This window comes from Polaromonas sp. P2_G11 (genome assembly GCF_056403595.1).
Window position 1 is genome coordinate 652,501 of record NZ_JBFUFE010000003.1, and the last position, 57,540, is coordinate 710,040.

The window sequence follows — 57,540 nt, forward strand, 5'->3', positions numbered from 1 at the left end:
ACCAACAACCTAATCTGATATCAGCCGCTCCAATCGCGCGAGGTCTTGCGATCCCCCGCTTTCATCCTTAGATCGTATGCGGTATTAGCGTAAATTTCTCTACGTTATCCCCCACGATTGGGCACGTTCCGATATATTACTCACCCGTTCGCCACTCTCGAGTATTGCTACTCTACCGTTCGACTTGCATGTGTAAGGCATGCCGCCAGCGTTCAATCTGAGCCAGGATCAAACTCTATAGTTTAATCACTGCAATAATTTTCAACTCCTTGCATTTGACTGCAAGAAGAAACTCATAAAAACGGAATTGATGAGAAATCTTGACGATTTCACATTTTCTATCTCTATGAGCGTTTAAGGTCAGAAGACCTGGTTACAAGTAACCTGGCAATCGCCTTCAAACGCCCATACTTATCGGCTGTAAATTTTTAATGATCCTGACTACTTGCTTAGCGCATTTAGCACCTTGCTTTTGTCGTCTCGCTGTAATCAGCTGAGCCTCGAATTATATACTGGTTTTTAATTCCCAGTCAACCCGAGGGTTATTTGCCTTTCTCGCTTGACAAACTCAATTCAGAGAATTTCGCTTGCCTCGCTGTAATCAGCAGAGCCTCAAATTATATACCGGTTTTTGATCACCAGTCAAACTTTTTTGACTCTTTTTTCTGCTGTCTGACCGCTTGGCGGTCAGAACTTTCGTTTTCAGCAGAGCCTTGAATTCTATACCGGTTTTTGAGTCCCGGTCAACTTTTCAAGATCTTTTTTCTACTGAACTTTTCGCTTTCGCGGTAGCTGCAAATCCCGAAGAATTTGTTCGCTGTGTTCAGCAGAGCCATCGACTATAGCACGGTTGTTTTGCGCTTTTCAAGCACCGCTTAAAAAACTTTCTCAACTTACGCGTTGTTCACCATAAGAGGCAGTGAGCGCAAGCGCTTCCCTGTCAGTGCGTACAGGGCATTTCCCAATGCAGGCGCCAATGGCGGCACACCTGGTTCGCCTGCGCCGCCAGGTGTTCTCTCGCTGGGGACAATATGAGTCTGCACAACGGGCGCCTGCGCCATTCCCACCATGGCGTACTGGGGGAAATTCTTCTGGCGCACAACACCGTCCTCTATATCTATGCGGCCATGCAGCGCCGCGGTCAGCGCAAAGATAACGCTCCCCTCCATTTGCTGTGCCACGATGCCCGGGTTCACAGCCGTACCGCAATCCACAGCACACACCACGCGGTGAACGCGCAGCATGCCATTGAGCAATGACACCTCCGCGACCTGCGCCACGATGGACCCAAACGATTCATGCAAGGCGATGCCGCGGGCCCGCCCCTCGGGAAGAGCGCTGCCCCAGCCAGCCTTGAGTGCAGCCAGATCCAGCACGGCCAGATGCCGCGGTGCTTCGCCCAGCAGGGAACGCCGGAAAGCGAGAGGATCCTGTCCAGCCGCCCAGGCCAGCTCGTCCACGAAGCTTTCAGAAAAGAACGCGTTATGCGAATGCCCCACCGAGCGCCAATAGCCGACAGGCACGCCCGAGCGCGTGGCCACATGCGACATGGACTGGCTGGCAAAGCCATAAGGCAGGTCGAACAAACCTTCCGCAGCACTTTTATCGGGGGTATCAAAGGGCCCGGACAGGGCCGGCAGGTTGCGTTCGAGCCATCTAGGCGTAATGGCGTCGCCGGCAGACTTGATGGACAGGCAGGTGACGTCGCCCGTTTCGTCCATGGAGGCCCTCAGCCTGGCTACCTGCATGGGCCGGTAAAAGTCGTGCGTGGTGTCTTCTTCGCGCGACCAGATCAATTGCACAGGCCGGCCACCACACTCCACGGCAATGCGCACTGCCTGCGCCACACAGTCGACCTCCAGCCGGCGGCCAAAGCCGCCCCCCAGCAAGGTGACAGTGACATGGACATCTTCCTGAGCCACCCCGGCCACCCGTGCGGCAACGGCCACAGCCATCTGCGGCACCTGGGTGGGCGCCCAGAGCCATACCTTGCCGCCCATGACTTGCGCGGTGCAGTTCATGGGCTCAAGCGTGGCGTGGGCCAGGTAGGGTGCACGATAAAGTGCCTCGATTTTCCGCACAGCGGATGCCTCGGCCTTGCCGGCATCGCCTTTTTCATAAAAGACATGGCCTTCTTCACGTGCCAGAGCGGTTTCCAGCGATTGTTCAATCGCGCGGGTGTCCAGCGCGCCAGCGGGTCGCTGCTGCCATTCGACCGGCACCATCAAGGCCGCCTGCTGGGCCTGCCACCAGGTTTTACCCACCACGGCAAAGCCGGCAGTAGAGCCCGCATAGGCCGGCAGCCGCACCAGGCGCTCCACGCCAGGCAAGGCCAGCGCCGTATTCACCTGAATCGCACCCGCTGAACCGCCCAACATGGGACAAAGCCGGATCGCCGCATACACCATGCCCGGCAACCGGACATCGAGGCCAAAAACGGCCGTGCCATTAACCTTGGCAGGTAAATCCAGGCGCTGGGCACCCCGCCCTATCAGCTTCCAGTCCCCGCGGCTTTTGAGAGTCACGTCCCCCGGCGGAGTCGCTGCGGCAAATTTCGCCAGTTCACCGTAGTGGGATGAGGGGCCTGAGGGGTGCGAAATCACGCCGTTTTTGACTGTGAGCTCATCCACCGGCAATTTCCAGTCCAGCGAGGCGGCCCCCAGCAGGGATGCCCGGGCCGTGGCAGCGGCCAGGCGCACCACGTCCCAGGCATCCGCCAGGCTTGAGGAACCCCCTGTCGCGTTGATGCCGAGCTCACGGGCAACCTTGCCCATCATCCACTCGCCGATCCTGACCGGGGTGGGGCGAACCCTGGGGGCGCCTTCTTTGGCAAAGTCATCGACGTCCAGTGGATGAAAGGGCAGGCTGCCCACCAGCATCGCGACATTACCGTAAATGGCATCAGAACCCGCCTGCGCCACGGTCACCCGCTGCAGCGGCACGTCAAGCTCTTCGGCCACCAGCATGGCCAGCGCCGTGTGCACGCCCTGACCCATTTCGCTGCGCGGCATGGCCAGCACCACACCGCCGTCCGCCCGGATCTTGATCCAGCCATTGAACACCGCGCCATCAAGCTCGGGAATGCTCGCAGGCCAGGGCTTGGCCGGGCTGCCCAGCCGGGAGCGCGCCGGCAACAGGCTCCAGCCCACCAGCAATGCGCCTGCCGCACCGGTTGCACTGAGCAGCCAGGCCCTTCTCTTCATGAGGACGTGGCCCCCACGCTTTTCGCTTCGCGTAATGCGCTGCCCCTTTTTTGCATATTCCGGGGCTCGTTTCCTTGGGGCGGCCCGGCGGAAAATTGAGCCTTAGGTGTTGGGCCCTTGCCGCCGGGCGCCATGCCGGCCGCGCGCTTGATGGCCACCCGGATCCGCTGGTAAGTGCCGCAGCGGCAGATATTGGTCATGGTGGCATCGATGTCCGCATCTGTCGGCTTGGGGATTTTGTCGAGCAGGGCGGCGGCCGCCATCAGCATGCCCGACTGGCAATAGCCGCATTGGGGCACCTGCTCGGCAATCCAGGCGGCCTGCAGGGCGTGTGGCTTGTCCGTCGCACCCAGCGCTTCAATGGTCTGAATGCGCTTGCCCACCACGGCGGACACCGGGACGACGCAGGACCGCACCGCTTCGCCGTCCACCCGCACCGTGCAAGCGCCACACGCGGCCACGCCGCATCCGAACTTGGTGCCCGTCATGTTCAGCACGTCGCGCAGCAGCCAGAGCAAGGGCATGCCGGGGTCGGCGTCGGCCTGAACGGCCCGTCCATTGATTTGCAGTTCCAAGGTCCCTCCTTCAGCGATCGAATCGCCGGAACGAACGACTATATCGGCGAGGCCTGGCAAGCGATAGGGCGCAGATGCGACATCGGCCACTCAGTAATAACTTGTATTTAAGGGATGGCACATATGTGGCGTCATGTGGCCAAAGGCGGGCCCTGCAGGGCCGATGAAGAGCCTATATAGAAACTGCCTCACGGCAGGGGCGGATAATCTGCCCCCTTATGGCACTTATTACCTTACTGGACGCCCAACTCGCTTTTGGGCATGTCGCACTGCTGGACCACGCAGATTTTTCCCTTGAAACCAACCAGCGCATCGGCCTGATCGGGCGCAACGGCACGGGCAAGTCGTCCCTGCTGAAAATTCTCGCCGGCCTCGAAAAACCCGATGACGGCACGCTGCAGCTGCAGCAGAACCTGCGCATCGCCTATGTGCCGCAAGAGCCCAGCCTGGACCCGCATGCTACGGTTTTTATAGCTGCCAGCGAAGGACTGGCGCGCACCAGGCACGTAGTTGAGCAGTATCTTGCGGCCGACGAAAACACCGACCTGGACGCCCTGCAGTCGGAAATCGAGGCGCTGGACGGCTGGACCTGGGAGCAGCGCGTCGAGGAAACCCTGCACCGCCTGCACCTGGACAAGGACGCCATCGTCGGTTCGCTCTCGGGCGGCACCAAAAAACGCGTGGCGCTGGCCCAGGCGCTGGTCGCCAAACCCGACGTGCTGTTGCTCGACGAGCCGACCAACCACCTGGACCTCGATTCCATCGCCTGGCTGGAGGACCTGCTTGTCAATTTCAACGGCAGCATCATCACCATCACGCATGACCGGGCCTTCCTGGACCAGGTCGCCACCGTCATCGTCGAGCTCGACCGCGGCAAACTGAACAGCTACCCTGGCAATTTTGCCCAGTACCTGGTGCAAAAAGAAGAACAGATGGCCCAGGAAGCCGTCATCAATGCCAAGGCCGACAAGCTGCTGGCGCAGGAAGAGGTGTGGATCCGCAAGGGCGTGGAGGCGCGCCGCACCCGCAGCGTGGCCCGCATTGGACGCCTCGAAGCCCTGCGCGACAACCGTGCGGCACGGCGTGATGCGGTGGGCCGCGTCAACCTGGACGTCTCCAGCGGCGAGAAGAGTGGCAAGATCGTGGCCGAACTGACGGATGTGAGCAAAAGCTTTGGCCATCCCGGATCGGAAAAAATCATCGTCAACAAATTCACCGGCACACTGCTGCGCGGCGACAAGGTCGGCCTGCTGGGGCCCAACGGCGCCGGCAAGACCACGCTGCTCAAGCTGATTCTGGGTGAACTGCAGCCCGATGTGACGAATCCGCCCGGCAAAATCCGCCAGGGTGCCAACCTGCAGGTCGCGTACTTTGACCAGATGCGCGACAGCCTGGACCTGGACGCCACGCTGGAAGACTTCATCAGCCCCGGCAGCGAGTGGGTCGAAATCAACGGCCAGAAGAAACACGTCAAGAGTTATTTGACGGACTTCCTGTTCTCGCCCCAGCGCGCGAACTCGCCCGTGCGCACCCTGTCAGGCGGCGAGCGCAACCGCCTGCTGCTGGCGCGCCTGTTTGCCCGGCCGGCCAACGTGCTGGTGCTGGACGAGCCGACCAACGACCTGGACATCGACACGCTCGAATTGCTGGAAGACCTGTTGCAAAACTACGAAGGCACGGTGTTCCTGGTCAGCCACGACAGGCGCTTCCTCGACAACGTGGTCACCAGCACCATTGCCTATGAGGGCACGCCCGAGAACCCCGGCTTCTGGCGTGAGTACGAAGGCGGCGTGACGGACTGGATCACGCAATCCAAACGCGCAGCGCAGATCACCGGTGCCAACAAGCCCGCCAGCAGCCCCGCCGGCACCAAAACTTCAAGCAAAACAAGCCCGCAGCCCAATAAGGACGAGCGCGAGCCGCTATCAAAAAAGAAGCTGAGCTACAAGGAGCAGCGCGAGCTCGACGGCCTGCCGGCGCTGATCCAGCAATTGGAGTCGCAGCAAAAAGCCATCGAGCAGGAGCTCTATGACGGCACGCTCTACACCACGAATGCCAAACGGGCGGCGGAACTCAACGCGCGCAACAGCAAGATCGAGGAAGAGCTGATGGCGGCGCTGCAGCGCTGGGAAACCTTGTCGTCATAACCGTGCCCGCTGGCCCCCTGCATGCGGCCCGGCTACAGCCCTGAAGCGCAGTCAAGCCGGGCGCCTACAAGAAGAATAGGTGCGAACGCAGGGCCCGGCGGCACCAAATACATCTCCTTACGCTAAAGTGGCCTGCACCATGCAGACCACTTTCAGTACCCTTTCCGGCACCCGCTTGATCCCGCATACAGGCTGGCGCGCGTTGCGGGGGCTGGCCATGGCCTTCGCCGCTCTTTGGTTAGGGGGCTGTGCCTCGCTGCCCAGCGAGGTTGACCGCCCGGTCTCCACCGCCCTGGCCAACCCGGCTGAAACGCGCCTGGGCAGCCTGGTGGCCGCCCGTGCGGCCAAGGCGGGAACACGCAACGACTCGGGGTTCGCGCTGGTGGGTGACGCCGAGCTGGCTTTCACCAGCCGCATGACGCTGATCAAGGCAGCGCAAAAGACACTGGATATCCAGTACTACGCGATCTTTGCCGACGAAACCACCGAACGCATGTTTGACGCGCTGCGCGAAGCAGCGGGCCGCGGCGTGCGCATCCGCATCCTGCTGGACGACTTCAACACCTCGGGAAAAAACGCGCAGGTGCTGAAGCTGGCGTTTGAAAAAAACATCGAGCTGCGCCTCTTCAACCCCCTGCCGGGCGGCCGTGGCTCGCTGATGTTCCGAATCCTGGGCAACCTCAAGGACACGGCGCGCATGCAGCGGCGCATGCACAACAAGATTTTTGTGGCGGACAACGCCGTGGCCATTACCGGCGGACGCAACCTGGGCGAAACCTACTTCGGCCAGAGCACCGGCACCAACTTTGTCGACATCGACGTGCTGGCAGCGGGCCGCATCGCGCAAGATCTGTCGCGCAGCTTTGACCAGTACTGGAACAACCCGCTGGCCTACCCGGTGCAGTCGCTGATGACCGAAAAGGAAATCGACGCACTCAAGCGCAAGCCGCAGGCCCCGGAAAACCTTTCTTCTCCCGCAGGCACAGCACAGGCCGCTACCCTCCAGGCTGGTGACGGCGCGGTACCCCCCTCAACCCGGCCGGAACGGGTGACCTCTCCATTGCCGACGCTGCCGGATTCGACCGACCTGCGGCTCTTAACCTGGACCTGGGCGCCCTCGGCGCTGCTGGTGGACAAGGCGTCCAAGATCGCCGCCGACGCCGACACCACTGAAGAATCGCAGGACACTACGGTCGACGGGCTGCTTCAACTGATGTCGCAGGCCAAAAACAACCTGCTGATCGTTTCGCCTTACTTCGTGCCCGGCGAACGCATGATGAAGCAGTTTGCCGACCTCCGGCAACGCGGCATTCGTGTGCGGGTGCTCACCAACTCACTGGCATCCAACGACGCGCCGGCTGCCCACGTCGGTTACGCCCGCTACCGCAAGGCCTTGCTGGAGATGGGCATCGAGATTTACGAAATGCGCGCCGAGCAGGAAGGCTCTTTCAGCAGCTTCGGCTCGGCAGCGATCGCGGGGGGATCCACGGGCGGTTCCACCGGCGGCTCACGTGCCAGCCTGCATTCCAAGGTCGTCGTCATGGACGACCGCCTGCTGGTCGTGGGCTCCATGAACCTGGACCTGCGCTCGCAGCTGCAAAACAGCGAAGTGGCCATAGTCATCCGCAACCGAGCCATCTCCGCCGAGGCCACGCGGCTGATCGAGCCCACGCTGGCTTCCGGCGCCTACCGTGTCGAGCTGGAAAACGGTCGGCTGGTCTGGCGTGCGCCGCAAGGTTCGCCACTGAAAGACTCCATGATCGAGCCCGACGCGAGTTGGGGACTGCAACTGATGCTCAAGCTGATCGGGCCCTTTGCACCGGACGAAATGCTTTAAAGACAGGGCCTTTGGCCCCGTCAAGCCGCTGCAGCAGCTTTCTGAATAGCTTCCCGGTGGGCGCCCACCTCGTCCTGAAGACCGGATTGTTGGCTCACATGGCGCCCTTGCCGCGCTGCGCCTTGTCGGCTGGAACGCACGGGTGCAACCGGCTTGGCGGCACCCAGCAAATCGGCCAGGCAATGGGGACGGCCACGTGCGCCGCTGGCCAGATAGTCGGCCAGCAGGGCGCCGCGCACATCTGCGCCGGCCAAACCCCGCACCGATGTGAGGTGCTCAAACAGCAAATCCACCAGTTTCTCAGGTGCGAACTCATGGGTTTTACCGGTGCTGGCCCAGAGCCAGTCGCTGAAATGCAGAAAATGGCCGAACGCCGAGCCGGGGGCCAGCAGCAGCCGGAGCCCCCGCGCAAAACGCCCTGAGTTGGCCAGCATTTCCCAGTACCGCGCAAAACGGTTGATGCGTTGCATGGTGACAAAGTCAATCGTGGAGTTCTGCAGAATCGTGTACGGCGTCTGCGGGTCATACGCCATGGCGAACTCCGCCGTGTGCCGGGTGATGGGTGTGCCGCGCAGGCGCTTGAGGATGCCGAACTGGATTTCATGCGGCGCCAGTTCATGCAGGCGATCAAAACCCTCGGCGAAGCTCTCCAGCGTCTCGCCGGGCAAACCGAAGATCAGGTCTGCGTGCACATGGGCCTGGCTTTCGTTCACCAGCCAGCGCAGGTTGTTCGCGGTCCTGGCGTTGTCCTGCTTGCGCGAAATGCGCTGCTGCACCTCGGGGTTGAAGCTCTGGATGCCGACCTCAAACTGAAGCGAACCTGCCGGGAACTGTGCAATCAGCACTTTGAGCCGGTCGGGCAGGCTGTCGGGCACCACTTCAAAATGCACAAACAGGTCAGGCGCCATCCGGTCCAGGAAAAACTGCAGGATGCGCACCGAGTTCTCGACCTTCAGGTTGAACGTGCGGTCCACAAACTTGAAGTTGCGTGCGCCGCGCTGGTAGAGCGCGCCCATCTCGGCCATGAACGCGTCCAGGTCAAAAGCCCAGGCGGTTTTATCGAGGGAACTCAGGCAGAACTCGCACTTGAAGGGGCAGCCGCGCGAGGCTTCGACATACAGCAACCGTTTGGCCAGGTCTTCGTCGGTGTATTCGCCGTAAGGCAAGGCCAGCGCCTCCAGTGCCGGCTGCTCCCCTGCAACGACCTTCATCAGCGGTTGCGGGCCATCGAGCAAGGCACGGCAGAGCTTGGGAAAACTCACATCGCCCCAGCCGGTGACCACATGGTCGGCCAGGCGGCAAATTTCCTGTTCGCCCGTCTCGTAACTGACCTCGGGGCCGCCCAGCACCACCTTGATGCCGGGCCTCAGGGTTTTGAGCAGGCGCACGACCTGGGTGGTTTCCACCACGTTCCATATATAGATGCCGAGGCCGATGACTTCAGGATCGAGCGCCAGCAACTCCTCGACGATCTGCATGGGCCGTTGCTGGATCACAAATTCGCGCAGCAACGTTTGCGCACGAAGGCCGGGGCCGCCATGCAGGTCCATATTGGCCAGCAGGTACCGCAGGCCCAGCGAAGCGTGGATGTACTTCGCGTTGAGGGTGGCGAGGACAATGCGCGGCATGCCCCTATTATCTGGGCTGACTCTGAAAACGGCTGTAATAAGGCAGCGTGAAAATCGACTAACCATCATCGAGCGATGCCCGCACGCTGTCTTGCCCCCTGGCCTTCCAGGAACTAATCTCTGCGCCACCCGCTCACACTTGCACAATGAATGCCCTGCGTTTTCCGTTTGCCAAGCTAGCCGCTACATTTTTGATAGCTGCTTGCGCAATCCCCGTGCCCGCCAGCGCTCAAAAAGCCTTTAGCGACATTCTGGGCAAGGGCACCCCGGGCACAACCGGTGCGGTGGTCACAACGGAGCAGGTCAGTGCCGAACTGCTGGCCTGGGCGCCGGAAGGCGTGGAGCCCGGCAAGCCGGTCTGGGTGGGGCTGCGGCTCACGCACCAGCCCGAATGGCATACCTACTGGAAAAACTCCGGTGACTCCGGGCTGCCGACGCAGCTCGACTGGCAACTGCCCGCCGGCATTACTGCAGGCGATATCGCCTGGCCGACGCCCAAAAAAATCCCGATTGGCACGCTGGCCAACTACGGCTATGAAAAGGCGGTGCTGCTGCCCGTGCCTTTGACCGTGGCGCCCGGTTTCGCCGCCAGGCAGCTGGACGTCAAACTCAAGGCGTCCTGGCTGGTGTGCCGCAAGGAATGCATTCCGCAAGAGGGCGACTTTTCACTGAGCATCCCGGTGCGAAGCTCGACCGCGGCCAGCGGCCAACTGTTTCAGGACACGTTCGCTGCCACGCCCAAAGCACTGGCGGCCGGCGCCAGCCAGGTGGCCGTCGAAGGCAAGGCGATCAGCATTTCCCTGGCCGGCTTGCCCGCCGCCCTGCAAGGAAAAACACTGGCGCTGTACCCCGAAACCGGTAGCGTGATCGAGCCCGCCGCCCCCTGGCAACAGGCTTGGCAAGGCGCGGTGTGGACGGCACAGGTGCCCCTGTCGGGCCAGCGCACCGAGAGCCCGGCCAGCATGCCGCTGGTGGTGGCCCTGGAGAACACTGCCTATCGCATTGACGCGCCGGTCAAAGGCCCCTGGCCTGCGCCAGCGGCTGCCACCGTCGTGCCGCCCGCACTTGAAGCGGCCTTGCGCGCCAACGCGTCGGCCGGTGCGGCCCCCGTGCAAACCAGCGCCCCACCGGTCGGACTCATCGCCGCCATGCTGGGCGCATTGCTCGGCGGGCTGATCCTCAACCTCATGCCCTGTGTGTTTCCGGTGCTGGCCATCAAGGTGGTGGGTTTTGTGCAGGTGAAGGACCAGGCCACGCGCCTGACCACCGGCCTGGCTTACACCGTGGGCGTGGTGGTGTCTTTCCTGGCGCTGGGTGCGCTGCTGCTGGGTTTGCGCGCAGCGGGTGAGCAGCTCGGCTGGGGCTTTCAGCTGCAAAACCCGGCGGTAGTGGCGCTGCTGGCGGCACTGTTCACCTTGCTGGGGTTGAACCTGGCGGGCCTGTTTGAATTCGGCAATGTCCTGCCGGGCCGGCTTGCGGGCTGGCAGGCGAAAAACCCCACCGTCAACGCATTTTTGTCGGGTGTGCTGGCCACCGCCATTGCATCGCCCTGCACCGCTCCTTTCATGGGCGCCTCGCTGGGCTATGCGGTGGGTCTCCCTGCACTTGAAGCGCTCGCGATTTTCGCGGCCATCGGTATGGGTATGGCATCGCCTTATCTGGCGGCGAGCGCCATACCGGCCGTGGCAAGAATGCTGCCGCGTCCCGGCCCCTGGATGGTGACCTTCAAGCAGCTGATGGCTTTCCCGATGTTTGCCACGGTCGCCTGGCTGGTCTGGGTACTGGGCCAGCAAAGCGGCATCGACGGCGCGGGTGCACTACTGGCCTTGCTGGTGTTGATGGCACTGGCGATCTGGGCCTTTACCCTGCGCGGCACGGCACGTACGCTCTTGGCAACCTTTTCCGTGGCGTTGGGCGCGTTGGGGCTGTGGGCCATTGGCCCGAACATCACCAGACCCGCGGCCTTGGTGTCGGCAACACCGACAGCAGGCGGTTGGCAGGCCTGGGAGCCGGGCCGGGTTGACCAGCTCACCGCGCAAGGGCAAAGTGTGTTCGTGGATTTCACCGCCGCCTGGTGCGTGACCTGCCAGTACAACAAAAAGACCACCCTCTCGAATGCGTCGGTACTGGCCGACATCGAAACGAAGAACGTGGCGCTGTTGCGTGCCGACTGGACGCGGCGCGACCCGGCAGTGACAGCGGCACTGAAGCAACTGGGCCGCAATGGCGTGCCGGTGTATGTGATTTACAAGCCCGGCCGCGCGCCGGTCGTGCTGTCGGAGATTCTGTCGGTTGACGACGTGAGGGCCGAACTGGCCAAGCTGTAAAAGAACCTGTTGTCGTGTTGTTGATGTCTCCTGAAGGAGTTCAAGCCATGTTGAATACCCCTCTGCAGCCCGTCCGGGCACTTACCCGCCGCAACTTTTCTGGCGCTCTCGTTGCCGCCCCCTGGCTGGCGTCGGCCGCTTTTTCCGCGCAGGCGGCCACAGCAAGTGTCGGCCAGGCAGCCCCTGACTTTTCGGCCCCCGACACGGCCGGCAAGACCCGCAACCTGGGCGATTACAAGGGCAAGCTGGTGGTGCTGGAATGGACCAATCCGGGCTGCCCTTTTGTGCGCAAGCACTACAGCGGCAACATGCAAGGCCTGCAAAAGGAGTTCACCGCCAAAGGCGTGGTGTGGCTGTCCATCAACTCCACGGAGGCCGAAAGCGGCGACTACCTGGCGCCGGCCAAACTGGCCGGCTGGATGGCCGAGAAACAGGGCCAGCCGACTGCGACACTGATGGACGAGTCAGGCAGGATCGGCCAGCTTTACGGCGCCAAGACGACACCGCACATGTACATCATCAGTCCGCAGGGCCAGCTGATTTACGCAGGCGGTATTGACAGCATCCCTTCTGCCCGCGTTGACGATATCAAGACCGCCACCAATTACGTGCGCCAGGGCCTGACCGAAGCGCTGAGCGGCAAACCATTGAGTGTGGCCTCCAGCCGGGCTTATGGGTGCTCCGTCAAATACAAGGCATAGACCCGCTTAAATAGATAAACAGAGCCTGAACCGTGCCCGGCAACGCCGGTCCAAGCCAGGCCAACACAAAGCCCAGCCATGAACCCCTTGCCCCCCGCAGAGCGCATGCCGCATATCCTCAACCACTGCCGCACCATCGCGGTAGTGGGCTTGTCGCCCAAGCCTCACCGCGCCAGCTTTGATGTGGCGCGCTACATGCAGGCCAATGGCTATCGCATCATCCCGGTCAACCCGAACGCCGCCGAGGTGCTCGGTGAAAAGGCCTATTCGACGCTGACCGAAGCCGCGCAGCACGAAAAGATCGACCTGGTGAACTGCTTTCGCAACAGCGAAGATATTCCGCCAGTGGTCGACGAAGCCATTGCGATAGGCGCCAGGGCCGTGTGGATGCAGCTCGGCATTTCCAACGCCACGGCAGCCGCGAAGGCGGAAGCGGCGGGCTTGCTGGTGGTACAGGACCACTGCCTCAAGATAGACCACCGGGTGCTGCTGTCTCGCGGACTGTTGCACCCGATTGCCCAAGTGGGCGCGGCTTCCGTCTGAGCTTGCCCCTGCAGCCGGCGGCAGCCCGGGAAAGCCATGCTTGCGCGGCGCGGCGCAGCCGCTGAAAATGCCCCATGTCCTTGCGCACGGCACCCATCTCCCTTCCCGCACCAGCCATTTCTCCTTCCATCTTTTCATTCTTCCGCCCTCCCTTGCTGCTGGCCCTGGCTGTATTGGCCGGCTGCGCCAGCCAGGCGCCCACGCACAAGGGCGAAGCACAGGCCGCCCCGATGGCCGCTAGCGAGATCGGCCAGTCGGACGTGAACCGCATGGCCACCCTGGGCATGCGCGATAACCTGGAGGGTTTGCTGCGCCTGGCCGACAAGCTGTACCGGCGCAACCCGGCGGAATGGCGGAAAACCAGCACGCTCGGACGCGACGCGGCCCTCGCCCAGCTGCGCGTGGCGGTTGACACCCGCACACCCTGGCCCGAACTGCAGGGCAAGCGCGACATCGCCGCGCTGTCGCTGGCGCTGGGCCCCGACTTCAAGGGCGATCGCGTGGCGGCGTTCATTTATGCCAGCGCTGACATGGTGATCACGGCCCACAGCGGGAAAACAGCGTATTACCTGACTGACAGCCTGGATGCGCAATACATCTACAACGCCGCCCGCAACATTGAAATCGCCGTATGGATGCTGTCCAACCGGCGCAATGCCGCAGGCCAGCCCTTGCTGCTGGCCGATGAAATCACCGAGCGCGAGCGCAACCTGAGCTTTGAACGCGAGTTCGGCAAAATCATTGGACGGCTGGACCTGCTGGCCTCCGTTCTGACCGAGAAGTACCGCCGCGCGGTGATCACCTATGTTCAAAATCTACTGGGCGGAACGTTTTTGCAGTTCCTACCTGTGAGGTAGGAACTGCAAAATTAGGCACACCCCCGTCTCGGCCCACTTCGTGTGGCCGGATCCCCCCTCAGGGGTCGGCCGCCGCGGCCACTGGATGGGAGAGAGGTTTCCGGCGCGGGGCGATCCTGGGCGGAGACAATAGGCTTTTGCCAATCGTTTTTCCGGAAGCCGCCATGCCCGACAACTATTTGCCCGAAGTCAGAAACCAGTATGAGGCGCTGCCTTATCCGCCCTGCAATCCGCAGGACGACCACAAGCGCCTGGTACGGACCTGGCTCGAAGACCTGCCCATGATCAACCACTACTGCTTTGCGGGGAAGCAGTCGTTCCAGAATGGCTTTCGTGCGCTGGTGGCAGGCGGTGGCACCGGCGACGCCACCATTTTCCTGGCCGAGCAGTTGCGCCATACCGACGCACAAATCGTGCATCTCGACATGAGCGGAGCCAGCATCGCACTGGCGAAGGAGCGCGCACAGATTCGCGGGCTGGCAAACATCGCCTGGGTTCATGATTCATTGCTGAACCTGCCCGCCCTGGCAGCAGAGCTCGGCGCCTTCGACTACATCAATTGCAGCGGCGTACTTCACCATCTGGCCGATCCCGATCTGGGATTCAAGGCGTTGCGCAGTGTACTCAAAGACGATGGCGCCATCGGACTCATGGTGTATGCCACCACGGGCCGCACCGGGGTGTACCAGATGCAGGAGCTCATGCGCCTGGTCAACGGCGACGAGGCGGATGCGCAGCGGAAAATCGCCAACACGCGCGACTTGCTGGCCAGCCTGCCCGCCACCAACTGGTTCAAGCGCAGCGAAGACCTGCACCACGACCACAAGATGGGCGACGCAGGCATCTACGACCTGCTGCTGCATTCGCAGGACCGCTCATACAGCGTGGGCGAGCTGTTTGACTGGCTGGGCGACGAAGCGGATGGCGCAAAGAGCGGACACGGCATGCACCTGGAGTTCACCGATGTACAGCGCGGCCTTTCGCCTTATTTACCGCACATGGTGCTGGGAAGCAAGCCGCCGGCCATGGCCGCGGCATTGCGCAGGCTGCCGCGCAGGAAGCAATATGAAATGGCCGAGCTGATGGCCGGCACCCTTATTACCCATTCCCTATACGTCACTCGCAACGACCGTTGCAAGGCCCCCTACGGCGATCCGGAGTACGTGCCTTTCTTCTACCATGAGCCCTTGACCGGCGAACTTGCCGCGCAGGTGTTTGGCAGCAACAAGGGCCAGCCCTTCATGCTCAGGCATCAGCACTCAGGCGCCTCGGTGATGGTGAATCCCGGCAAGTACGGCGCAAAAATTCTCGCGTTGATAGATGGGAAAAAAACCTTTGGCGAAATATTCGACCAATTCCGCGCGGCCTGGCAGGGCAAAGCGGCTGCGCCTGACAATGCCGTTCTGTTTGGCGACTTTGCCGAGTCGTTCGACGTTCTCAGCGCCCTGGATCGGCTTCTGCTCAGGCACCCCTCGGCCGAAGCCACAGCCGCGAAATAAGAGCCGGAGGATTTTGAGGCTCTCAGGCGAGAGAGCCCCACGCACTCTCAGTTTGGGGCGACTTGGCCACAAGCAGATCCACAACGACCACCAGCTCGCCGCCGAACCGGCCTATGCCCAGGCCGCTCATGAGCTTTTGCTCCTCCTCGTCGGAAGCCATGCGCAAAAAGCACAGGGCCTGCTGCTTGCCGGCATGGGCGGCCGGCAGGATGTTGAGCTGCGTGACCGAGCCGAAGCGCTCGCACATGTTTTTCAGAGCCTTCCGCAAAGCAGGGATGTCGGGGCATTGCTGAAGCTGGTCGAGTTCGAGTGGGCTCATGGATCCTTGCGTGAAATAGAACAACGGAAACAATACAAAAAACGGGAGATAACCGGGGAGTGCTGCAGGATGAAGGGTGACGCAGTAACCCGGCGTGGGGGGCCGCGTGCCTGAAGCGTAGGACAAAATCCTGCGCAGGTAAGTGACGGAACGTTTTGCAACGCTTTATGCCCAATGCTTGCAAATCTTGCGTAAAAGAAATGCCGCTATGCGTCAGCATCGTCTATTGAATGTCTGAAAAGCAGGTGTTTGCCCGTGTCCGTTTCCGTTCCCGCTCCCGTCATTGATCCTGCGCTCGCGCTCCATGTCCTGCCTCATTCCGGCGCCGCCCGGCTCGCCCGGCTGGCCGCGCGCGCTTGCGACGCCCCCATCGCCATCGTGGTGGCCCTGGACGGCGGCCAGGCGGCGCTCAGTTCCGGCACCGGTTTTTCACCGCAAGAGCGCGAAGGGCTGGTCGCTCTGTGTGAAGCCACACTGGACACACCACCCCGCCAGCCGCAGTTGCCGGCCCGCAGCGCGCCCGACATCCTGTTTTATCGGGGCTTGCCGCTGACGCGGGAAGACGGCACGCTGCTGGGCGCGCTTGCGGTCATGGACAAGGTCGCACGAAGCCTCAGCGCCGACCAGGAAGAGGATCTCGAAACGCTGGCGGGCCTTGCTGCCGGGCAACTGGTCGCGCAGCACAGCCACGCACTGCAGGCCACGCAGCAGACTGAAGAAGAGGCCCATCGGCTGGCCACTCGCCTGGGCATCACCCTGGAGAGCATCACCGAAGGGTTTTATACGCTGGATACGCAGTGGCGCTTTACCTATCTCAACCGGGAGGGTGCCCGGCTGCTCGGCCGCCCCAGCAAAGACTTGCTGGGAAAAAGCATCTGGAAGGAATTTCCGGGCGCCATCAATACCTCGTTTTCCGAGCAGGTCCGGGCCGCGGTTGCGGGCAACTACCAGGTGGAATTTGAGGCCCTGTATGCACCGCTGGACAAATGGTTCGAGATCCGCGCCTACCCGTTTCCGGATGGGGTCGCCATCTACTTTCGTGACGTCAGCGAACGGCGCAAGGCCAGGGAGCAGCTCATGCTGCTGGAAACGAGCATCTCCCGCCTCAACGATATCGTGCTCATCGCGGAAGCGGTCCCCTCCGGGAAGCCGGGCTTGCGCATCATCTTTGTCAACAATGCCTTCGAACACCATACCGGCTATAGCCCGCAAGAGGCCATGGGTCATTCACCGCGCCTTCTATGCGGGCCGTTGACCCAACGCAGCGAGCTGCAGCGCATCAGCGCCGCCTTCCAGAAGGGCGAACCCGTTCAGGCCGAGCTCATCACCTACAAAAAAAACGGCAGGCACTTCTGGATGGAAGTCGACATCGTGCCGGTCGCCGATGACGCCGGTGTGTTCTTTACCCATTGGGTTGCCGTGGGGCGGGACATCACGCGCCGCAAGGTGGCGGAGAGCGAAATCAAGCATCTCGCCTTCTACGATCCGCTCACACAATTGCCCAACCGCCAGTTGCTGATGGACAGGCTCCAGAAGGCGCTTACCCACAACTACCGGCATCCGCGCGAAGCGGCGCTGATGTTCATTGACCTGGACAATTTCAAGACACTCAACGACACCATGGGCCACCAGAAAGGCGACCTGTTGCTGCAGCAGGTTGCCAAGCGCCTTGCGGCCTGCCTGGAGCCGCCCGACACGGTGGCGCGCCTGGGCGGGGATGAATTTGTGGTCATGCTGGAGGACCTGGGCCAGGACCCTCAAGCAGCGGCCGCAAAAGCCGAAGCGGTGGGTGCGCGGATTCTTGCTGCGCTGAGCGAACCCTACAGCCTGGCGGGCTACCAGCACTACAGCACCTGCAGTATCGGCATCACTTCGTTCAACCAGACCCTGGACAACATTGGAGACCTGCTCAAGCAGGCCGACCTGGCCATGTACCAGGCCAAGATGGCCGGGCGCAACACCATCTGCTTTTTCAACCCGGCGATGCAGGCCGCCGTCACCGCCAGTGCCGCACTGCAATCGGACCTGCGCCAGGGCCTGCGCGAAAAGCAGTTCCTTCTGTACTACCAGCCACAGGTAGGGCGCGACGGGCGCATGACGGGCGTCGAGGCACTCCTGCGCTGGCAGCACGGCGGGCGCGGCCTGGTGCAGCCGTCCGAGTTCATTCCGGCGGCTGAGGAGGCCGGGCTGATACTGCCGCTGGGCCAATGGGCGCTTGAGACGGCTTGCCGCCAGCTGGCGGCGTGGGCCCACCGCCCCGAGACCGCAGCCTTCAGTGTGGCCGTCAACGTGAGTGTGCGGCAGTTCCGCCACCCGGAGTTCGTGGACCTTGTCATGGCCGCACTCAAGGAAACGAAAGTCAGCCCGCACAAGCTCAAGCTGGAGCTGACCGAAAGCCTGCTGGCGGAGAACATGGAGGTCACCATCACCAAAATGGCCCGGCTCAAGAAGATGGGCGTGACCCTTTCCATTGACGATTTCGGCATGGGCTATTCCTCACTCTCATGCCTGAAGCGCTTGCCGCTGGACCAATTGAAAATCGACAAGTCTTTTGTGGAAGACATCCTGCGCGACCCTAACGACGCCGCCATCGCACGCACCATCATTGGCCTGGCGCAAAGCCTGGGGCTGGGCGTGGTGGCGGAAGGCGTTGAGACCGAAGCCCAGCGCGACTTCCTGTCGCGCCACGGTTGCGACTGCTACCAGGGCTATCTGTTCTGCAAGCCCCTGCCCATCGACGAGCTCGAAGCCTTCATCAAGACACTTCGGATTTAAGGGTGACGGCAGGCAAAGGCGAGGCCTTGTGGTGTTCCAGCCGGAAGATCACCTCCTTGACGATGCCATACATCACCGCGCGGTCGCGGCCAGGGTGGTCCGTGAAATGCACCGTCGTGGACCCGAGCGTCGCGCCCCCGGCGTCATAGCTCACCGTGATGCCGTAGGCCGTCATCAGCGGGCCGCAGGCACGCCAGTCGCGCGTCCATTGCGGCAAAGCCTGATTGCTGTCCCAGAGGGTGCCTGCGCTTTCGTAGCATTCCTCGATGTGCGCATGACCCAGCAGTTGCGCAAGGTGCCTCTCCTTGGCGATGCAACTGCGGAAATACTCCTGGTCGTTCATGCGCATGAAACACCTCTTTCGGACCCGGCGGGGCCCATGAGGCCATGGTAAATCCGAACCCGCTCAAGTGCCACCCCTGCGGATATCCCGCGATGGGAGGGCCCGCCTCACACCTGAGACAATCAGGGCATGTTCGCACCCCTTCAAAACGACACCTTTTTGCGCGCCTGCCTGCGCCAGGCCACCACCCACACTCCCGTCTGGCTGATGCGCCAGGCCGGCCGCTATTTGCCTGAGTACCGCGCCACGCGCGCCCAGGCCGGCAGTTTCATGGGCCTGGCCACCAACACCGACTACGCCACCGAAGTCACGCTGCAGCCGCTTGAGCGTTACCCGCTGGATGCCGCCATCCTGTTCAGCGACATCCTGACCGTGCCCGATGCCATGGGCCTGGGCCTGTCCTTCGCGCTGGGCGAAGGCCCGCGCTTTGCCACGCCGGTGCGCGATGAGGCGGCAGTGGCGAAGCTTGAGGTGCCCGACATGAACAAGCTGCGCTATGTGTTTGACGCCGTGACGTCAATCCGCAAAGCCCTGAACGGCCGCGTGCCGCTGATCGGCTTTTCGGGCAGTCCCTGGACGCTGGCCTGCTACATGGTCGAAGGCGCGGGCTCCGACGACTACCGCCTGGTCAAGACCATGCTGTACCAGCGCCCGGACCTGATGCACAAAATGCTTGCCGTGAACGCCGACGCGGTTGCCTCCTATCTGAACGCACAGATTGAGGCCGGGGCCCAAGCCGTGATGATTTTTGACAGCTGGGGCGGCGTGCTGGCCGACGCGGCCTTCAAAACCTTCAGCCTGGCCTACACGGCCCGCGTGCTGGCCCAGCTCAAACGCGAGCACGAGGGCGTCAAGATCCCCCGCCTCGTCTTCACCAAAGGCGGCGGCCAGTGGCTCGAAGCCATGGCGCAGCTCGATTGCGAGGTGCTGGGACTGGACTGGACGGTCAACCTGGCCAGGGCGCGGGCTCTGGTGGGGGAAAATGGCCCCCAGGCCAAAACGCTGCAGGGCAACCTGGACCCTAACGTGCTGTTTGCCAACCCGACCCAGATAGAAGCCGAAGTGAAAAGCGTGCTGGACAGCTTTGGCAAGCCCCATATTGATGCCAGCGAGCCTGGACCGGCCCATATTTTCAACCTGGGGCATGGCATCAGCCAGCACACGCCCCCCGAAAGTGTGGAAGTGCTGGTGCGCGCAGTACACGCTCACTCTCGCAGCATGCGCGCCGCTGGTACCTAAACTTTCCGCCTACGTCCAGAAAAGGCCACGGGATGAATGATTTCAACCATGGCTAGCACAAAACCGGGCGATGGCGCCCGGACTTATGCACAAAATTCGTGTTGCGGTGCCGCAATGGTGAACGCAGGCGGCATGCTTCGCTATCAAAGCAATAGCGGACGTAAGTTGTTGATTTATATAGAGACTTTAAATTGCTTTTTTTCCGGGCAGTTTAAGAAAAGCCTTGATTTACAAGGCTTCGCGACGCGCCAAGGCAAGCTATCAACAAAGTTATCCACAGAAAATCTGGAAATCTGTAAAGCGATGGTAAATCAAGGACTTAGCGCACTATCTGGATGTACTTCTCAAGAAGTAAACACATTTAGTTACTCCAAATGAGCTATTGGCTTCAAGTTGCCGTTGCCGCGCCCGCGCACAGTTCCATCGCCGGGCCACTGACCTACCAGAGTGAATTGCCACTTGCTGTCGGCTCCCTGGTGCGGGTGCCGCTAGGTAAGCGCGAAGTCCTTGGGGTCGTGTGGGAAGCGGTGCCTGACAGTGGAACGCTGCTGGAAATACAGACGCGCCACGTCACCGGCGAGCTGGATGGGCTGCTGCCTCTTTCGGCGACCTGGCGAAAACTGGTGACGTTCACCGCGGCTTATTACCAGCGCTCCCTGGGCGAGGTGGCGCTGGCGGCATTGCCGCCGCAACTGCGCGACCTGAGCAATGTTCAGCTGGCGCGGCGGCTCAAGCGCCCGGTGGCTGACACCAGCGGCCCGCAGGACACCGCGGCGCTGATGCCGCTCAGTGCGCAGCAGGCTCTTGCCCTGGCTGAATTTGACAACGATACCCGGCCCGCGCTGCTGTTCGGCGCCACCGGCAGCGGCAAAACCGAGGTCTACCTGCGCGCCGCGGCCCGCGTGCTGGAGCAAGACCCGACGGCACAGGTGCTGGTGATGGTGCCCGAGATCAACCTCACGCCCCAACTGCAGTCGCGCTTTGAAGAACGGTTTGCCCACCTGGGCAAAGAGCGCGTGGTGGCCTTGCACAGCGGCCTGACCCCAGCCCAGCGCCTGAAAAGCTGGCTGGCAGCCCACGCCGGCCATGCGCGCCTGGTGCTGGGCACGCGCATGGCGGTGTTCGCCTCCATGCCGAATCTGCGCCTGCTGGTGGTCGACGAGGAACATGACCCAAGCTACAAGCAGCAGGAAGGCGCCCGCTATTCGGCCCGCGACCTGGCGGTCTACCGCGCCAAGGTCGAAACCGAAGACGCCACGCATACCCACGGCCCTTGTCGTGTGCTGCTAGGCTCGGCAACACCGTCGCTGGAAAGCTGGCAGGCCACCCTCACAGGCCGCTACCAACGCCTGACCATGAGTGAACGCATCGGCGGCCCTCTAGTGACGGGCACGGAAGCGCTGCAATTTTCCGACGGGCCGCCCCTAGGAAAATTAACCCCCTCGGGGGGCAGCGAGCTACACGCAGTGAGCGAGCGTGGGGGCCTACCGCTTGTTCGGCGTGTAGACATGAACCACCAGCCCAAGCACTGCGTGATTGCGCCGCCGCTGCTGGATGCCATCGCCCAGCGCGTAGCCCGTGGCGAGCAGTCGTTGATCTTTTTAAACCGGCGCGGCTATGCGCCTGTGCTGGCCTGCCATGACTGCGGCTGGAAAAGCGAGTGCCCGCACTGCAGCGCCTACCGCGTCTTCCACAAGATAGACCGCACCCTGCGCTGCCACCACTGCGGCTTCACCGAACGCGTGCCGAGCGCCTGCCCGAGCTGCGGCAACATCGACATCGCGCCCGTGGGACGCGGCACCGAACGACTGGAAGAACATTTGGCCGAATTACTGGCCGGCGTGAAGCGGCCAGACGGCGAGCCGCCGCGCATTGCCCGTATCGACGCTGACACGACGCGGCTCAAAGGGGCGCTCGAATCGCAGCTGGCCAGCGTGCATGCGGGCGAGGTCGACGTGCTGGTCGGCACGCAGATGATCGCCAAGGGGCACGACTTCCGGCACATCACGCTGGTGGCGGCCATCAACCCTGACGGGGCGCTGTTCTCCAGCGACTTCCGCGCACCCGAGCGCCTCTTCAGCCTTTTAATGCAGGCGGGAGGCCGCGCCGGCCGTGACGCGCGACACAGCGAGGCCAGCGAGATGTGGGTGCAAACCTTTCACCCCGCCCATCCGCTTTTTGAAGCACTTAAAAAGCACGACTATCCGGGTTTTGCGACGCAGCAGTTGGCCGAGCGCGAAGCGGCGGGCATGTCACCCTTCGGTTTTTCAGCGCTGGTGCGCGCCGAGGCGCGTGCGCAGGATGTGGCACAAGGATTTCTGAACGCAGCAGCGGCCCAGGCCGAGGCGCAACAACTCACAGGGCACGAACAGGTCACCGCTTACCCGGCCGTGCCGATGACGATACAGCGCGTCGCCAATATCGAGCGCGCGCAGATGCTGGTCGAAAGCCCCTCGCGCGCAGCGCTTCAACGTTTTCTCGCGGCCTGGCAACCAACGCTGTTTGAAACGCGACAGCAGGCTGAATTCAAAAGCCTGATTCGCTGGGCGATTGATGTGGATCCGATTGCGATTTAAGCAACACGTAACACCGGGCTTTGCCGCGCTGGGAAGGTCTCTCCCTCCGTCACTTGCCGCCAGTCCTCCTGCCCCATCCAGTCGCGCAGCGCCACCGCGCCTTTAGGTGTGATCTCCAGCGCGCGCATACCCTGGCGGCGCAACAGCCAGCCGCGCTCGAGGCTGTGATTGCAGATCAGCGTGCCGAGTTGGCCGGCGACGTGGAAGCGGCGCTCGCTCCAGTCCAGGCACGGGCGGCAGTAAGGCCGTTTGGTGTTGATGCTGGTTGGCGACGTTGACAGCTCAATGCCCAGGCGCGCCAGCACGGCATTGGCCTTGGGGGTGACGTGGCCGGCTTCGCCGTCAAAGGTGATGGCGCCGTCTTCCAGCAGGTGATGGGCAATGGCCACGCCGAGGCGGCCGGCGATGTGGTCGTAGCAGCTGCGGGCCATGCGCATGGCGGCGTCCTTGGGGCCGGGCACCACGGCGCGGCGCGGCGCGGGTGCGTTCTGTGAAGCCAGTTGTGTGATGCCTTCCAGCACCCGGGCCACGTTGACCGAGGCCAGGCGGTGGTAGCGGTGCCGGCCGTGTTGCTCTACGCACAGGAGGCCGCCTTCGACCATCAGGGCCAGGTGGCGGCTGGCGGTTTGCGGCGACACGTTGCCAACGCCGGCCAGTTCGTGGGCGGTGAGCGATCGGCCGTCCAGCAGCTCCATCAGCATGGCGGTGCGGGCCGGCTCGCCGACCAACGAGGCGATGTGCGCGATTTGGTTGGTATTCATCATGGTTTAAGACCTTCTGGATACCAACCTTAGCAGCATCGCAAACCCCATGCTTCGCTCCGGGGCGAAGCATCGCGCACCCTCTTCGCCGCACCATGGAGGCCATGCAGCAGTCGCTGCCTTCTCACACGGAGAACTCCATGGAATTGCCAACGACCTCCGCCCTCCAGCCGCCGGTGCCACGCGCCTTTTACGGCGCCACCGTTGTGCGCGCCGCCTTTGTACTGGCCATCTTCGGCTGGGGTATTGGCTTTTACAGCCCGGCGATTTTTCTGCATGCGGTGATCGCCCGCACCGGCTGGGCGTTGCCACTGGTATCAAGCGCCGTGACCTTTCACTTTTTATTCGGCGCGGGCGTGGTGGCCTGCCTGCCGCGCATCCACGCCCGGCTGGGGGTCGCCGCCACTACCGCTGCGGGCGCCGCCGCGCTGGCACTGGGACTTCTGGGCTGGGCGCTGGCTGCACAGCCCTGGCAACTGTTTGCGGCTGCCATGCTGACGGGCGGCGGCTGGGTCACCATGGGCGCGGCGGGGATCAACGCCATCATCTCGCCCTGGTTTATGCGCGGCCGGCCCCTGGCACTGGCCAAGGCCTACAACGGCGCCAGCCTGGGCGGTGTGATTTTCTCACCGCTATGGGGCGCGCTGATCGCCGCGTTGGGTTTTACCGCCGCCACCTTGCTGGTGGGCGCGGCCATGCTGACCGTGGTGGTCTGCCTGTGTTTTTACGTCATCACGCAAACGCCGGAGCGCATGGGCCAGCAGCCTGACGGTGATGCACCGGGCACACCCTCGCGCACCGTCACCTCTGCGCATGCCAAACCCTTGCCGGGCCGCCTGCTGTGGCGAGACCGCAGCTTTCGTACGCTGGCCGCGGCGATGGCGCTGAGCATGTTTGCCCAGGCCGGCTTGATCACGCATTTGTATTCGCTGCTGGTGTCAGCGCTCAGCACCCAAGGCGCGGGCCTGGCGATGGCGCTGGCCACCGCTTGCGCCATCGGCGGCCGCACCATCGTCGCCAAATGCATGCCGGTGGATGCCGACCGGCGACTGGTCGCCAGCGTGAGCTACGCGGTGCAGATCACCGGCTCACTGCTGCTGGCTTGTGCGGCGGAACACCAGACCGTGCTGATTCTTGCCGGCGTGGTGCTGTTCGGCGTCGGTATCGGCAACACCACTTCGCTGCCGCCGCTGGTGGCACAGGTGGAGTTCGTCAAGGGCGATGTTCCGCGGGTGATCGCGTTGATCGTGGCCATGTCGCAGGGTCTGTGGGCGCTGGCGCCGGCCACGTTTGGCCTGCTGCTGGTCACAGCCGGCGGGAGTCCGGCGCACCTCGGTGCGGGCACAGTCCTTTACTTCGGCGCGACCGTGCTGTTGCAGCTGGCGGCCATCGCCTGCATGCTGGGCGGCCGCAGGCCGGCACCGTAAACACGCGTCAGGAAAGGCGCGGTGTGGAGCCCGGCGCGCAGGCTGCGGCGCGCGCCAGCAACAGTTCGCGCTCGCGCAGGTTGCGGGTGAGCGACGCGGCGCGCTCGAACTCCGCATGGGCTTCTTCGAGCCGGCCGAGCTTGAACAAAAAGTCGGCGCGTACGCTGGGCAGCAGATGGTAGTTTTTCATCAAGGGTTCGGCCAGCAGCGCATCGGCCACCTCCAGCCCCGTCGCCGGGCCGAAAGCCATCGCCAGCGCGACGGCGCGGTTGAGTTCCACCACCGGTGACGGCATGAGCTGCGCCAGCGCATCGTAAAGCGCGGCGATGCGATGCCAGTCGGTGTCGGCGCCCGTGGGCGCACGCGCATGGCACGCGGCAATCGCGGCCTGCAGCGCATACGGCCCCAGCGCACCGCCCAGCGCCTCGGCACGCGCCAGCGCCGCAAGGCCGCGGCGTATCAGGATGTGGTCCCAGCTTGCCCGGTTTTGCTCCAGCAGCAAGATGGGCTCACCCGAAGGCCCGGTGCGCGCCCTGGCGCGCGAGGCCTGGATTTCCATCAGCGCCACCAGGCCGTGAACCTCAGGCTCCTGCGTCGCGAGTTCGGCCAGCACGCGCCCCAGTCGCAAGGCCTGGTCGCACAGCGCGGGCCGCATCCAGTCGCCGCCCGAAGTGGCTGAGTAGCCTTCATTGAAGATCAGGTAAATAACTTCCAGCACCGAAGCCAGCCGGGCGCCGCGCTCTTCAGGGCCAGGCACTTCAAAAGGCACGCGCGCCTCGGCCAGGGTGCGCTTGGCACGCACGATGCGCTGGGCCACCGTGGGCTCAGGCACCAGGAAGGCGCGCGCGATCTCGTCGGTGCTCAGGCCGCCCAGCAGCCGCAGCGTGAGCGCAATGCGCGCCTCGGTGGACAGCACCGGGTGGCAAGCGGTGAAGATCAGGCGCAGCAGATCGTCGCCGTAGTCGTCGGCGCCGTCGTCGCCAGAGCCGGGATCGTCTACATCGGCGAAAGCCATTTCCTGCTCCAGCTCGAGTTCATGGCCCAGCTCTTCATGCTTGAGCGCCAGCAGCTTGCGCCGCCGCAGGTAGTCGATGGCCCGGTGCTTGGCGACGGCCATAAGCCAGGCGCCCGGGTTGTCCGGCACGCCGATCTTCGGCCAGCGCTCCAGCGCCGTGACCAGCGCGTCCTGCGCGATCTCTTCGGCCAGGCCCACCTCCTGCACCATGCGCGCAACCTTGGCGATGACCTTGGCCGATTCGATGCGCCATACGGCGTCGATGGCACGATGGGTTTCATGCGACGCCATGCGGCTTCAGGCGCCCTTGCCTTTTGCGCTCTTCCCGCTCGGCGCTTGTTGCATCTCGACGAAACCGGCGGCAGCCTCCTGTACGTCAGGCGGAAAGTCAGACATCTCCTGCACCTGCCGCACTTCGATGATTTCGTTCTCGCCGCCCGGGCAGCGCGTTGCCCACTTGATGGCTTCCTCGCGCGAGGCCACGTTGATCATCCAGTAGCCGCCCAGCACTTCACGGGCTTCGGCAAAAGGGCCGTCCTTGACATGGGCCTTGCCACCGGGAAAGGTTACGCGGGCGCCCATGGAGGGTGGGTGCAGGCCGTCCAGCGCGAGCAGCACGCCGGCTTTTTGCAGCTCCTCGTTGTATTTCATCATCGCGGCGACGGCGTCGGCGCTGGGCATGGTGCCTGCGTCGGCAGTTTCGTAGCCTTTGGGGATCATCAGCATCATGAATCGCATTTGAATACTCCTTGAGTGTGGGGCGGGTGAGCCGGGCTTACTTTTCTGCAGCAGCCTTCAGGTCGGCCAGGCCTGCTTCGAAATCCTTGCCCACCATCTTGTCCATATCGAAGAAGACATGCATGACCCTGGCCATCAGGGGCGCGGGGCCCGCCATCTCCCAGCTCACGACGCTGCCACCGGCTTGCGGCTGGATGGTAAAAACCACCTTGTTATGGGCCTCAAAAGGCTTGCTGAAGTTCAGGTCTATCCTGACGAGCGAAAACGGTACGGACTCGGTGATCAGCATGTCACCCGTGCCGACTTCCTTGCTTTCCCAGGCGTAGGCCGAGTCCTTGCCGGTGGCCGGACCGCTGAAGCTGCGCTTCATGGCCGCGTCCTTTTTCTCCCAGGGCGACCAGGCGGCCCACTGTTTGTAGTCATTGATCAGCGGGAAGATTTTCTCGGGCGGCGCCTGGATGGTGGTCTGGCGTTGTACGCGGAAGGTGTCTGGCTTGTTGGAGGCCAGTATCAGCACGGCCACGATGAAAACCACGATGGCGACGGCCGCAATGATGGCGATGGTCTTGAACATGTTTGTATCCCTTTAAGTTGGTGTTTGTTCACTTCGTAAATGGTCGAGCGCCGGATTCACAGGCCCTTTCCGGCCTCCAAAAAGCGTCTGCTCACCGGTACGACGAACGAAAAACCCGAAATCGACAGGCCGGGTCGAAAAATTTCAATTATTTTTTGACCCAAGCCAAGAACGCTAGGCCTGTGCGAAATCGGCAGCTTCATACAGCAGCCGGATTTCCACCTCAACCTCTTCCGTATCGCGAAACGGGAAGGGATAGGCCAAGGCCCAGTCCACCGCAGCCTGCAGCGAACGCGCCTGGATGATCCAGAAACCGGCCAGCAATTCCTTGGCTTCGGCGAAGGGCCCGTCCATCACGCTGGGTTTGCCCCGGGTGAACTTCATGCGCGACGCGCTGGCGCTGGGCTTGAGCCCTTCACCCATGAGCAGCACGCCAGCCTTGACGGCTTCGTCGTTGTGTTGGGCCATGCGCCCCAGCCACTGGCTGTCGGGCACGATGCCGGCTTCGGCGCGGTCATTGGCCTTGAGCAAAATCATGAAGCGGCGGAACCCCTCGGGCAGCGGCGGCGCGCCTTCCCCGGCGACGCCGCGCAGGCCGCCGGGGCAACCGCCCTCGCGGATTTCCAGCGAGGTGTTGCCATCCGCATCCTCTTGAGGCCAGCGTTTAAGCCATTCCAGTGCGTCACCCCTGGAAGCCGCCTCAATCATGGTGAAACCGGCGATCAGCTCTTTGGCTTCGGTGAAGGGGCCATCGATGACCGTGGGCTTGCCACCGGAAAACCGGATGAGCGCGCCCTTTGAGCTTGCCTGCAGGCCCTCGCCGCCCAGCAGCATGCCGGCCTTGGCCAGTTCTTCGTTGTAGGCGCCCATGGCGGCCAGCAGTGCGGGGCTGGGCAGCTCGCCGGCTTCAGTGCTCGCGTCGGATTTGCGCAGGATCATGTATTGCATGCGTGAAGTCTCCTTGGAACCCGGTTTTTACCTCAAACACGGGCCCGGCAGCCAGGCGCCCGCTTTCAGGACTTCGCGGCAGTCTGTGCTTCGACCTGCTGGCGCAAGCGCTCTTCGGCTTCGCGAAGTTCAGGCGTGAATTCGGCGCCGAAGTCTTCAGCCGAAAACACCTGGCGGATTTCGATTTCGGCCTCGCTCTCAGGCGGCAAGGGGCAGCGTTTGATCCACTCAATCGCCTCTTCTTTCGACGAGACTTGCAGCATCCAGAAACCGGCGACCAACTCTTTGGTTACGGGGAAAGGCCCGTCGATCACGGTGCGCTTGCTGCCGGAAAACCTGACGCGCGCGCCTTTGGCGCTGGGGTGCAAGCCTTCGCCCGCCAGCATCACGCCAGCCTTGACCAGCGATTCGTTGAACTTGCCCATGTCGGCCAGCAGTTGTTCGCTGGGCATTTCGCCGGCTTCGCTGTGTTTGTCGGCTTTGATGAGGACCATGAATTTCATTTCGGACTCCTTGGTGTTGCGTTAGGTTTGCGTTGGGAGCGGAGAGCCCGGACAACCCGGGCAGAAAAATCCTGCTCTTACCGGTACGACGAACGGAAAGCGCGAAATCGACAACGCGGGACCATTTTTTTTAGGTTTTTTTGTAACGACGGCCGAAAAGGCCTGGTACCTGGCTCAGGTCAGCAGGGTCACTGCTGCCGAAAAGCTGAAAAAAGCCAGCACCGTCGACAACAGGATGATGCGCGCGATGCGGCCGTTGTCCGCGCCAAAGCGCTCGGCCAGCAGCGCCACATTGCTGGCGCTGGGCAACGCCGCCACCAGTACGATGACCGTGAGTGCGAAGGGTTGCAGCGGCACGCCCACAGCGATGGCACCCAACCCGACGAGGCCCACCAATACCGGGTGCACCACCAGTTTGATGAGCGCAACCGGCACATACTCCTTCAGGGGTGTGGCAGCCGTACTGTTCATCTGCGAGCGCGCCAGCACCGCGCCAATGGTGAACAGCGCCACAGGCGAGGCCGCATCGGCCAGCAGCCCGACGGTCTGCATCACCGGCCCTGGCAACATCACACCCAGCCCGGACGATAGCGCGCCCAGCACAATCGCCCACGGCATGGGATTGAGCGCCACGCCCTTGAGCGCTTTTTGCGCAGCGACCTCTGCGCCATGAATGTCGGCCGAGTCCAGCCGCGACAGCGCGATGCACAGCGAGCTTGTCACGAGCAAGTCAACCAGGATGGTGACGATGGCCGGGCCGGCGGCCTGAGCGCCCAGCAGTGCCACCAGCAGCGGCACGCCCATGAAGCCCGTATTGGGGAAAGCCGCCACCAGCGCACCGAAAGACGCATCGTTCCAGGCAATACGGCCCTTGCGCGTGAGCATCACGGTGAAAGCCACCATCAGCAACGCGCACACCAGGTAGACCGCCACCAGGCTCGCGTCCAGCAGCTGCGCAATCGGCGTGCCGGCGCCAAAGCGGTACAGCATGCAGGGCAATGCGAAATACAACACGAAGGTATTGAGGCCAGGAATGGCCAGCTGCGGGAGCAGGCCCCGGCGTGCAGCAAGGTAGCCGCACAGCACCAGGGCGAAAAAAGGGAAAGTGACGAAAAGAATGCGGAGCACGGCACTGATTGTCGCCCACGCCCTTGCGTGCGAGTGAGCAGCACGGTCCCGCTTGCACATCGATTGAGCATAAAAAATAGCTGCGGCGCAGGCATCGCCTGCGCGAGCAGCTATGTTTTTAATAGCAAAAAATGGTTGGCCAGCGGGTCCGCGTCAGGTGATACCGATCTGACCCAGCCAGCCTGCCGCCGAGCGCCTAGCTCCCCCGGCGGCGTTGCCCTTTAAAAGCTGTGCGCAATGCCCGCGTAAATGGTTCTTTGCCCCTGGTTGACATTCGGATTTCCCGAGATGCCCCCGTCCACCCCGAAGTTGGCACCACTGGAGTTGCTGACGCTGCCGAATGATGCGTACAGCAACGTGCGCTTGGACATGCTGTAGTCCGCACCCACCATGCCCAGCGTGGCCTTGCCGGCCACCCGGTCAGACTTCACGTGGAAGACCGAACCGATCAGCGTGAGCGCTGGCGTCACATCGTAACGAACGCCAACCCAGGCATGCTTGAGCTTGGACGCGGCTGTGAGGGCCGCGTCGGGTGCGGTGATGTAGTCGTAGGCCGCATAGAGCTTGGCCGGGCCGAACTTGTATGTGCCGCCTATGATGGTTTCCTTGGAGGTGCTGAAAACATCCGTGAAGGTGGCGGCAGCATTACGGCGCTCTGAATAGATGGCGCGCAGCATCAGGTCCTGGTTCGCATAGGTCATCGATATGCCCTCGCCGCGGTTGGCCTTGCTGTTTCCAGCCTGTTCGCCAAACGAGATTTGCCCGGTGGCGCTGAAGCCGCCCATATCAGGCGTTGAATACTCGACCACGTTGCTGGCACCGGGCCAGCTGCGGCCCCTGACCAGGGTGGCGCTGCCCACCCACTGTTGGCCGGTCGGGTCCAGGTCCCACACGTCGTTGCTGATGAACAGGTTCTTGCCAAGACGGAAGCTGCCCCAGCTGGCGTTGGACAGACCGACATAGGCGCGGCGGTTGAACAATGCCGAGCCGACCGAGCCGTTTTTCAGTTCAAACCCGCTTTCGAGAAGGAAGTTGGCCGCCAGCCCGCCGCCCAGGTCTTCCTTGCCCTTCATGCCCCACATGCTGGTGCCCCACTGGTTGCTGGCCACCATGGTTTTGGAGAAGCTGGCATTGGCCACCGGGTCATACACATGGTCGATATACGCCAGGCCTGATACGGCACGTCCGTACATGGTGACACTGGACTGGGCCGAGGCCAACTGTGGCGCCAGCGCGGCCGCGCAGGCCACACCGAGGTACACACTACGGAAAGCAGCTTTCATGATTTGTCTCTCTTTGCTATGGTTAGGTTGAGTCAGTTAAAAAGTCCGGATATGCCCATCCGCCGGCATGGCTGCCCAGAGCGAACCCGGTTCGGGCGGGGAAAATCTGCGGCGAGCTTCATCGTGCTTTTCAGGGCTCGGTAGCTGGCAGCGCCGCATGGCGTTTTGGCCGTGTTGATGTCTGTTCATGGTGGTCCGCCGACAGGCAAGGCGCGGTCCAGATGCACATAACCGCCATCGGGATGAATCCACTGGCCCGTCGTGTGTGAGGCGCGATCGGACAGCAGGAACACTACCGTGTCGGCAATTTCGCGGTCGGTCGTCATGCGCTGGCCCAGGGGGATCCGGGCCGTGATGTCGGCCAGCGCCGCTGCCGGGTCGGCAAAGGTCTTGAGCCACGTTTCATAGAGCGGCGTCATGACTTCGGCCGGCAGCACCGCATTGACCCGCACGCCATGTGGCGCCAGGGCGGCAGCCCATTCGCGTGTCAGCCCCAGCTGGGCCGCCTTGGCCGCGACGTAGCCGCTGGTGTTGCCCTGCCCAGTGAGCGCCGTCTTGGAGGAAATGTTGACGATGGCGCCGCGCCTGGCCTTTAGCTGGTCCAGGCACAGGTGAGCCATCAGGTAGTAATGCATCAGGTTGGACTGCAGCGAGCGCTCGAAGGCCTCGGGGCCGGCCTCCAGGCCGACGCTGTCGTTGACGCCGGCGTTGTTGACCAGCGCATCAATGCCGCCGAATTCGGCCACGGCACCCTGCACCGCGGTCCGGCAGGCCGATTCGCTTTCAAGGTCGAGCTGGAAAAACCCATGGCGTGCACCGAGCTCCCGCAAGGCCGCGGAAAATTCCGGCAACAAGGGGCTGCGGCCGAAGATCACCGGCACGGCGCCCTCCCGCGCCAGCTGCAGGCTGATGGCCCCGCCAATTCCGGCGCCCCCGCCGGTGACAATGACAATCTTGTTTTGAAGGTGCAAATTCATCAAGGGCTCCGGTGTCAGATGTTGGTTATGGTCAGGCTCAGCCGAGGGTGTGTAGCGGCCATCAGCCCTTGAAGGCGTACTGCGCCAGCGACTCGCGCTTCATCTCAATCGAATAGCCAGGCCGCTGCGGCGGCATGTAGGCGGCATGGCGAATCACGCAGGGGTCCACGAAATGCTCGTGCAGGTGGTCCACGTATTCGATCACCCGGCCTTCCTTGGTACCGGCGATGCAGAGGTAATCGATCATCGACAGGTGCTGCACGTATTCGCACAAGCCGACCCCGCCGGCATGCGGACAAACCTTGAGCCCATATTTGGCCGCCATCAACATCACGGCCAGCACCTCGTTGACCCCGCCCAGGCGGCAGGCGTCGATCTGCACCACGTCAATGGCGCCCTGCATGATGAGCTGCTTGAACATGACGCGGTTCTGGCACATCTCGCCGGTGGCGACCTGCATGTCGCCCTTCACCGCCTCGCGGATGCGGCGGTGACCCTCGATGTCGTCGGGGCTGGTCGGCTCTTCGATGAACCAGGGCTTGGCAAAGCCCAGGTGGCCCAGCCACTCAATCGCCTCGTTGACATCCCACACCTGGTTGGCGTCGATCATCAGGGTGCGGTCGGGGCCGAGCACCTCGCGGGCGACGCGCACCCGCCGGATGTCGTCCTGCAGGTCGCGGCCCACCTTGAGCTTGATGTGCGAAAAGCCGGCGTCCACCGCCTCCTGGGCCAGGCGCCTGAGCTTTTCGTCGTCATAGCCCAGCCAGCCGGCGGAAGTGGTGTAGCAGGCGTATCCTTCCTGCTCGAGCGTCTTCAGGCGCGCGTCCTTGCCGGCGGCCTGGCGCGTCAACAGCGCCAGCGCTTCGGCCGGCGTGATGCAGTCGGTGATGTAGCGGAAGTCGATCAGCCTGACGATCTCTTCCGGGCTCATGCGGGCCACCAGCTTCCACACCGGCACGCCCTCCTGCTTGGCCCACAGGTCCCACACGGCATTGACCACGGCGGCAGTCGCCAGGTGGATCGCGCCCTTGTCGGGGCCGATCCATCGCAGCTGGCTGTCCGAGGTGATGTAACGCCAGAAGCGGCCCATGTCTTCGGTCACCCAGTCCATGTCGAGACCGACCACCAGGTGGCGCATGGCTTCGATGGCGGCACAGCAGATTTCATTGCCGCGGCCGATGGTGAAGGTCAGGCCATGGCCTTCAAGCCCCGGCTCGCCGGTTTCCAGCACCACATAGGCGGCCGAATAGTCCGGGTCCGGATTCATCGCGTCCGAGCCGTCGAGATGCCGCGACGTGGGAAAGCGCACATCGACGACACGCATGGATTGGATAGTGCTCATGAAGGATTGCCTGGGGATTGCTGTTTGCCTGGTGAAGAAGCGCTTCAGCGCGTGGTAGCCCTGAGGCCGCCGCACCCATCAGTCATACAGAACCGCAGCGATCTTGGGATCATTGATGGTGGTCTTGTCGTAGTAGTAAAAGCCGGTGTCGATGACCTTGGGCAGCTTTTCGCCCTTGAGGGACTTGACCGCCGCCTCCACCGTCTTGTAGCCAATGCCGACCGGGTTCTGGGTAATGGCGCCGGCCATTGAGCCGTCCATGATGGCGGCCTTTTGCTGCTTGCCGGAGTCGTAGCCGATGATCACCACCTTGCGCTTCATCTCCCTGGCGCCATTCAGTGCACCGATGGCCGAGCCTTCGTTGGCGCCGAAAATTCCCTTGAGGTTAGGGTTGGCCTGCAGGATGGACTTGGTGATCTCGGTCGATTTGAGCTGGTCGCCGCCGCCGTACTGCACGCTGACGATCTTGATGTTGGGATAGGTTGACTTGATACGGTTGACAAATCCGTCGGTGCGATCGATGCCGGTGCGGCTGGTCTGGTCATGCACCACGAGGGCGACATCGCCGCTTTTACCGATCAGCTCGGCCATCTTGTCGGCGGCGAGGGCTGCGGCGGCCACGTTGTTGGTGGTGGTCGTGGTCACCGGAATATCGCTGTCCACGCCCGAGTCAAATGCGATGACCGGGATCTTGGCGGCCTGGGCCTTTTTCAGCAGCGGGATCGATGCCTTGCTGTCCAGCGCGGCAAAGCCGATGGCCGACGGCTTTTTGGCCAGCGCCGCCGCGAACATGTCGATCTGCTTGTCCACCATGCTCTCGCTCTCGGGGCCTTCGAAGGTCACCTTGACCTTGTAGTCCTTGCCGGCCTGCTCGGCGCCGGCCTTGACGGCTTGCCAGAACTGGTGCTGAAAGCCCTTGGAGATCATGGGAATGTAGATCTCGTCGGCAGCCAGCGCCGTCGTGCTCAAGGTAGAAGCCAGGCCAAGGCCCAGTGCGAGGCTCAAAAGTGTGCGTTTCAAAATCATGTTTGTCTCCGATCGTTATGGGGTTTGCTATGGGGTATCAAAAATCAGACGTTGGCATGGGTGGGATTTGGGCTTCTCTTTGATAAAAACTGCACTTGCTTTCATTTACTTGCGCTTTCGCAAAATATCGGCATACACCGCCACGATGATGATCAGGCCCGTCACCACCGTCTGCCACTCCTGTGCCACCGACATGATGCGCAGCCCGTTGGTCAGCACACTCATGATGAAGGCGCCGATGATGGTGCCCAGAATCGTGCCGGCCCCGCCGCTGAGCGAAGTGCCTCCGATCACGACGGCGGCAATCGCATCCAGCTCGTAGCCCTGGCCCAGCGCCGGCTGCGCGGAATTCAGGCGCGAAGCGATGAGCAGCCCGGCCACGCCGCAAATCGCGCCGCTGAGCGTGTAGACAATGATCTTCCAGCGGTCCACATTCACGCCCGACAGGCGTACCGCCTCTTCGTTGCTGCCCAGTGCGAAGGTGTAGGTCCCCAGCACCGTCTTGTTCAGGATCAGGCTGGATACCACCGCCACCACAAACAGGATCAGCACCGCATTGGGGATGGGCAGATCGGGCAGGAAATAACCGATCAACGACTCCTGGGAAATGACCGAGAACTCCGGCGTGTCGTTGAAATAGATTGGCTTGGATTGGGTGATGACCAGCGACAGGCCTTTGAGCATGAGCATCATGCCCAGCGTGGCAATGAACGGCGGGATCTTCAGCTTGGCAATCAGCATGCCCGAGGTGAAGCCAGAGAACGCACCGAAGAAAATGGCAGCCAGCACGCCCAGGTAGAAGGGCAGGCCCCAATAGGTCAGCACCACCCCGGCCATGACGGCGCAAAAGGTCATCAAGGTGCCCACCGACAGGTCGATGCCCGAGGTGATGATGACAAAGGTGCAGGCGATGGCCAGCACGCCGTTAACCGCAGTGGCCTGCAAAATGCCCACCATGTTGTCGGTCTGCATGAAGCTGGACGAGGCCATGCTGAAGAAAATCAGCAACCCCAGCAAGCTGGCAAATGCCAACAGCTTTTGACGGGTGTTGCTGCTAAAAGCTGCAGTTTTGAAACCTTGCAGCAACTTGGAGACGGTCATGGGTGATGGTTCCGGCGTTTTTTTAAAAAGCAGCAGCGGCAACCATGCCGGAAACGGCAGCCGGGGCTTCGCGCTGGGTGGCGAGCTGCATGATTTTTTCCTGGGTCGCGTCCCGTGCGACCAGCTCGCCGGTGATGCGGCCCTCGCACATCACCACGATGCGGTGGCTCAGCCGCAGCACCTCGGGCAGTTCGGAGGAGATCATCACGATGGCACGGCCCTGGGCCGCCAGCGCATTGAGCAGCTTGTAGATTTCGCTCTTGGCGCCCACGTCAATGCCGCGCGTAGGCTCGTCAAAAAACAGGATCTCGCAGTCGCGCACCAGCCATTTGGCGACGACGATTTTTTGCTGGTTACCCCCCGACAGCAGCGCCACTTTCTGCAGCGCGCTTGGGGTCTTGATGCCCAGTTGCGCGATCAGCTTCGCAGCCGTGTCCTGTATGGCAGCGGGCCTGAGAAGGAACCCGAAGCTCAAGAACCGCCGCAAGCTCGACAGCACAATGTTGGTCTGCACATCCATGCCGGTGGCCAGACCGAAGTGCTTGCGGTCTTCCGACAGGTAGCCGATGCCGTGCTCAACCGCGTCGGCCGGGCTATGCACCCCGACCTGGCGGCCCCTGACCCAGATCTCCCCTGAATCCCTTTTGTCGGCGCCGAACACGGCACGCGCCACTTCGGTCCGGCCCGCTCCCATCAGGCCGGCAAACCCGAGGATTTCGCCCTTGCGCACGGTGAAGCTGACATCCTTGATCGTACGGCCGCGATTGAGCCCGCGCACCTCCAGCACGGTCTCCCGGCCCTGATCGGTTGCCGGCGGCCTCTCGTCTTCAAGCAGGGCGCGCCCGACCATCATGCCGATGATGGTGTCCATGCTGGTGGTGGCAGTCGGCACGGTGCCGATGTACTGGCCGTCGCGCATCACTGTCACGCGGTCCGAGATGCGCTTGAGCTCGTCCATCTTGTGCGAGATGTACACGATGCCAACGCCGTGGCGCTTGAGCTGGCCGATGATGCGGAACAAGTCGTCGATTTCGGCATTGTTCAGCGCGGCAGTGGGCTCATCCATGATCAGCACGCGCGAGTCAAATGACAGCGCCTTGGCGATCTCGACCATTTGCTGGCGCGCCACCGTCAGGTCGCAAACCAGCGTGTGCGGTTCCAGGTTCAGGTTCAGGCGGTCGAAAATCGCTTTCGTGTCGCGGGCCATCTTCTCGGTATCGATGAACAGCCCAAGCCGCCCGAGCGGCTCGCGTCCGATGAAGATGTTCTGCGCCACGCTCAGATGGCTCATCAGGTTGAGTTCCTGGTGGATGATGCCGATGCCCAGCGCCTGCGCAGCGCGCGGGCTGGCAATCTCGACCGCCTGACCGTCGATGCTGATCTCGCCCGCATCCTTCTGGTAGACCCCGGCCAGCACTTTCATCAGGGTCGATTTCCCGGCGCCGTTCTCGCCCATCAGCGCATGCACCTCGCCTGCGGCAACCTCAAGCCTGGCGTTGTGCAACGCGCGCACTCCCGGAAAGGATTTGCACAGGTTGCTGATGCTCACAAGAGGTGTCATGGGCGGTTCCGGACAGGCGCGGTGCTCGCTCAGATCGGCGCGATGTCGTTGACCGTGGCCAGACGGCCCATCGACTGGCCCGGAGTGCGCCCCAACCAGGCGCTGCAGCAACGCCCGGAATCACCCGGGGCCAGGCAAACCGGCGTACGGGCCTGGCCGACGCCTTGGGCGGCCGCGCAGATCGATACTGTTTTTCCTTCCAAACTTCCTGGGTGCATGACAAAAAACCTTTTTGCGTTGAAGGAACCGTTCAATGAGGCGAAGGCACCAAAATCAGGAAACTTATTGTTACAAATGGTTCATTGATGAACAATCTATTCACTTATGGATCGAAGCGGTGTGAATCATAGAAATTTGCTCATCTTTCCAAGCTCCGGACTTTCCCTAAGTCAGGATTTAATTTATTGATGAACATTAAGTGCAAAAGTAAATAAATCCAAAACAATGAAGGCGAAAGTCTTCGCGAGCGCCGCGTGCCATATCAAGAGCGCTGCGTTACATATCAAAATTGCAATGCCTTCGACCTCACCCACCCTGCCGCCATGACACAAAAATATTCCGTTCTCCCGACGAATGACCAGAACACGAACGACGCCGGCGCCACCGCACCCCCGCCTCTTGCCGACGACCGCTACCGGGCACCGGCGCTTGATAAGGGCCTTGACATCCTTGAGTTGCTGGCTCGCCAGCCGCAGGGCCTGACGCGCGCGGAGATCGTCAAGGAAATGGACCGCAACGCGAGCGAGATCTACCGCATGCTGGAGCGGTTGGTGGCACGGCAATATGTCATGCGTTCGCTCTCGGGCGACCGCTATTCGCTGAGCCTGAAACTCTTCACGCTGGCGCACATGCATCCACCGCTCAACCGGCTGGTGACCCAGGCCATTCCCATCATGGAGGCCTTTGCGCACAAGGCTGAGCAGGCCTGCCACATGGGCGTTTACGACCAGGGCAATGTGCTGATCACCGCGCAGGTCAACGGCCCCGGCACCTGGAGCATGACGATCCGCGTGGGCGTGCATGTCGGGCTGGTCGATACCGCCTCGGGCCGGGTGTTGCTGGCTTTCGCAGATGCCAGCCAGGCTCAGCAAATGCTGGCCCAGCACACCGCACTCGAAGGCGAAGTGCCGATCGGGTCCGATGCATTGGCTGCCGCCCTCGGTGTCATCCGGGAGCAAGGCTATTTCGAGCGCGACAGCCTGCAGTCTTTCGGCGTGGCCGATATCTCCTGCCCCATCTTCGGGCCCGACCACAGCGCCCTGGCCGCGTTGACCTGCCCTTACGTGCGGCGCATAGACCGCCACGTCGGCCCCGACCAGAAAACCGTGCGCCTGCTACTGCAGCAGGCAGCCCAGGCACTGTCGTTGACGCAAGGTGGGTTCGCCCCGGCGAGCCGGAACGCATGAAGCCGTGCTTGCTCGTATGCTATTGATTCGATAGCTGCTTGCGCAGACCAGCATTGCGCCGCAAGCATTTATTGCTTGAATCCGGGGCTTGGGGTGGTTCCGTGCGGGCGCGGTCTTTTTTCATCCAGCCAAAGCGCCCGGCATGAAACCGGCAGCCTGGGCCAAGCCACGTTGCCTGCCCCAAAGGGGGCAGCCGCTATGATTTGCCGTTCACCGGCAGTACCTGACAAGGCCGGTCCCGCGCATTTTTCCCCTGGAACCGATTCTTTTCATGACCCACGGCCTGAACCTCGCCCAACAAGAAGCCGTGAACTACCTGCATGGTCCCTGCCTGGTACTGGCGGGCGCAGGTTCCGGCAAGACGCGGGTTATCACGCACAAGATAGGCCGGCTGATCCAGTCCGGCCTCAAGCCCGAACAGATTGCCGCGATCACCTTCACCAACAAAGCCGCCGCCGAAATGCGCGAGCGGGCCAAGGCGCTGATCGGCAAAAGCGCCAAAGGCGTGCTGGTCTGTACCTTCCACGCGCTGGGCGTGCGCATGCTGCGCCAGGACGGCGCGGCGCTGGGCCTCAAACCCCAGTTCTCGATTCTCGACAGCGACGACGTGACCAGCATCATCAAGGACGCCGGCGGCAGCACCGATGCGGCCACGGCGCGGCAATGGCAATGGACCATCAGCCTGTGGAAGAACATGGGCCTCAACGCAGCCGAAGCCCTGGCGCAGGCCAATGGCGACGAAGAGCGCGCCATTGCCCGCGTCATGGCGCACTACGAAGAGCGCCTGACCGCCTACCAGAGCGTCGACTTCGACGACCTGGTCGGCCTGCCGCTCAAGCTGCTGCGCGAGCACGACAACGTGCGCGAAAAATGGCAGCAATCGCTGGGCCATGTGCTGGTCGACGAATATCAGGACACCAACGCCACGCAGTACGAGATGCTCAAGCTGCTCGTCGGCCCGCGCGGCCGCTTCACCGCGGTGGGCGACGATGACCAGTCGATTTACGGCTGGCGCGGTGCCACGCTGGACAACCTGAAAAAGCTGCCGCAGGACTATCCCAACCTCAAGGTTGTGAAGCTCGAGCAGAACTACCGCTCCACCAGCGCCATCCTGCGCGCGGCCAACAACGTGATCGGCCCCAACCCCAAGCTGTTTCCCAAGACGTTGTTCAGCGAGCTCGGCGAAGGCGAGCCGGTGCGCGTGATCGATTGCGACAGCGAGGAGCACGAAGCCGAGCGCGTGGTGGCCCGCATCCAGAGCCTGCGCGCCGAAGGCAGCTTGCAGGCAGAAGGCGGGCAGTACAAGGAGTGGAAAGATTTTTGCGTGCTGTACCGTGCCAACCACCTGGCCAAGCCTTTCGAGAAGGCCTTTCGCAAAGCCAACATTCCGTACAAGGTCTCGGGCGGTCAAAGTTTTTTTGACCGTGCCGAAATCAAGGACCTGTGCTGCTGGATGCGGCTGCTGGTCAACAACAATGACGACCCGGCATTCATGCGCGCGGTGACCACACCCAAGCGCGGCATCGGCCACACCACGCTGGGCGCACTCGGCACCTTCGCGAGCCAGTCAAAGCAAAGCCTGTTTGAGGCACTCTTCAGTAACTCGCTGGGCTCGGTGCTGCCGGCCAAGGCGGTGGGCTCGCTGCACGAGTTTGGCCGCTACCTCAACGATCTTGAGTACCGCGCCAAGCGCACTGTGGGTGCGGAAGACGCGCGCGTTTTCCTGAACGACTGGCTCAAGGAAATCGACTACGAGAAGCACCTCTACGACGGCGAAGACAGCGAAAAACTCGCAGCCGCGCGCTGGACCAACGTGATGGATTTTTGCGACTGGGTGGCCCAGCGCTGCGGCGGGCAGATCGATGACGCCTCAGGCGCCGTGGTGGCCGCCGAAACCAAAACCATGCTCGAAGTGGTGCAAACTATTGCGCTGCTCTCCACCATCAGCGAACGCGAAGGCGACCAGAACGTGGTGACGCTCTCCACCCTGCATGCCGCCAAGGGCCTGGAGTGGCCGCACGTGGTGCTGGCCGGCGTGAACGAAGGCCTGCTGCCCTTCAAGCTGGAAGACGATGACGGAGTCAATACCGACAGCATCGCGTTGCGCCTGCAGGAAGAGCGCCGCCTGATGTATGTGGGCATCACCCGCGCGCAGCGCACGCTGGCTGTGAACTGGCTGCGCAAACGCAAGAAGGGCCGCGACATGATTCCCGGCGCACCCAGCCGCTTCATCGCCGAGATGGCACTGGACAAAGCCACGGTGAAAGAAGACCCGCGAGAAAAGCTCAAGGCCTTGCGCGCGGAATTTGCGAAGAAGTCAGCGGACGGGATTGCGGCGGCAGCAGCGGCGGCAGAGACGCGCTAGCGCAGCCCTGTTCCGTGGTTAACGGCGCGAGATCAGGTGCCGGGCCGCATGAAGGCGTTTTCAGTGCTGTGGTTACAAACAGTTTCAGGCCGCGGGTTTTTACCGGTGCTTTACCTGATTGAGATCTATTCATGAGATAGTGCGCAAGCTCCACGGCCTGCGCGTTGCATCAACCCCGCACTCGCGTGCCCGAGTTTTCCGTTTCACCCCCTGCACTGCAGCCTTGGCCGCTCCGTCCGCCTTGCTGCGTTGCTACAGCCCGTACTGCACGGCCAGGCCGTGCACTCACTTGTTCATGACTTTGCTTTTTCTTCGACCCGCTCTTTTTTTAATCGCCGCTTGCGCAGTATCCGCTAGCGCTACGGCCCAAACGAAACCTGACGCCACGTGCCCGGCCGCCACGGAGATGAAAGCCGCGCAACTCCATGGCCTGTGGGCCGTGCGCTTTGACCGCCCACCTGCCGGCTTGCCGGCCCGCGCCACCATGCTGCTGGAACGGCATGCCGAATTCGCCGAAAGCCTGGCCGGCATCGTGAGCCGCGATCTGGGGCCGGCCGCCGGTTCCAAAGCCATTGCCGGACATGCGGCCAAGGCAGCACTGGCCGGTGACCTGGAGGGCGGCATGTTGCTGCTCGACGAGTCCTCCGACAATGTCAGCATCACCGGCACCTGGAACGGCGAAATGGTCGAAGGTTCTTGCGGCAAGGCCTTCAAGGGCACCTGGAAAGACACCAGCAGCAGCGCCCCGGACAATGCACCCGATGTGCCTTTTACGCTGACCCGGCTGCCCTGAACAGCGCAATTTTCAAGACCGACCATGCCACTGAAATCTCTCAATCCTGCTGCTGCATCGCTTTGCACGGTGCTTCCGGCCCTCCTGGGTCTTGGCACCACGGCTGCGGCACATGCACAGGCCACGCTGGCAAACCGCCCATCCAGCACAGGCTGGCAAACCTGTCAGGCCATGAAGGGCGACCCTGCGGCGCAGCTCACCTGCTTCCAGCAATGGGCAGATGCGCAAACGCCCGCCAACACACCGGCGCCCAGCCTGACCACAGCGCCGGCCAATGCCCAGACCGGCCAGCCGGCCACCCCGGTGCTGCTGCTGCCATCACTGAACACCGAAGCGCCGGACGGCAAGCCGATCGGCTGCAAAAACACCAGGTACTCGGAACTATCCCGTTTCTGGGAACTGCAGCGCGGCACCGACTGCGATACGTTTTCGCTGCGCGGCTACCGGCCGATCACGCTGGCCGTCTCCACCGCCGACAGCGTGAACACACAGCCCTCATCACCCTCCGCAGGGCATACCGCGCTGACCTCCGTGCCCTATATGCGCACTGAAAACAAAATCCAGCTGTCGGTGCGCACCAAGGTCGCCAAAGGCCTGCTGAAAAGCGGCGACAACGACGACGACGACCATGACTCGGTCTGGTTCGGCTACACGCAGCAAAGCTATTGGCAGCTGTTCAACGGCAGCATCTCGCGGCCGTTTCGCACCACCGACCACGAGCCCGAGGTGATCTACATCTACCCGCACCAGATTCCGCTGGCCGGTGGCTGGAACTACCGGCTCTCGGGCCTGGGGCTGGTGCACCAGTCCAACGGCCAGTCGCTGCCGCTATCACGCAGCTGGAACCGCGTCTACCTGATGGGCGCCGCCGAGAAAACACTGGGCCAGGACTCAGGCCTGATCCTGCAGGGGCGCATCTGGGACCGGCTCAAGGAGTCCTCGGGCAACGACGACAACCCCGGCATCGAAAACTATGTGGGCCGCGCAGAAGTCACGGGCAGCTGGCAGATCAACAAGGCCAACACCGTGGGTGTCACGCTGCGGCATTCGCTGCGCAAGGAGGCCCGCGGTTCGGCCCGGTTTGACTGGATGATGGCGCCGGCCTCGTCGCCCAACTACACCGGCCTGCGTTATCACGTGCAGCTTTTCAGCGGCTACGGTGACAGCCTCGTGGACTACAACCGAAAGCGCAATGTTCTGAGCATCGGCCTGAGCCTGGTGGACTGGTAGGCGCTGGAACGACATTCCGCGGCTTGCTATGGTTTTTATAGCTGATTGCGTTGCTATTTATTAGCCCCGGAGCGCTTTTCGCTTGAGGAATGGGGCGCAAACGTGTCTGCCAAGCGTATCCAGGCACCACGGCAACGGCGCGTCGGCTGATACCGCAACGCCCCCGCTTGCCGTAAGGTGGGGCGATGACTTTTGCCGAGCCCACCACCTTCACGCTGGCCTGCATCGTGGCCGGTGCGCTGCTGATTGCCATGACTCTGGGCGGCTCTTTCATTGCGCGGCTTCCGCTGAGCGCCGCCATGCTGTACCTCGGCGTCGGCCTGGCGGTCAGTCCCGTCGGGCTGGGGCTGCTCAAACTCGACGCCCTCAAGAACACGGTGCTGCTGGAGCGCCTCACGGAGGTGGCCGTGCTGATCTCACTGTTCACCGCCGGCATGAAGCTCGAGTTCCGCGTGCGGGATGGGCGCTGGCGCATTCCGGTGCAACTCGCAACCGTGTCGATGGTGGTCACCGTGGCCGCCATCACCGCACTGGGCGTTTATGTGCTGGATCTGCCCGTGGGCGCCGCTGTGCTGCTGGGCGCCATCCTCGCACCGACCGACCCGGTGCTGGCCTCCGACGTTCAGGTGGCCAATCCGGGCGACCGCGACCGCCTGCGTTTCGGCCTCACCGGTGAAGGCGGGCTGAACGACGGCACCGCATTTCCGTTTGTGATGCTTGGGCTCGGCCTGCTGGGGCTGCACGAACTCGGCGAAGGCGGCTGGCGCTGGTGGGCCGTCGATGTGCTGTGGGCCGTGGCCGGCGGCCTGGCCCTGGGCTGGCTGCTCGGCACGCTGGTGGGCCGCGCCATTCTTTACCTGCGCATGCGCCACCGCGAAGCGCTGGGCTCGGACGAATTCATCGCGCTGGGGCTCATCGGGTTGACGTACGGCCTGGCGCTGCTCTTTCACACCTACGGCTTCCTGGCGGTGTTTACGGCGGGCCTGGCGCTGCGCCGCATCGACGAGCCCGATGCGCGGCCCGCGCCCCAGGCTGCGGCCGCGCCCGACGAAACGCTGAGCCCCGATGACCAGGAAGCCTCGGGCGCGGAAGCGCCCGCCCACATGATGCGCGCAGTAGAGCGCTTTAACAGCCAGCTGGAAAGCTTCGTGGAAGTCGCCATCGTGCTGGCCGTGGGCGTGCTGGTCGCCACCACACGCTTTCGCCCTGAAGTGCTGTGGTTTATCCCGGCGCTGTTCCTGGTGATCCGGCCGGCGGCGGTTTTTATCGGACTGCTGGGAACGCCGGTCAGGGGTTCGCAGCGCCGCCTGATGGCCTGGTTCGGCATTCGCGGCATCGGCTCGCTGTATTACCTGCTCTACGCCATCAACCACCACCTCCCGCCCGCGCTCGCGCAGCGGCTGCTTTCCATCACGCTCGCGGTGGTCGTCGCCTCGGTGATTGCCCACGGCATTTCGGTCACGCCGCTGATGAAACGCTATGAGGCGCGCAAACCGGGCAAACGCCGCAGGCCCTGAGAAAACGGCCGGTTTGCGTCCCACACAGCGTCACAGAAAGTCATCTTATTGATAACGATAACGATTCTCATTTGTATAATCGCGCTTTGACCGATTAACAAAGACACAGGAGTCGTCGTGAAACCAGCAATCAAACCCGCCATCCTTGCCGCCCTGGTGGCCCTGCTTGCCGTGCCGGCCATGGCCCAGCCCGCAGCAACGGCAGCGGCTGGTACCGCGCCTGGCACAGTGGCGGCACCAGCCACCACGGCGGCCGCCGTGGCAAAGCATTACGCCCACCTGGTGCAATCAAACTATGACGACACGCTGGCCAGCACGCTCATCCTGCAAAAAGCAGTGCAGGCTTTTACCGATGCACCGTCGGACGACGGCCTCAAGGCCGCGCGCAAGGCCTGGCTGGACGCGCGCGAGTATTACGGCCAGACCGAGGCCTTCCGTTTTTACGGCGGCCCGATCGATGACAAGAACGGCCCCGAAGGCCGCATCAATGCCTGGCCCATGGACGAGTCCTATGTCGACTACGTGAAGGACGCGCCCAACGCCGGCATCATCAACAACCGCAAGGCCGTGATCAACAAAAAACGGCTGGCCAGCCTGAACGAGCGCAACGGCGAAGAAAACATCGCCACTGGCTGGCACGCGATTGAATTTTTGCTGTGGGGCCAGGACCTGAGCACCACCGGCCCAGGCAACCGGTCGTTTGAAGATTTTGTGGACGGCAAGAAACCCAACGCCGACCGCCGCCGCCAATACCTCAAGGTGGTGACCGAACTGCTGGTCGATGACCTCGGAATCCTCACCAAAGCCTGGGCGCCCACGTCGACCTCCTACCGCGCGAAGTTCGAGCGCGGCGGCATGGAGTCGGTGCGCAAGATGTTTGTCGGCCTGGGCTCGCTTTCGCGCGGTGAACTCGCCGGTGAACGCCTCGAAGTCGCCCTGGCCAGCCAGGACCAGGAAGATGAGCACTCATGCTTTTCCGACAACACGCACCGCGATGTGGTGAACAACGCCAAAGGCATCCAGAACGCCTGGCTGGGCCAGTACAAGCGCGCCGACGGCACGACGCTGGCCGGCCCGTCGCTGCGTGACCTGGTGGCGGTGAAAAACCCGGCACTGGCAGACCGCACCAGCAAGCAGATCGCAGCATCCGTCGCCACCGCCGAAGGCATTCAGGCACCGTTTGACCGCGAAATCGTCGGCGCCAAAGACGCACCCGGCCGGCTGCGCGTGCAAAAAACCGTCGACAGCCTGGTGCAGCAAAGCAAGGACCTGGTGGAAGCCGCCAACGCCGCCGGCATCACCAAGCTGACCCTGGTCAAACCTTAAATGGCCGACGCTGCTTCGTCCCGGATGGTCGCGCGCCCTGCGCGTGTAGTGCTTGCCTGCATGGCCGCAGCGGGACTGGCAGGGCTGGCCTTCTGGGCGTCGGCAGGGCCGGGTGCGCAAGCCGGCACGGCGCCCGACGACGAGAAAACCGGCGGCGACACCACGGTGTTTGCCACCGGCCACAACGCGTTTTCATTTCCGCTGGCCAACCTGGGCGACGAGGAACGCACGCGTTTTGTCATCGGCAATTCTTTCTTCAAGCGCAACTGGGTGCAGGCGCCCTCCTCCACCACCGCGCGTGACGGCCTCGGCCCGCACTTCATCGCCCGCTCCTGTGGCGGCTGCCATGTGCAGGACGGGCGCGGCGCACCGCCCGACTTCAACCGCGGCCTGGCCGACCAGCCGGTCGGCCTGCTGCTGCGCCTGTCGGTGCCGGGCAAGGACGCGCACGGCGGGCCGCTGCCGGACCCGGTATACGGCGACCAGTTTTCCAATTTCGCGGTGCAGGGCGTGATGCCCGAGGGGCAGATATCCCTGCGCTACGACGTGGTGCGCGGCAAGTTCGCCGACGGCACACCCTACCAGCTGCAAAAGCCCCGCTACGGTTTCAGCAAACTCAACTACGGCCCGATGGCCAAAGATGTGATGGTGAGCCCGCGCATCGCGCCGCAGATGGCCGGCGTGGGTTTGCTCGAAGCGATTCCTGAAGCGGAAATCCTGCGCAATGCGCGCGAGCAGGCCGCCTCCGACAGTCCGGTGCGTGGCGTCGTCAACCAGGTGTGGGACGCGCCGACGCAGCAGATGCGCACAGGCCGCTTCGGCTGGAAGGCCAACGTCGCCACGCTGGCGCACCAGACCGCCGGCGCCTTCCTCGGCGACATGGGCATCACCTCGCCGGTCTTTCCGAAAGAGACATGCACGGCCGCCCAGAAAGACTGCCTGGCGGCGCCGCGCGGCGCACAGGGCAAGGCGAGCGAGATTGACGAAAAAACATTCAATGACGTGGTGTTTTATGAAACCACGCTGGCACCGGCGGCACGCCGCAATCCGCGCGATGCCCAGGTGGTGCGCGGCCAGAAACTGTTTGCCCAAGCGCAGTGTGCCGCCTGCCACCGCCCGAGCTACGTCACCGGCGAAAGCCCGTTTCCGCGGCTGGGCAGCAAGGCCGTGCAAGGCCAGACCATCTGGCCCTACACCGACCTGCTGCTGCACGACATGGGCGAAGGCCTGGCCGACGGCCGGCCCGACTTCCTGGCCGATGGCCGCCAGTGGCGCACGCCGCCGCTGTGGGGCATCGGCCTGGTGCCCGACGTGAACGGCCACAACCGTCTTCTGCACGACGGCCGCGCGCGCGGCGCGCTGGAAGCCGTGCTGTGGCACGACGGCGAAGCCAAAGCCAGCAAGGACAAAGTCCTGCGGATGAATGCGCAGGAACGCGCCGCGCTGGTGAAATTTCTCGAGTCGTTATGAGCCTCATGAATACGCTTCGCCCTCCATGCCGGCCTGCCCTGCTGGCTGTAGCTGGCGTGCTTTCCCTGCTGGCCTGCGGCGCCCTGCACGCGCAAACCGTCGCGCCCAACGTTGCCGTGCCGTTCTATACGGCGGGTGATTTCATGCGCGGCGTCTATCGCTTTTGGTACGCGCCGCAGGCCGCTGCGTTTGCCGAACAGGCCGGTGCCTTGCCGTCAGCGGTCTCTGCGGTGTGCGATGCGAATGCAGACACTGCCGCTGCCCGACTGGAGCAGGCCCGCGATCGCTGGAAAACCACCGCGCTCGCCTGGGACCGCTTGAGCGGCGTGCAAATCGGCCCGCTGGTGCAGCGGCGCTCCGCGCGGCAGATCGACTTTTCGCCGACGCGGCCCGAGCTCATCAAGCGGGCGATTCAGTCAGCGCCGCAAGATGCCGCCGCGATGGAAAGCATAGGCACGCCGGCCAAGGGCTTGCCGGCGCTCGAATGGCTGCTGTGGAGCCAGCCTGTTTCGTCGTCAGTACCCGACATGCCGGCGTGCCGCTACGCCGTGCAGGTGGCTGCCGATATCCAGCGCGAAGCTGACACGCTGGCCAAAGCCTTCGGCGAGCTGGCAGCGCGCCAACCCGGCGAATCGGAAGAAAGCAATGGGCCGGCGATGAGCGAGCTGGTCAACCAGTGGACCGGCTCGCTGGAACGCCTGCGCTGGGCCGAGATGGAAAAGCCCCGCATGGCCGGGGCGCAAGGTAACCGCAACGCCGCTTATGCGCGCAGCGCCAGCGGCCAGACTGCAGCGCGCTGGGCCGCGCAATGGCAGGCGCTGCGCACACTGGGCGCGTCACAGGCGCGTGAAGCACCGCTACCCGGTGCCGGCCTGGCACCGCTGGAAACCTATTTGCGCGGGCTCGGCCGCAACGAGCCGGCCAACCAGCTCGCGCAAGCGGTGAACAAAGCCGACAAAGCCATGCAAAGCGCATCGCCCGTCAACAAGGCCGGCATGGGCAGCGCCGGGCGTTCACTGGCCGACCTGAAAAAACTCGCGGAAGCCGACATCGCGCCAGCGCTGGAAGTGAGCATCGGCTTTTCAGACGCCGACGGCGACTAGGAATTTGCATGAATAAGGCTGAGGCCCTGACAACACTGCGGCGCCGGCAATGGCTGGTGCTGGCAGCGGCCGGCACCAGCGCCTGGCTCAGTCCCGCCCTGGCAGCTGCCGTCACCGCCACTACTCGGCCGCAGCAGCTGGCCGCCGTCTGGGAGGCCGCGCACGGCTACCAGGTCGGTGTGCTGGCGTATCGCAGCGCCGCGCTCCGGGTCAGCGCCGCACTCGACGTACCGACGCGCGCCCATGGTGTGTGGGTTGAGCGCAGCGGCACGCTGCTGGCGGTGGCCCGCCGGCCGGGCGACTGGCTGCTGCGCTGGAAGCCCGAAGGCGACGGCACCGGCCAGGCCATCGCCTGGGGTTGGGCCGAGCCCGACCGCGCCTTCAACGGCCACGTGATCGCCAGCCCCGACGGCAAAACGCTCTACACCACCGAAACAAACCTCGAAACCGGCGAAGGCCTGGTCGGCCTGCGTGATGCCGCCACGCTGGAGAAATTGGCCGAATGGCCGACCCACGGCATGGACCCGCACGAACTTTTGCTGGACGACGACGGCAGTTTGGTCGTCGCGAACGGCGGCATTCCCGCGCTGCCTGAAACCGGCCGCCTGAAAATTCACATGGACCGCATGGACGCCTCGCTGGTGCGGCTGGACGCACGCAGCGGCGCGCTGCTGGGCCAGTGGCGCCTGGCCGACAGGCGCCTGAGCCTGCGGCACATGGCCTGGGGCGGCGCGCCGGCGGCGGGCGGTGCGCGTGTCCTGGGCATCGCGCTGCAGGCCGAGCATGATGACACCGCGGCCAGAACCGCCGCGCCCGTGCTGGCGCTTTTTGACGGCCGGAAGTTGCAAGCCTGCGCCGCCGACGGACGCGTACTGGCTGGCTACGGCGGCGACATCACTTGGGCGGCGGGCGGTTTTGCCGTGAGCTGCCCGCGCGCCAACGGCGTGGCCATATGGCAGGCCGATGGGCGCTGGACAGGTTTTTTCCCGCTGGAAGAGGCCTGCGCCGTCACGTCGGCTCCGGCGGAGGGCCAGGCTGACACCATACTGTGGGCCGGGGGGCGGCTCGCCGCAATGACACGCGACGGCGCAGGCCGCACAGCTTTGCCGGCGCTCAAAAATATGCGGCTGGACAACCACTGGGCGCCGCTTGCGGGTTAGATAACGGTTGGGTTGACTGAGGGCATCGGCAAATCGCTATCTTTTTGATAGCTGGTCGCGCGCGTTGTTATTGGGCTACCGGCACATTTGGCACACAAAAAAGGCCCTGAAACCGCATGCCGGCAGGGATTTTTCTGGATTTTTGCCATCCCCGGACAACAAAAAACGGCTATTTTCAAAGCGAAAAACGGCTTTGACCCAAGCAGGTTCTGCGCAACCAGCTATTACTTTTATAGCAACCTGATGCCCTGCGGATTCGAGCGCAGCTTGTTCGGCGCCCTATCCGGCTCCGTTACTCGGCGGACTTCACAGCTTCTTCCACAGCTCACCGTCCCTGGAACGGTAAGTGCCACCCGTGGCGCAGCAGCCCCCTGCACCGAAGGCGATGCGCCCGAGGGTGACGGTGACGACGCCATTATCTGCCTGCAGCGACTGCCGCTCGCAATACGTGAAGAAGGGATAGAGATCGGGTTCAAGCACCATCTGCCAGCCGTTCTCGCCGGGCTCCTTGGATGACTTGGGTATGGCGCGGTAGACCTTGCAGTCATGCACCGCGAGGTGCACCGGCTTGCCACCCAGAAGTCCCTTGAATACGCGCTCCGGCGGTATCGCTGCCATGGGGTCCGGCTCGGCAGGTGACGGAGCAGGGACACTGCCGCCGCCTGCCAGCCCCAATCCAATCCCAAGCCCGACAACCAGCAGGAGCTGTCCCCACAGCATGTTCCGCTCAGGCCTCGTCACCGGCGAGAACGCCTGCCACGCCAGCGCAGCAGCAGCCGCGGCCGAAAGCGCTGTGGCGACCCAGACCAGCAGCTCCGCGGCTTCGGTGGCTGGACTGATCGCCCAGCCAACAGCCAGCACGGCCGCATTGACCAGCAATAGCACGAGGCAAGCCCATGGCCGCACCCGGGAGAACAAGCCTGCAATCAGCAGGAGCACCGTGCACAGCAGCACCGCGGGCAGCACCACCACGCCTGAAAACAGCAGCTCGAACACTCCAATCAGCCAGCCACCACTGCCCGCCATCCTGCCAACGGTGTACAGGTAAAGCGCCAGACCCAGGCCCGGCAGGGCCAACAGCTGCGCGGCGACAAAGGCAAAGGCGTAAGGTGCGTTGGAGGTTCTCAAGATGAGGGGAATTCTAGAGTGCGGCCGGATACTGTCGTATACGGCCTGCGTGAATCCCGCAGGCCCAAATGCAATCGCCCCGGCAGCCAAAGGCTGCCGGGGCGAAAAGCGTCGGGACCGGCCAGGCGCCGGCGCCGTACTGGCTTATTGCTGGCTGGTCTTCACAGCTTCAGCAGCAGCCTGGGGTGCTGCACCGGCCTTCTCGGCGCGGGGAGCGCCCAGGTTTTGCTGGGCGGTGGCGCCGTTGTAGCTCGAAGCGGAGCCGGCGTTTTGTGCCTGCAGCACCTCGCTTTTGACTTCAGCACGGGTTTTGGTCGCAGGTGCCTGCATCTGGTCAAACAAATAGGAGTTGAAGGTTTGGGCAGAAGCAGCCACGGAAGTCAGGGCGGCAACAGCAACAACGGAAGCGGCGATAAAGTTCGATTTCATGATGAATATCCTCTCAAAGTTAAGTGACGTTCCGGGCATGGCGGGCTCATCTTCCCGTCTGTCCAGCCTCGGTGAGTCGCCTTGTAGTGGGCTTCGGCTCATCGATGTATGAACTTTATTCCATTCAAATCGATCAAAAAATAGCAATTTCAACAATACATTACTGTTGAATCAGCAACAATGATGGCTTAACTTAGGGGTAAACCATGGACCGGCTTCAATCAATGCGCGTTTTTCAGCAGGTGGTGGATGACGGGAGTTTTGCGGCCGCAGCGCGCAAATTCGACATGTCTTCCGCCGTGGTGACGCGGCTGGTCGGCGACCTGGAAGATCACCTGGGCGTGCGGCTGCTGCAGCGCACCACCCGCCGCCTGGCCCTGACGGATGCCGGCGAGGCCTACCTGGCACGGGTGCGCCACATCCTCGATGACATCGACGAAGCGCATGCCGCCGCCCAGGCCCATGCGCAGGAAATGTCCGGCGTCATCCGCATTCTGACCCCGCCGGTATTTGCCGTGCACGTGATTGCGCCCCTGGTGGCGGAGTTCGCGCGGCGCTACCCCAAGGTCGTGCTGGATATCTATGTGGACTCTCCCTTGATGCCGCCCGTGGAAGACTACGACCTCACCCTGCTGGGCGCTGCCGACACCTTTGACGCCAACATCATCGCCCGGCCTATTGCGTCTTCCGCCGGTATTCTCTGCGCCTCGCCAGACTACCTGCGCCGCCACGGCACACCCGCACAACCTGAAGACCTGCCCCATCATCAATGCATGCGCATCAAGGCACAGGCCAACCGCCACCGCAGCTGGCGCCTGTTCAACCCGAAGGAAAACAATCGGGAAGTGGAGGTGCAAATCGAGCCCAGCATGCTGGTGAACCATTCGGACACGCTGATACGCGCCTGTGTGGACGGTGCGGGCATCATGAGCCAGTCCATCGACCTGGTGGCCAACCACCTCAACAGCGGCGCGCTGCAACGTATTTTGTCGCCCTGGACCACCGGCACCAACACGCTCTATGCAGCGCTGCCCAGCCGCAAATTCATTCCGGCACGCACCAGTGTGTTTCTGGAATTCATGACCGAGTACACGCGCGCTGTGATCAGGAAGATGGAAGCCCGGCAGGACTAAAACCTGCGCCGGGGCACGGCAAAAGCACTCACCCGGGCGGCCGGTGTGGAAAAGCGGGCTTGCGGCCCCACATAACAGTGGCAGCCTCCCTGGGTGCTGTCGTAGTTCATGGCATTTCACCCTTCGTAAAACACGCCTCACAAATCGCAAAGAAACGTGGGCGAATTTTTTGAACGCCAAAAAGTTCCAGGACTACACGCCGTTATTGTTCCGGTTTCGACAATTGAATGTTCTGCCAATACGCACTTGTGTATCTGCGCCGCGGAACAAGGTTTGATACATCGGTGAGCCACCTGTTCAAAACGCGACTCAGCGATGAAGGCCTCACGGGCACAACGCCCGTCCCGCCTGTTTTCACACTTGTTCTTAAAGGAAATTCACCATGAAATCGACGAAACTTGTTTCCGCATCCGTTCTTGCCCTTGCAGCGCTCGCCTCGGCGAACAGCTTTGCCCAGGACAGCAACTACCCCGGCAATGAAGTGAGCGCCGCCAGCACCTTGAGCCGCGCCGATGTCCGCGCAGAGTTGCTGCAATCACCGCGCGCGTCATACCAGGTCAACAGCGACAGCAGCTATCCTGGCACTGATGCCACCCCCGTTGCAGGTACCAAGACCCGCGCAGAAGTCCGCGCTGAACTGGAGCAGGCACAGCACGAAGGCTACAAGCTGAGCGTTGACAACTCCTACCCCAGCGACTTCAACGTACCTGCCGCACACGGCAGGGCAAATACTGCGGGTTAAGCAGCGCCGCCGCACCGCCAGCCGGCGTGTGCATCTCTCGTTAAACCGCATTGCGACGTCCAGGAAGCCTCCGGCTTTCTGGACGTTGGCCTGCGCGCAGCACCGTCCCTTCCTTCCCTGTTGTCCATCCTGGCGTTGCGTGAGGGACACGCAACAAGTCAGCGATCAAAATTGCCTGGGCACGCATAGTTGCCAAATAATGTATGATACTCATCATGCGAAACACCAAAATCAACGCCAGAACGGCTGCCAAGGAGGCCTCCCACGAACGCATCGTCTCCGTGGCCGCGCGGGCAATACGCCGCAGCGGCTATAGCGGCACCGGCGTGGCCGACATCATGAAAGAGGCCGGCCTGACCCATGGTGCGTTTTACGCCCACTTCGCGTCGCGCGAGGCCATGCTGGCCGAAGCCGCAACGCGGGCCTGTGCCGAATCGGCTGCCGTGGTGGCGGGTGTTGCGGCCGGCTCGCCGCCTGAACAGGCCATGGCGGCCATGCTGCGCGCCTACCTCTCGCCGGAGCACCGGGAGCAGATCGAGATGGGCTGTCCCTTGGCCGCGCTGGGTTCGGAGACACCGCGCCAGGCGCCTGAAGTGCGCCGCGCGACCACCCGCCACATCAAGGAAATGGTGGATTTCGTCGCCCGCCAGTCACCCGATTGGGGCCAGCCCGGCGCCCACGAGCGCGCGCTGGCGACGGTCGCCACCATGGTCGGCACCTTGCTGCTGGCGCGCGTGGTCGACGAGCCCGCGCTGGCGGACAGCTTTTGCGAAGCCGCGCTGAAGCAGCTGGTACCGGTCTCCCACTGAATTCTCTTTTTGAGCCATGCCTGCTTTTTTCCTCGCAATTATGTATGACGATCATCATTCCAAATTCACTTCACGCTGAAAGAACAACACCATGAACCCCCACTACAAAGTTGTCCTGGTGACAGGCGCCTCCTCAGGCATAGGCGAAGCGGTTGCGCTGCGGCTTTCGCAGGCCGGCTACAAGGTCTACGGCACCAGCCGGCGCGGCGGCCGGGCAGGTGGTCAGCCCTTCGAGATACTGCCACTGGATGTGACCCAGGACGCGTCGGTTGAAGCCGCGGTGCAACAGCTGATTCAGCTTGAAGGCCGCATCGACCTGCTGGTCAACAACGCGGGCTTCGGGGTCGCCCCGGCCGGTGCGGAGGAAAGTTCGATCGCGCAGGCCCAGGCGATCTTTGACACCAACTTCTTCGGGATCGTCCGGATGACGCGCGCCGTCGTGCCGCACATGCGCCGACAGGGCGCGGGACGCATCATCAATATCGGCTCGGTGCTTGGTTTCCTGCCAATGCCGTACGGGGCACTGTATGCGGCGACGAAGCATGCGATCGAAGGCTACTCCGAGTCGCTCGACCATGAGCTACGCACGAGGGGCATCCGGGTCTCGGTCATCGAGCCCGCATACACGAAGACGCCGTTCGACGCGAACTTCCTGGAACCCGACACCAAGCTCGAGGAGTACCGCGAGGTTCGCGCCGCCGTGAGCCAGCGCGTGAAGGAAGTGATGGCGACTGCGGAACAGCCGGGCGTCGTGGCGGACGTCGTGCTGAAAGCTGCCAGTGCCGCTCGCCCCAAACTCCGATACACCGCAGGCGGACTCGCGAGTCGCCTGCGATTCCTCCGGACATTTGCGCCTGCTGGTCTGGTGGATGCCGGGATTCGAAAAGATCTGCGGCTCGACGTGATGCCAACAGTGAAAACATCATGAAAGCATTCATCGTTGAACGTTATGGAAAAAAAAGCAGTTTGCGGTTGACGGACATGCCGAGCCCGGAGCTGCGCGATGACGAGGTCATGGTCCAGGTGCATGCCGCTGGTGTGAACCAGCTGGACTTCAAAATCCGCGACGGCGAGTTCAAACTCATACTGCCCTATCGCCTGCCTCTCATTCTGGGCCACGACGTCGCTGGGGTGGTCGTCAAGGTCGGCCCAGGCGTGCGGCAGTTCAAGCCGGGCGATGAGGTCTACGCCCGGCCGGATGATTTCCGGATCGGTACCTTCGCTGAATTCGTCCCGGTCAAGGAGGCATCCCTGGCGCTCAAGCCTGCGGGGCTCACGATGGAAGAAGCCGCTTCCATTCCCCTGGTGGCTTTGACGGCCTGGCAGGCGTTGGTTGAAAAGGCCCAGCTGAAAAAGGGGCAAAAGGTCTTCATTCAGGCGGGCTCCGGCGGCGTAGGCAGTTTTGCCATTCAGTTGGCCAAGCACCTGGGCGCCACCGTCGCCACGACGACCAGCACGGGTAATGTCGCGCTTGTGAAGAGTCTGGGCGCGGACGTCGTGATCGACTACAAGACGCAGGATTTCGAGGCCGTCTTGCGCGACTACGACGTGGTGCTGAACAGCCAGGACGGCAAGACGTTGAAGAAGTCACTGCGCGTGCTTAAGCCCGGCGGGAAACTCATCTCCATCTCCGGCCCACCCGATCCCGCATTCGGCAAGGAAAGCAGTGCTCCTGCATTCGTAAAGCTCGTGATGCGCATGCTGAGTTCAGGCATCCGGCGCAGGGCAAAGAGCCGCGAAGTTGACTACGCGTTTCTCTTCATGAAGGCAAGTGGCAGCCAACTGCGCGAGATCACGCGGCTCTTCGATGCTGGTGCTATCCGTCCGGTGATGGACCGGGTCTTTCCGTTCGAGGCAACCAACGAGGCCTTGGCCTACGTCGAGGCGGGCCATGCAAAAGGCAAGGTCGTCATCAAGGTCAAGTGAACCTGTTTTCCCTAATCTGCTTTTCCCACCCACTGGAGTTTTCTCATGCAAATCAAAAACGCTGTTGTTCTCGTCACCGGCGCCAATCGCGGCATCGGCCTGGCATTCGCGCGCGAGCTGCTCGCCCGCGGTGCCCGCAAGGTCTACGCGGCCGCTCGCGACCCCGCCACCATCACCCTGCCCGGTGTTCAGGCTTTAAAGCTCGACGTCACCAAGCCTGAAGACGTAGCGGCCGCCGCAGCGCTGGCGCCGGATGTCACGCTGGTAATCAACAATGCCGGCATTGCCCAGCGGGGTGGCTTTCTGGCGGCCGACAGTGAAGACACCACCCGGCGCATCTTCGAGACCAACGTCTACGGCGTACTGCGCATGAGCAAGGCCTTCGCGCCGGTTCTCAAAGGCAACGGCGGCGGTGCCCTTCTCAATGTGTTGTCGGTGGCCTCGTGGGTGAACGGCGGTGAGCTGGCAGCTTATTCGGCCAGCAAGTCGGCGGCCTGGTCGCTCACCAATGCCTTGCGCAGTGAACTCGCGGCGCAAAAGACGCAGGTGCTGGGGCTGCACATGGCCTATGTCGATACCGACCTCACGCGCGGCTTCGAGGTTCCGAAGTCCAGCCCTGAAGACATCGTCAAGCGTGCGCTCGACGGACTCGAATTGGGGGTTGATGAAGTGCTGGCCGATGAAATCACCCAACATGTCAAAGCCGGGATGACGGCGGCCAGGCCCAGCTACCTTCCGCAGGCATCCTGACTTCGAAATCTGGCCGGACCATCTGCGCCAGCAGGTTGTGACAGATGCCATTGCCACGCCAACACGCGGGTGGCGACTCCACTTTCTATGGCTGGAAGTGAGGTACGAGGCTGTTGTATAACCCTGCCAGCCGGGCGGCGCGGTTCTGCATCCGCGTCCTCTCGGCCGCTCGCACCTCGAATACGTCAGTCACCTCTGGTGCACAAAATATTTTCGCCGCTTCGCCCGGGTCGCAGGCCAGCCAGGCCAGCCGGGCTGCGCCCAGCGATGGGCCAACCTCGGCATCCGCGTGCCGGACCACCTGCAGGCCGGTAGCGTCGGCCAGCATCTGAGCCCAATAGGCATTGCGCGAGCCGCCGCCGATCAGGCTGACGCGCGCAAGGCCAGGCTGAACCGACTGCAGCGCGGCAATCCCCTGCGCCATGCCCAGGCACACACCCTCGAGGGTGGCATTCACAATGTCTTCGCGCTGCGTGCCTGCGTGCATGCCGAAGAACACGGCTTTGGCATGCGGATTGTTGTGCGGCGTGCGTTCGCCGTTCAGATAAGGCAGGAACAACGGGGTGTCTTCGCGCAGGCCGCGCTGCTCTGCCTGCGCAAGCAGCACGGCCACGTCGCGCTCTCCCAGCAGCCCCGCTGTGAACTCGAGGCACGAGGCGGCCGACAGCATCACGGACATCAGGTGCCAGGCCTCTGGCAACGCGTGGCAGAAGCTGTGCACCGCCTGCTGTGGATTGGCGACAAAAGAGCCGGTGGCCACGAACACTACACCGGACGTTCCCAGGGACAGCATCGCTTCACCCGGGTTCACCACACCAGCGCCCAGGGCGCCTGCTGCGTTATCGCTGGCACCGGCTACCACCGGCACTTCGCGCAAGCCCCAATGCTGCGCGACCTCTGGCAGCAGAGTGCCGGTGACCTCCGGGCCTTCGTGCAACCTGGGCATGTGCGCGGTAGACAGGCCGCAAGCGGCCAGGAGTTCGTCACTCCATGCGCGCCTGCCCACATCCAGCCACAGTGTGCCGGACGCGTCGGACAGGTCGGTCGCATAGTCGCCGGTCAGACGCCAGCGCAACCAGTCCTTGGGCAGCAGTACTTGCCGCACCCGGTCGAACACGCCGGGCTCGTGTTTGGATACCCAAAGCAGCTTGGGCGCCGTGAAACCCGGCATCATCAGGTTGCCGGTGATCTGACGTGACCGCGGCACCGCCCGCTCCAGTTCCGCGCATTCCGCCGCCGCCCGGCCGTCGTTCCAGAGGATGGCCGGCCGCAGAACCTCACCGCGCCCATCCAGCAGGGT

48 protein-coding genes, 1 rRNA gene and 1 pseudogene (2 of these 50 cut by a window edge) are annotated in these 57,540 nt (G+C 63.0%); 28 read left to right on the forward strand and 22 right to left on the reverse strand.

What is annotated here, in order from left to right:
* The 3 genes and pseudogenes from AC1DWQ_RS13740 to AC1DWQ_RS13750 form a co-directional block, all read right to left on the reverse strand.
* Positions 1-244 (reverse strand): 16S ribosomal RNA (locus AC1DWQ_RS13740); it reaches 1,285 nt to the left of the window's first position.
* A gap of 649 nt (positions 245-893) precedes the next feature.
* Positions 894-3,203 (reverse strand): xanthine dehydrogenase family protein molybdopterin-binding subunit, encoded by a 2,310-nt coding sequence (locus AC1DWQ_RS13745; protein ID WP_477670130.1) that lies wholly within the window; start codon positions 3,201-3,203, stop codon positions 894-896.
* 137 nt (positions 3,204-3,340) lie between these two features.
* Positions 3,341-3,778: pseudogene (locus tag AC1DWQ_RS13750) on the reverse strand ((2Fe-2S)-binding protein); the annotation flags it as partial.
* Positions 3,779-3,996: 218 nt separating this feature from the next.
* Here AC1DWQ_RS13750 and AC1DWQ_RS13755 point away from each other — a divergent pair.
* A complete protein-coding gene (locus AC1DWQ_RS13755) occupies positions 3,997-5,925 on the forward strand; it encodes an ATP-binding cassette domain-containing protein (protein ID WP_477670131.1) in 1,929 nt (642 codons plus the stop codon).
* Positions 5,926-6,064: 139 nt separating this feature from the next.
* Entirely contained in the window at positions 6,065-7,762 is a 1,698-nt protein-coding gene (locus tag AC1DWQ_RS13760; protein ID WP_477670132.1) for a phospholipase D-like domain-containing protein, read from the forward strand.
* A gap of 20 nt (positions 7,763-7,782) precedes the next feature.
* Here AC1DWQ_RS13760 and AC1DWQ_RS13765 read toward each other — a convergent pair whose 3' ends face one another.
* Entirely contained in the window at positions 7,783-9,390 is a 1,608-nt protein-coding gene (locus AC1DWQ_RS13765; protein WP_477670133.1) for a B12-binding domain-containing radical SAM protein, read from the reverse strand.
* A gap of 146 nt (positions 9,391-9,536) precedes the next feature.
* Here AC1DWQ_RS13765 and AC1DWQ_RS13770 point away from each other — a divergent pair, with 146 nt between their 5' ends.
* The 5 genes from AC1DWQ_RS13770 to AC1DWQ_RS13790 all read left to right on the forward strand — a co-directional run bounded on the left by AC1DWQ_RS13770 (position 9,537) and on the right by AC1DWQ_RS13790 (position 15,317).
* Entirely contained in the window at positions 9,537-11,717 is a 2,181-nt protein-coding gene (locus tag AC1DWQ_RS13770) for a protein-disulfide reductase DsbD family protein (protein WP_477670134.1), read from the forward strand.
* A gap of 47 nt (positions 11,718-11,764) precedes the next feature.
* Positions 11,765-12,418, forward strand: a complete 654-nt coding sequence (locus AC1DWQ_RS13775; RefSeq protein ID WP_477670135.1) for a thioredoxin family protein — start codon at positions 11,765-11,767, stop codon at positions 12,416-12,418.
* 78 nt (positions 12,419-12,496) lie between these two features.
* Positions 12,497-12,961 carry a CoA-binding protein gene (locus tag AC1DWQ_RS13780; RefSeq protein ID WP_477670136.1) on the forward strand — a complete coding sequence of 155 codons (465 nt, stop codon included), beginning with the start codon at positions 12,497-12,499 and terminating at the stop codon, positions 12,959-12,961.
* 74 nt (positions 12,962-13,035) lie between these two features.
* On the forward strand, positions 13,036-13,818 hold the full coding sequence (locus AC1DWQ_RS13785) for a hypothetical protein (protein WP_477670137.1): 783 nt from the start codon (positions 13,036-13,038) through the stop codon (positions 13,816-13,818).
* Between the two features lie 164 nt (positions 13,819-13,982).
* Positions 13,983-15,317, forward strand: a complete 1,335-nt coding sequence (locus AC1DWQ_RS13790) for a class I SAM-dependent methyltransferase (RefSeq protein WP_477670138.1) — start codon at positions 13,983-13,985, stop codon at positions 15,315-15,317.
* A 22-nt stretch (positions 15,318-15,339) separates the two neighbouring features.
* On the opposite strand, the gene AC1DWQ_RS13795 is transcribed toward AC1DWQ_RS13790, so the two are convergent.
* Complete coding sequence (locus tag AC1DWQ_RS13795) at positions 15,340-15,636, reverse strand: hypothetical protein (RefSeq protein ID WP_477670139.1); 297 nt, start codon at positions 15,634-15,636, stop codon at positions 15,340-15,342.
* Between the two features lie 255 nt (positions 15,637-15,891).
* On the opposite strand from AC1DWQ_RS13795, the gene AC1DWQ_RS13800 reads away from it, so the two are divergent.
* A complete protein-coding gene (locus AC1DWQ_RS13800) occupies positions 15,892-18,411 on the forward strand; it encodes a putative bifunctional diguanylate cyclase/phosphodiesterase (protein ID WP_477670140.1) in 2,520 nt (839 codons plus the stop codon).
* Here AC1DWQ_RS13800 and AC1DWQ_RS13805 read toward each other — a convergent pair.
* A complete protein-coding gene (locus tag AC1DWQ_RS13805) occupies positions 18,392-18,760 on the reverse strand; it encodes an aminoacyl-tRNA synthetase (protein ID WP_477670141.1) in 369 nt (122 codons plus the stop codon). The genes AC1DWQ_RS13800 and AC1DWQ_RS13805 overlap by 20 nt on opposite strands.
* Positions 18,761-18,883: 123 nt before the next feature.
* Here AC1DWQ_RS13805 and hemE point away from each other — a divergent pair, with 123 nt between their 5' ends.
* The 3 genes from hemE to priA are packed head-to-tail and all read left to right on the forward strand — an operon-like array spanning position 18,884 to position 22,569.
* Complete coding sequence (hemE, locus tag AC1DWQ_RS13810) at positions 18,884-19,993, forward strand: uroporphyrinogen decarboxylase (protein ID WP_477670142.1); 1,110 nt, start codon at positions 18,884-18,886, stop codon at positions 19,991-19,993.
* Between the two features lie 36 nt (positions 19,994-20,029).
* On the forward strand, positions 20,030-20,371 hold the full coding sequence (locus tag AC1DWQ_RS13815; protein ID WP_477670143.1) for a hypothetical protein: 342 nt from the start codon (positions 20,030-20,032) through the stop codon (positions 20,369-20,371).
* The gene (gene priA, locus AC1DWQ_RS13820) at positions 20,368-22,569 is read left to right on the forward strand and encodes a replication restart helicase PriA (RefSeq protein WP_477670144.1); all 2,202 of its coding nucleotides are present in this window, start codon (positions 20,368-20,370) and stop codon (positions 22,567-22,569) included. Before AC1DWQ_RS13815 ends, priA begins: the two co-directional genes overlap by 4 nt.
* Here priA and AC1DWQ_RS13825 read toward each other — a convergent pair.
* Positions 22,566-23,330: an ArsR/SmtB family transcription factor gene (locus tag AC1DWQ_RS13825; protein WP_477670219.1), complete on the reverse strand. Its 765-nt coding sequence runs from the start codon at positions 23,328-23,330 to the stop codon at positions 22,566-22,568. The two genes, priA and AC1DWQ_RS13825, sit on opposite strands and share 4 nt — an antisense overlap.
* Before the next feature lie 140 nt (positions 23,331-23,470).
* Here AC1DWQ_RS13825 and AC1DWQ_RS13830 point away from each other — a divergent pair, with 140 nt between their 5' ends.
* Positions 23,471-24,757, forward strand: a complete 1,287-nt coding sequence (locus tag AC1DWQ_RS13830) for an MFS transporter (protein WP_477670145.1) — start codon at positions 23,471-23,473, stop codon at positions 24,755-24,757.
* Positions 24,758-24,764: 7 nt separating this feature from the next.
* Here the strand turns inward: AC1DWQ_RS13830 and AC1DWQ_RS13835 are convergent, their stop codons facing one another.
* The 12 genes from AC1DWQ_RS13835 to AC1DWQ_RS13890 form a co-directional block, all read right to left on the reverse strand.
* Positions 24,765-26,063, reverse strand: coding sequence for an RNA polymerase sigma factor (locus tag AC1DWQ_RS13835; protein ID WP_477670146.1), 1,299 nt, complete (start codon positions 26,061-26,063; stop codon positions 24,765-24,767).
* A 6-nt stretch (positions 26,064-26,069) separates the two neighbouring features.
* The gene (locus tag AC1DWQ_RS13840; protein WP_477670147.1) at positions 26,070-26,510 is read right to left on the reverse strand and encodes a YciI family protein; all 441 of its coding nucleotides are present in this window, start codon (positions 26,508-26,510) and stop codon (positions 26,070-26,072) included.
* A gap of 37 nt (positions 26,511-26,547) precedes the next feature.
* Complete coding sequence (locus AC1DWQ_RS13845) at positions 26,548-27,084, reverse strand: SRPBCC family protein (RefSeq protein WP_477670148.1); 537 nt, start codon at positions 27,082-27,084, stop codon at positions 26,548-26,550.
* Positions 27,085-27,258: 174 nt separating this feature from the next.
* Positions 27,259-28,032 carry a YciI family protein gene (locus AC1DWQ_RS13850; protein WP_477670149.1) on the reverse strand — a complete coding sequence of 258 codons (774 nt, stop codon included), beginning with the start codon at positions 28,030-28,032 and terminating at the stop codon, positions 27,259-27,261.
* A gap of 65 nt (positions 28,033-28,097) precedes the next feature.
* Complete coding sequence (locus AC1DWQ_RS13855; protein ID WP_477670150.1) at positions 28,098-28,535, reverse strand: YciI family protein; 438 nt, start codon at positions 28,533-28,535, stop codon at positions 28,098-28,100.
* 174 nt (positions 28,536-28,709) lie between these two features.
* The gene (locus AC1DWQ_RS13860; RefSeq protein WP_477670151.1) at positions 28,710-29,663 is read right to left on the reverse strand and encodes an AEC family transporter; all 954 of its coding nucleotides are present in this window, start codon (positions 29,661-29,663) and stop codon (positions 28,710-28,712) included.
* A gap of 221 nt (positions 29,664-29,884) precedes the next feature.
* Positions 29,885-30,946 (reverse strand): porin, encoded by a 1,062-nt coding sequence (locus AC1DWQ_RS13865; RefSeq protein WP_477670152.1) that lies wholly within the window; start codon positions 30,944-30,946, stop codon positions 29,885-29,887.
* 185 nt (positions 30,947-31,131) lie between these two features.
* Positions 31,132-31,923 carry an L-fucose dehydrogenase gene (locus AC1DWQ_RS13870; RefSeq protein WP_477670153.1) on the reverse strand — a complete coding sequence of 264 codons (792 nt, stop codon included), beginning with the start codon at positions 31,921-31,923 and terminating at the stop codon, positions 31,132-31,134.
* A 61-nt stretch (positions 31,924-31,984) separates the two neighbouring features.
* Positions 31,985-33,265, reverse strand: coding sequence for an L-fuconate dehydratase (locus tag AC1DWQ_RS13875; protein ID WP_477670154.1), 1,281 nt, complete (start codon positions 33,263-33,265; stop codon positions 31,985-31,987).
* A 78-nt stretch (positions 33,266-33,343) separates the two neighbouring features.
* Positions 33,344-34,288, reverse strand: coding sequence for a substrate-binding domain-containing protein (locus AC1DWQ_RS13880; RefSeq protein ID WP_477670220.1), 945 nt, complete (start codon positions 34,286-34,288; stop codon positions 33,344-33,346).
* Between the two features lie 108 nt (positions 34,289-34,396).
* Positions 34,397-35,392: an ABC transporter permease gene (locus AC1DWQ_RS13885; RefSeq protein WP_477670155.1), complete on the reverse strand. Its 996-nt coding sequence runs from the start codon at positions 35,390-35,392 to the stop codon at positions 34,397-34,399.
* Between the two features lie 22 nt (positions 35,393-35,414).
* A complete protein-coding gene (locus AC1DWQ_RS13890; protein ID WP_477670156.1) occupies positions 35,415-36,953 on the reverse strand; it encodes a sugar ABC transporter ATP-binding protein in 1,539 nt (512 codons plus the stop codon).
* A 21-nt stretch (positions 36,954-36,974) separates the two neighbouring features.
* Here AC1DWQ_RS13890 and AC1DWQ_RS13895 point away from each other — a divergent pair, with 21 nt between their 5' ends.
* The 10 genes from AC1DWQ_RS13895 to AC1DWQ_RS13940 all read left to right on the forward strand — a co-directional run bounded on the left by AC1DWQ_RS13895 (position 36,975) and on the right by AC1DWQ_RS13940 (position 49,323).
* The gene (locus AC1DWQ_RS13895) at positions 36,975-37,259 is read left to right on the forward strand and encodes a hypothetical protein (protein ID WP_477670157.1); all 285 of its coding nucleotides are present in this window, start codon (positions 36,975-36,977) and stop codon (positions 37,257-37,259) included.
* Between the two features lie 236 nt (positions 37,260-37,495).
* Positions 37,496-38,359 carry an IclR family transcriptional regulator gene (locus AC1DWQ_RS13900; RefSeq protein WP_477670158.1) on the forward strand — a complete coding sequence of 288 codons (864 nt, stop codon included), beginning with the start codon at positions 37,496-37,498 and terminating at the stop codon, positions 38,357-38,359.
* Between the two features lie 271 nt (positions 38,360-38,630).
* On the forward strand, positions 38,631-40,724 hold the full coding sequence (locus tag AC1DWQ_RS13905; protein WP_477670159.1) for an ATP-dependent helicase: 2,094 nt from the start codon (positions 38,631-38,633) through the stop codon (positions 40,722-40,724).
* 406 nt (positions 40,725-41,130) lie between these two features.
* Positions 41,131-41,517, forward strand: a complete 387-nt coding sequence (locus tag AC1DWQ_RS13910; RefSeq protein ID WP_477670160.1) for a hypothetical protein — start codon at positions 41,131-41,133, stop codon at positions 41,515-41,517.
* 24 nt (positions 41,518-41,541) lie between these two features.
* Positions 41,542-42,747: a phospholipase A gene (locus tag AC1DWQ_RS13915; RefSeq protein ID WP_477670161.1), complete on the forward strand. Its 1,206-nt coding sequence runs from the start codon at positions 41,542-41,544 to the stop codon at positions 42,745-42,747.
* Between the two features lie 185 nt (positions 42,748-42,932).
* Complete coding sequence (locus AC1DWQ_RS13920; RefSeq protein WP_477670162.1) at positions 42,933-44,264, forward strand: cation:proton antiporter; 1,332 nt, start codon at positions 42,933-42,935, stop codon at positions 44,262-44,264.
* A 180-nt stretch (positions 44,265-44,444) separates the two neighbouring features.
* Entirely contained in the window at positions 44,445-45,590 is a 1,146-nt protein-coding gene (locus AC1DWQ_RS13925) for an imelysin family protein (RefSeq protein ID WP_477670221.1), read from the forward strand.
* Entirely contained in the window at positions 45,591-47,060 is a 1,470-nt protein-coding gene (locus tag AC1DWQ_RS13930) for a di-heme oxidoreductase family protein (RefSeq protein WP_477670163.1), read from the forward strand.
* 5 nt (positions 47,061-47,065) lie between these two features.
* Positions 47,066-48,163, forward strand: a complete 1,098-nt coding sequence (locus tag AC1DWQ_RS13935; RefSeq protein ID WP_477670164.1) for an imelysin family protein — start codon at positions 47,066-47,068, stop codon at positions 48,161-48,163.
* 8 nt (positions 48,164-48,171) lie between these two features.
* Positions 48,172-49,323, forward strand: a complete 1,152-nt coding sequence (locus AC1DWQ_RS13940; protein WP_477670165.1) for a DUF1513 domain-containing protein — start codon at positions 48,172-48,174, stop codon at positions 49,321-49,323.
* A 306-nt stretch (positions 49,324-49,629) separates the two neighbouring features.
* Here the strand turns inward: AC1DWQ_RS13940 and AC1DWQ_RS13945 are convergent, their stop codons facing one another.
* Both AC1DWQ_RS13945 and AC1DWQ_RS13950 read right to left on the reverse strand, forming a co-directional pair.
* Positions 49,630-50,451, reverse strand: coding sequence for a hypothetical protein (locus tag AC1DWQ_RS13945; RefSeq protein WP_477670166.1), 822 nt, complete (start codon positions 50,449-50,451; stop codon positions 49,630-49,632).
* Between the two features lie 144 nt (positions 50,452-50,595).
* Positions 50,596-50,880: a DUF4148 domain-containing protein gene (locus tag AC1DWQ_RS13950; RefSeq protein WP_477670167.1), complete on the reverse strand. Its 285-nt coding sequence runs from the start codon at positions 50,878-50,880 to the stop codon at positions 50,596-50,598.
* A gap of 206 nt (positions 50,881-51,086) precedes the next feature.
* Here AC1DWQ_RS13950 and AC1DWQ_RS13955 point away from each other — a divergent pair, with 206 nt between their 5' ends.
* The 6 genes from AC1DWQ_RS13955 (at position 51,087) to AC1DWQ_RS13980 (ending at position 56,240) form a co-directional block, all read left to right on the forward strand.
* Complete coding sequence (locus tag AC1DWQ_RS13955) at positions 51,087-52,013, forward strand: LysR family transcriptional regulator (RefSeq protein ID WP_477670168.1); 927 nt, start codon at positions 51,087-51,089, stop codon at positions 52,011-52,013.
* A 382-nt stretch (positions 52,014-52,395) separates the two neighbouring features.
* Positions 52,396-52,755 (forward strand): DUF4148 domain-containing protein, encoded by a 360-nt coding sequence (locus AC1DWQ_RS13960; RefSeq protein WP_477670169.1) that lies wholly within the window; start codon positions 52,396-52,398, stop codon positions 52,753-52,755.
* Between the two features lie 203 nt (positions 52,756-52,958).
* The gene (locus AC1DWQ_RS13965; RefSeq protein ID WP_477670170.1) at positions 52,959-53,564 is read left to right on the forward strand and encodes a TetR/AcrR family transcriptional regulator; all 606 of its coding nucleotides are present in this window, start codon (positions 52,959-52,961) and stop codon (positions 53,562-53,564) included.
* Positions 53,565-53,655: 91 nt separating this feature from the next.
* Entirely contained in the window at positions 53,656-54,492 is an 837-nt protein-coding gene (locus AC1DWQ_RS13970; protein ID WP_477670171.1) for an oxidoreductase, read from the forward strand.
* Entirely contained in the window at positions 54,489-55,490 is a 1,002-nt protein-coding gene (locus tag AC1DWQ_RS13975) for an NADP-dependent oxidoreductase (RefSeq protein WP_477670172.1), read from the forward strand. Before AC1DWQ_RS13970 ends, AC1DWQ_RS13975 begins: the two co-directional genes overlap by 4 nt.
* Positions 55,491-55,535: 45 nt before the next feature.
* Entirely contained in the window at positions 55,536-56,240 is a 705-nt protein-coding gene (locus AC1DWQ_RS13980) for an SDR family oxidoreductase (RefSeq protein ID WP_477670173.1), read from the forward strand.
* A gap of 85 nt (positions 56,241-56,325) precedes the next feature.
* On the opposite strand, the gene xylB is transcribed toward AC1DWQ_RS13980, so the two are convergent.
* On the reverse strand, positions 56,326-57,540 hold the 3' portion of the coding sequence (gene xylB / locus AC1DWQ_RS13985; RefSeq protein ID WP_477670174.1) for a xylulokinase. Its footprint extends 255 nt past the window's final position; 1,215 of the gene's 1,470 nt are visible here — the last part of the coding sequence; its start codon lies off the right edge, out of view — the gene reads right to left on this strand; the stop codon is at positions 56,326-56,328.

What these genes read in the sequence shown, in the direction of transcription:
- AC1DWQ_RS13745 (WP_477670130.1), bottom strand. Translation starts at nt 3,203, where the DNA reads ATGAAGAGAAGGGCCTGGCTGCTCAGTGCAACCGGTGCGGCAGGCGCA.
- AC1DWQ_RS13755 (WP_477670131.1), top strand. Translation starts at nt 3,997, where the DNA reads ATGGCACTTATTACCTTACTGGACGCCCAACTCGCTTTTGGGCATGTC.
- AC1DWQ_RS13760 (WP_477670132.1), top strand. Translation starts at nt 6,065, where the DNA reads ATGCAGACCACTTTCAGTACCCTTTCCGGCACCCGCTTGATCCCGCAT.
- AC1DWQ_RS13765 (WP_477670133.1), bottom strand. Translation starts at nt 9,390, where the DNA reads ATGCCGCGCATTGTCCTCGCCACCCTCAACGCGAAGTACATCCACGCT.
- AC1DWQ_RS13770 (WP_477670134.1), top strand. Translation starts at nt 9,537, where the DNA reads ATGAATGCCCTGCGTTTTCCGTTTGCCAAGCTAGCCGCTACATTTTTG.
- AC1DWQ_RS13775 (WP_477670135.1), top strand. Translation starts at nt 11,765, where the DNA reads ATGTTGAATACCCCTCTGCAGCCCGTCCGGGCACTTACCCGCCGCAAC.
- AC1DWQ_RS13780 (WP_477670136.1), top strand. Translation starts at nt 12,497, where the DNA reads ATGAACCCCTTGCCCCCCGCAGAGCGCATGCCGCATATCCTCAACCAC.
- AC1DWQ_RS13785 (WP_477670137.1), top strand. Translation starts at nt 13,036, where the DNA reads ATGTCCTTGCGCACGGCACCCATCTCCCTTCCCGCACCAGCCATTTCT.
- AC1DWQ_RS13790 (WP_477670138.1), top strand. Translation starts at nt 13,983, where the DNA reads ATGCCCGACAACTATTTGCCCGAAGTCAGAAACCAGTATGAGGCGCTG.
- AC1DWQ_RS13795 (WP_477670139.1), bottom strand. Translation starts at nt 15,636, where the DNA reads ATGAGCCCACTCGAACTCGACCAGCTTCAGCAATGCCCCGACATCCCT.
- AC1DWQ_RS13805 (WP_477670141.1), bottom strand. Translation starts at nt 18,760, where the DNA reads ATGCGCATGAACGACCAGGAGTATTTCCGCAGTTGCATCGCCAAGGAG.
- hemE (WP_477670142.1), top strand. Translation starts at nt 18,884, where the DNA reads ATGTTCGCACCCCTTCAAAACGACACCTTTTTGCGCGCCTGCCTGCGC.
- AC1DWQ_RS13815 (WP_477670143.1), top strand. Translation starts at nt 20,030, where the DNA reads ATGATTTCAACCATGGCTAGCACAAAACCGGGCGATGGCGCCCGGACT.
- priA (WP_477670144.1), top strand. Translation starts at nt 20,368, where the DNA reads ATGAGCTATTGGCTTCAAGTTGCCGTTGCCGCGCCCGCGCACAGTTCC.
- AC1DWQ_RS13825 (WP_477670219.1), bottom strand. Translation starts at nt 23,330, where the DNA reads ATGAATACCAACCAAATCGCGCACATCGCCTCGTTGGTCGGCGAGCCG.
- AC1DWQ_RS13830 (WP_477670145.1), top strand. Translation starts at nt 23,471, where the DNA reads ATGGAATTGCCAACGACCTCCGCCCTCCAGCCGCCGGTGCCACGCGCC.
- AC1DWQ_RS13835 (WP_477670146.1), bottom strand. Translation starts at nt 26,063, where the DNA reads ATGGCGTCGCATGAAACCCATCGTGCCATCGACGCCGTATGGCGCATC.
- AC1DWQ_RS13840 (WP_477670147.1), bottom strand. Translation starts at nt 26,510, where the DNA reads ATGCGATTCATGATGCTGATGATCCCCAAAGGCTACGAAACTGCCGAC.
- AC1DWQ_RS13845 (WP_477670148.1), bottom strand. Translation starts at nt 27,084, where the DNA reads ATGTTCAAGACCATCGCCATCATTGCGGCCGTCGCCATCGTGGTTTTC.
- AC1DWQ_RS13850 (WP_477670149.1), bottom strand. Translation starts at nt 28,032, where the DNA reads ATGCAATACATGATCCTGCGCAAATCCGACGCGAGCACTGAAGCCGGC.
- AC1DWQ_RS13855 (WP_477670150.1), bottom strand. Translation starts at nt 28,535, where the DNA reads ATGAAATTCATGGTCCTCATCAAAGCCGACAAACACAGCGAAGCCGGC.
- AC1DWQ_RS13865 (WP_477670152.1), bottom strand. Translation starts at nt 30,946, where the DNA reads ATGAAAGCTGCTTTCCGTAGTGTGTACCTCGGTGTGGCCTGCGCGGCC.
- AC1DWQ_RS13870 (WP_477670153.1), bottom strand. Translation starts at nt 31,923, where the DNA reads ATGAATTTGCACCTTCAAAACAAGATTGTCATTGTCACCGGCGGGGGC.
- AC1DWQ_RS13875 (WP_477670154.1), bottom strand. Translation starts at nt 33,265, where the DNA reads ATGAGCACTATCCAATCCATGCGTGTCGTCGATGTGCGCTTTCCCACG.
- AC1DWQ_RS13885 (WP_477670155.1), bottom strand. Translation starts at nt 35,392, where the DNA reads ATGACCGTCTCCAAGTTGCTGCAAGGTTTCAAAACTGCAGCTTTTAGC.
- AC1DWQ_RS13890 (WP_477670156.1), bottom strand. Translation starts at nt 36,953, where the DNA reads ATGACACCTCTTGTGAGCATCAGCAACCTGTGCAAATCCTTTCCGGGA.
- AC1DWQ_RS13900 (WP_477670158.1), top strand. Translation starts at nt 37,496, where the DNA reads ATGACACAAAAATATTCCGTTCTCCCGACGAATGACCAGAACACGAAC.
- AC1DWQ_RS13905 (WP_477670159.1), top strand. Translation starts at nt 38,631, where the DNA reads ATGACCCACGGCCTGAACCTCGCCCAACAAGAAGCCGTGAACTACCTG.
- AC1DWQ_RS13910 (WP_477670160.1), top strand. Translation starts at nt 41,131, where the DNA reads ATGAAAGCCGCGCAACTCCATGGCCTGTGGGCCGTGCGCTTTGACCGC.
- AC1DWQ_RS13915 (WP_477670161.1), top strand. Translation starts at nt 41,542, where the DNA reads ATGCCACTGAAATCTCTCAATCCTGCTGCTGCATCGCTTTGCACGGTG.
- AC1DWQ_RS13920 (WP_477670162.1), top strand. Translation starts at nt 42,933, where the DNA reads ATGACTTTTGCCGAGCCCACCACCTTCACGCTGGCCTGCATCGTGGCC.
- AC1DWQ_RS13925 (WP_477670221.1), top strand. Translation starts at nt 44,445, where the DNA reads ATGGCCCAGCCCGCAGCAACGGCAGCGGCTGGTACCGCGCCTGGCACA.
- AC1DWQ_RS13930 (WP_477670163.1), top strand. Translation starts at nt 45,591, where the DNA reads ATGGCCGACGCTGCTTCGTCCCGGATGGTCGCGCGCCCTGCGCGTGTA.
- AC1DWQ_RS13935 (WP_477670164.1), top strand. Translation starts at nt 47,066, where the DNA reads ATGAATACGCTTCGCCCTCCATGCCGGCCTGCCCTGCTGGCTGTAGCT.
- AC1DWQ_RS13940 (WP_477670165.1), top strand. Translation starts at nt 48,172, where the DNA reads ATGAATAAGGCTGAGGCCCTGACAACACTGCGGCGCCGGCAATGGCTG.
- AC1DWQ_RS13950 (WP_477670167.1), bottom strand. Translation starts at nt 50,880, where the DNA reads ATGAAATCGAACTTTATCGCCGCTTCCGTTGTTGCTGTTGCCGCCCTG.
- AC1DWQ_RS13955 (WP_477670168.1), top strand. Translation starts at nt 51,087, where the DNA reads ATGGACCGGCTTCAATCAATGCGCGTTTTTCAGCAGGTGGTGGATGAC.
- AC1DWQ_RS13960 (WP_477670169.1), top strand. Translation starts at nt 52,396, where the DNA reads ATGAAATCGACGAAACTTGTTTCCGCATCCGTTCTTGCCCTTGCAGCG.
- AC1DWQ_RS13965 (WP_477670170.1), top strand. Translation starts at nt 52,959, where the DNA reads ATGATACTCATCATGCGAAACACCAAAATCAACGCCAGAACGGCTGCC.
- AC1DWQ_RS13970 (WP_477670171.1), top strand. Translation starts at nt 53,656, where the DNA reads ATGAACCCCCACTACAAAGTTGTCCTGGTGACAGGCGCCTCCTCAGGC.
- AC1DWQ_RS13975 (WP_477670172.1), top strand. Translation starts at nt 54,489, where the DNA reads ATGAAAGCATTCATCGTTGAACGTTATGGAAAAAAAAGCAGTTTGCGG.
- AC1DWQ_RS13980 (WP_477670173.1), top strand. Translation starts at nt 55,536, where the DNA reads ATGCAAATCAAAAACGCTGTTGTTCTCGTCACCGGCGCCAATCGCGGC.